The sequence below is a fragment of the Bhargavaea beijingensis genome (assembly GCF_900101985.1).
Lineage (GTDB): Bacteria > Bacillota > Bacilli > Bacillales_A > Planococcaceae > Bhargavaea > Bhargavaea beijingensis.
In genome coordinates this window covers 1-50,594 of record NZ_FNAR01000019.1, presented here as the reverse complement: position 1 = coordinate 50,594, position 50,594 = coordinate 1, and the positions used below count along the sequence as shown (strand labels likewise).

Genomic DNA, 50,594 nt, shown 5'->3' with positions numbered 1-50,594 from the left:
CCGGTAGAATATCTGTTCAAATAGATCCGTGTCCTTGAAACGTCGTTCGTAGTTCTTGCCGAAAGTCGAAAAATGAGGCACCTTATCATAGAATCCGAAGCCAAGGAACCATCGGTAAGCCAAGTTCGTATGGACCTCTTCGATGGTCCGACGCATCGAACGGATGCCAAAGGTGTATTGGAGAAATGGCAGTTTGATGAGAACAACCGGATCGATGCTGGGACGGCCACGGTCCGAATACAGATCCTCTACAAGATCATAAATGAACGAAAAGTCGATGGCCTTCTCGAGTTTCCTGACCAGATGGTCCTCCGGGACCGTATCATGTATTTGTTTTCCGGACTGATTGGGTTGTCATTGGTCGGCATGTTCCTGGAATCATGGAGGCTCATTCTTTATCCGTATCTGGTTGTCATCGGTGTGGCCATTACGGTGGGAATGTGGAATGTAGTCAAAAAAAGGCCGGGAATGCTCTGGGTTCCGATCCTGATTGCCGGAGGCTATCTCGCGTTGTTTATCATTCTGGACGTCATTACACGGAATGACCCGGCTGGAGGGAGCTCCTATGTTCTGGGCATGACTCCGGGTCTTGCGATTTATCTGCTCGGCATCCTGCCGTTGGCCGTCCTTGCCTCTCTGATTTATGCCCTGATCTTTGATCCGGGTGACGTGGCGGAGATGGAACAAGAATTCAGGACAGGGGAGGCTGCTGAATGAACGTCACGATCATCGGCATTGTTGCGTTCTATCTGGTCATCTGTATTCTGATCGGTGTATGGGCTACACGAAGGACAAAATCAGCCAGTGATTTTCTTGTGGCAGGCAGGAGCCTCGGCATGTTCGTCATGGCCATTGCAGCGTTCACGTCCATACAAAGCGGCTTCGGCCTTCTAGGAGGGGCCGGACAGACCTTTACAGGGGGGATGGGCTTTGCCGCAGGTGTCCTCATTGCAGCTCCGCTCGGCTTTGCCCTGACCTGGTTCCTGGTCGGCAAGCGGATCTGGATGATGGGTGAGCACGGGGATGTTTTCACTCTCGGAGACGTGGTGGAGAAACGCTACAACAGCCGCTCCGTCCGCGGATGGCTCGGCTTCGCGATCACGCTCGGTGTCATCGGGTATCTTGGCACGCAAGTGCAGGCGATGGGTGTCATCATGCATTCGATTTTTGGCGTCTCACCGGCAGTCGGGGCACTGATCGGTCTCGGGATTCTTGCTTTCTACTCGGTCGGCGGAGGGATTATCGCTTCCGTTTATACCGACCTGTTCCAAGGTGTCATCATGATTGTCGTTTCAATCATCATTTTCTTTTTCGCATTGAACCTCGGCGGCGGTATGCAGAACATCACGGAAACGTTACAGTCATCCGACCCGCTCCTTGCTTCTCCCTTCGGCAATTTTCCGTTGATTACGATTGCATGCTGGTTCCTCCTGTTCAGCCTGGGTGCGGCAGGACAGCCCCACTTCATCAATAAGTTCCTGATGATCAAGAGCGCGAAGGAACTTCGCTGGGGTGCGTTTACCGCCGGACTGGCTTATGCGATTACCGTGCTTCTCGTTGTCAGCATCGGACTGACTGCTCGCTCGCTTCAGATCCAGGGCCGGTTCCCGGAAGTTGCATCCGCAGATGATTCACTGGTCGTCTTTGTCACGGCGTATACGCCTTCCATCATTGGCGGTCTCGTACTTGCAGGACTACTCGCCGCAATCATGTCCACCGGTTCAGGTTTTGTCACGCTTGGTGCAGCGAGTCTTGTCCGGGATATCCCGCGGGCATTCGGAAAGGAAGTCAAAAATGAGCTGCTCTGGAACCGGATTGTCGTACTGGCTCTGCTCGTCGTGTCCACGCTGTTTTCTTTCTATATGGATACGCTCGTTGCGCTGCTTGGAGTTTTCGGCTGGGGAACCTTCGCGGCAGCCGTATTCCCTGCAGTCGTGCTCGGTCTGGTCTGGAAGCGGGCGACAAAACAGGGGGCGGTCACGAGCATCATTCTTGGGGTATTCCTGAACTTCACTTTTGAAATCCTCAAAAAGTATGGCATCAGTGTGCTTCCCGAAGGCGTCGTGGTGGGAGCCATCTCTCTTGTCATTTCGATCATCGGCTTTGTTTTGGTCTCGCTTCTGACACAAACTCAGGAAACAGCTGAAGTGGAACAGCCTCCGCTGAAGGCGATGGAAGGCTGAGGACTAACGGATAGGAGGGACCGCACATGGAAGTCGGATATTTGCTGGACCGGGTGGAATCCCGTCTGCAGACGCTCAAGCCTGACCAGGATGCCCTGGCGCTTGAAACCGGGGAAACCTGGACATACGGAAAGCTCAACGAGACCACCAACCGGTATGCCAATGCATTACTGGACAAAGGTGTCCGCAAAGGAGATCGCGTCGGTATTCTGCTGTTCAATTCGCTGGAGTACTTTGCCGTCTATTTTGCGGTTGCCAAGATCGGCGGGATTGCAGTCAGGATCAATTTCCGTCTGGAGACAGAGGAGCTGGCGTATATCCTGAACGACTCCGGTTCAAAGGTGCTTTGTTTTGACGCGTCACTGGCAGAACGGCTGGAGCCGATCAGAGGCTGTACTCCCGTAGAGACGTTCATTTGCTATGACAGGAACGCCGATAAGGTGCCGGACTGGGCGGAAAGCTGGGAAGTCCTTGGAGAAGGGGACAAGATGCTGGACCGGCGTCCTGAAATTGAGGAAACCGATCCGGTCATGCTGATGTACACGTCCGGAACGACCGGCCGGCCGAAGGGCGCGCTTTGGACACACAGGAACACCATCTGGTTCGCTGCGATGCAGTCGCTGAAATGGAACTTTGACGGCAACACGGTCGGCATGACGACGGGACCCCTTTACCATGTCGGGGCGATGGAAGACGTGGCGCTGGCCGTCCTGCTGTCCGGCGGGACGGTCGTGATCTCCCGGAGCGGGAACTTCGAAATCAGGCGGACACTTGAGGTGATCAAAGAAAAGCAGGTGTCGGATATTTTCCTGTTTCCGTTCATGATCTATGAAATGCTGAAACTGAGTGATATTGAATCGTACCGGCTGGATTCCCTGCAGAGAATTTATTCGGGAGGCGACCCGATCATTTCCTGGGCAATTGACCGGCTTCACGAGCTATTCCCGCATATCGGGCTCATTCAGGTATACGGCCTGACGGAAGGAACGCCGATTGCCGTTTCACTCGATCCGTCGGATGCAGCAACCAAAGGCTACACCGCCGGCAAACCGATGCCGTTCACCGAGGTGAAGGTGGTCGATGACGAGGGCCGCACGCTCTCTGCCGGAAAGATCGGTGAAATCTGCACAAAGGGCCCGGCTGTCGTCTCGGAATACTGGAACAAAGCGGAAGCCAACGCCAAGACGTTCGTGGATGGCTGGTGCCATACGGGAGACCTGGGGGTCATTGATGCAGAGGGGTACCTGACAATATCCGGGCGCAAAAAAGACATGATCCGGAGCGGCGGGGAAAACATCTATCCGGTGGAAGTGGAAGATGTGCTCATCCGGCATGACGCCGTCCAGGACGTTGCCGTCATTGGAATCCCGGATCCGAAATTCATCGAGACGGTCTGTGCAGTCATCGTGAAGAAGCCCGGCCGGTCCGTTTCGGAAAAGGAACTCCTTGAGTTCGCCGGAGGCAAGCTGGCACGATACAAAAAACCGCGTTCTTTTGTTTTCCTGGATGAGCTGCCGAGGACTGCATCGGGCAAGGTGCAAAAGTTCCGGCTGAGGGACCAGTACAAGCACTTGCATGAACCGCAAGTGAATTCCTGAAGGGAGAGAATGGGATGTTTAATAAACATTATGACGAAGTGGAAGTCGGGGAAGAATGGGTGTCTGGCGGCCGTACGATCACCGAGGCGGACATCGTGAACTTTGCCGGTGTGAGCGGAGATTTCTATCCGCTCCACATGGACCGCGAATATGCCGGGAATACCCCATTCGGAAAGCCAATCGCACATGGCATGCTCGTTCTGTCCATTGCGACCGGCCTGATGAATTTCACGCCGGGGATCATCGCCGCATTTTACGGAATGGACAATATCCGATTTGTCCGCCCGACATTCATCGGCGACACCATTAAAGTCAGGATGAAAGCCGACGACAAGCAGGAGCGGAAAAATGGCACTGGGGTCATCGCCTGCAAGACGGAGATCGTCAACCAGAATGACGAGACGGTCATTGCGGGCACATTCAGAATGCTGGTCAACCAGGCGCCTGTAGGGGCGGAAGTGTAATGAGTTGAGGGCCGTCCGGAACGGTCCTCTTTTTTGGCGTGAAGGCCGATGTTCAGGCCGGAAAAACACACTTCACTCTGTTAATTTCCAAAAATCCTGTTTTTATCGGTTTTTTGTCTGGTTTTATGGGAATATTGTATGAAACGGGAGGGGATGTGGTTGGAAACCTTGAAAACCATCGATGAATTTGTAGCGGCGGCGATGGGATTCGATGCGGAGGTGCATCCGGGAAACCTGTTCGTGAGCCAGTCGCCTGAAAACGGGTTCGGGGCGGAAGAAGTGCTGATGGGTGATGAGGACTCGGTCAGGAAACAGGTCATGCAGGTGTTTGAAGTCTTGCTCGAAACCGAGCGGGGTTCGTACTATTTCCATTATCCGTTCAGTGATCCGGCCGAGATTGAAGAGATTGTGGCCAAGCTTGGAGCCTGTCTATGAACGCTTCCCGAAACTTGTTTTGCCGAGTGAAGAGATGGCCGAAAAGATTGCAGTTGCATAAACGAAAACTGACCGGTACCGGGCGGGTGCCGGTTTTTTCGTGCATCCGTTTAAACGGTTCGATTGCCTTTACTCCATTTGCAAAAAGTTGCGCCGGAAGTGTCTCTTCCGTGCAATCAAACGGATTCTGCGGGCATACCAGCAAAAAAACGGCTGTTATTGAATATTTCCGCGGACATATTTTTGTGAAATAAATATTTTGTGCAAAAGTATTTCAATCTGTCTGAAAATATGTATAATAAGGTCATTATTTCTTTTTCATGAGTATACGATATATCGCGTACCTTGAATATCGAGGAGGAAGATGTTTGATGGAGAACATGCAGATCAGCATCAATGAAAGCCAAAAACGCAAAGCCAAGCCATCCACGGACGGCATTGCTTTCGGGCGCAACTTCACAGACCATATGTTCATCGCGGATTACACGGAGGGGATTGGCTGGCACGATCACCGGATCGTCCCGTACGAGCCGATTACGCTCGATCCGTCCGCGATCATCTTCCATTACGGACAGACCGTATTCGAAGGCCTGAAAGCATACCGTGCTAAAGACGGCGCGATCCGACTTTTCCGGCCGGAAGAAAACTTCCGCCGGATGAATGAATCTTGCGACCGTCTGTGCATGCCTCAGATCAATGAGGAACATGCGCTGGAAGCCCTAAAGACGCTCATCAAGATTGACAGGGACTGGGTGCCTGAAGCCGAGGGAACCTCCCTCTACATCCGCCCCTACATGATTGCGACCGAGCCTCATCTCGGTGTCGCGCCATCGCTCACGTATCAGTTCATCATCATCCTGTCTCCGGTCGGGATGTACTACAAGGAAGGGATCGCTCCCGTAAAAATCCTTGTCGAGAACGAATTCGTCCGTGCGGTGGCAGGCGGCACAGGCGCGGCGAAAACGGCAGGCAACTACGCCGCTTCACTCAAGGCGCAAGCAGTGGCGGAGAAGATGGGTTATTCCCAAGTGCTCTGGCTCGATGGCGTGGAAAAGAAATACGTCGAGGAAGTCGGCAGCATGAACGTCTTCTTTAAAATTGGCGGCGAAGTCATCACACCGGCGCTAAACGGCAGCATCCTCGGCGGCATCACGCGCAAGTCGATCATTGAGATGCTGAAGCACTGGGGCATTCCGGTGACCGAGCGCCGGATCTCGATGCAGGAAATCAAAACCGCCCAGCAGGAAGGACGCCTGAAGGAAGCATTCGGTACCGGAACAGCGGCCGTGATTTCTCCGATCGGCGAATTCAGCTGGAAAGGGGAAGCCTTCACCATCAACGGCGGCCAGGCCGGCGAACTGTCGTCCAAACTTTATGAAGAGCTGACCGGGCTCCAGAGCGGCTTAAAAGAAGATCCGTTCAACTGGGTCACGGAAATCCGTGAAGAAGCGGCCGTCCGCAATTAATCATTAAAAAGCTCCCCCTGCGGGAGCTTTTTGTAATGCGCCTGATCGGAAAGGCCGGTGTTGCTTAACACTCAAAGAGGATTGCTTAACATTCGAACCGGTTTACTTAACACTCAAAGAAAAAAGCTTAACATTCACGAATAAAGAGAAGATCGGTTGTTTGCACGGCTGACCAGCATCGGCAAGAAGATCTCGACTTCTTCGCCGGAATCTGCCGGATAATAAACTTCGATGATCCGTTTTTCTGTGTCCATCTGATGCCCGTTGCAGGCTGCCCAACTCAGCAAATCAGTGTGTAACTGATTTAGGCCTTCCATCTTTCCTCTTGCCGTGGCGTAATCCCCCTCAATTTCACAATAACTCATTCCGAGGGGCACGTTCCGTGCGGGACCTTCCACCATCAGGCCCACGCAAAATTCTCCTTCCGGTTGGTCAACGCTTTTCTTAGGCTCGAATATAGCGATTTCAGTAACTGCTGCCGGCCCGATTTCCCCCGACCGCGACATGACTTCGCGGGCGACGCCCGGAACAATCGCGCCAAATTCCTCAAATGCCCCTTTCCCTTTAATGCCCACCAACCTAAATGTCCTTTTGACCATCCTGCCTTTCATTTGCCGCCTCCTTCGTCCGTCACTTATAGTAGTTCTGCACATCACCGGCCGATTCCTATCAAAACCGTTTTTGTTCGGGTCAAAAAGGGCATAATAGTATAGACAACAGACGGAGGGGTCATCATGAACACATTGGAAAATAAGATGCTTGTAAAGGAAGACTTCAGCACCAGGAAGGATCTCCCTGAATGGCTGCTGCGTGAATATGATACATTCCGGAAAACGGTGACGAACAAAACGTTTCCTTGCTACTTCGGGATGGCTGCAGAACTTGGCGGGGAGTTGCGGTATGCCTATATTGAGAGGGAGGACTGGTCCAACCTGCCGCAGGCACTGACGGAATTCCTGAAGCTTTTCGAAAAACCGAAGCACAAGAGACATGGATTCTTTGTGTTTGTTGAACCGTTTGAGGAAGAGGGCACGCTGGAAGATTACCGGAAAGAGTTTTGGGAGATCCTCCAGTACTTGCACGAACAGGACCCGGTGGAATGGCCGGAGGATGCACCGAAGGATCCGGACCATCATCTGTGGGATTTCCGCTTTGGCGGAGAACCGATTTTCGTCTTCGGCAATGCACCGGCCTATAAGCAGCGGAAGACGCGCGACCTCGGCAATGCGATGGTTCTCGGATTCCAGCCCAGGAAAATCTTCAAGGGGCTGGAAGGGACCGAGCCCGGCGGCATCAATTCACGTGAAAAAGTCCGCGAGCGTGTTGAGAAATGGGACAACCTGCCGAAGCACCCGGACATCAGCCACTTCGGTGATCCCACACACAACGAATGGAAACAGTTCTTCATCGGCGACGATGCGATTCCGATCGAAGGCAAGTGCCCGTTCAGGCATAAGGACATGGACTGAAACGCCTTGCAACGCAAAACGCCTCCCGTCACCGGGAGGCGTTCACTTATGCTTCAAAGGCAACCAGGTCGTCGCGGACCACTTTCTTGTATCCGACAATTTCCTGGATTTCATCGCCGTCGATCGTTTCTTTTGTCATGAGCGCATCGACGAGCCGTGCGTATTCGGCCGGGTGGCTCTTGATGAGCAACTCGGCCATCTCAAGCGCTTCGTTGAACAGTTCCTGCATGCGCGCTTCTTTTTCGTTATTGTTGAACGTGAGTTGGAACCCTTCTTGAAGAAGGCCGGTGTCCACCATTTCCTCGAGCAGATGCTTTGCCTGCTGGACGTCGCCGCCGACGCCGATGCTGTGCTCGCCGAGGTGGATCCGTTCGGCGACGCCGCCCGCGAGAATCATCGCGACGCGGTCAAGCTGCTCGCTCACGGTCGAAAGATGCAGTTCCTTCTGCAGCGGCGCAACGTAGCCGAGGGCCATGCCGCGGGGAATGATGGTCGCTTTCCGGACGGAGCCCGGGTTCGTAAGTGCCTGGACAAGTGCATGTCCGGCTTCGTGGATGGCGACACGGCGCTTTGTTCGGGGGTCGTTCAGCGAGCGGGCAGTGCTGCCGAGAATGGTGCGGTCGATCGCAAAGTCAAGGTCCGGCTTCGCGATTTCGGTCCGGCCGTCCCGCAGTGCCCGCCGGCTCGCCATCTCGAAGAGGGAGCTCAGCTCGGCGCCGGAAAAGCCGGATGTGCTTTCCGCCAGCGCGTCAAATGATGCGGCGACTTCCGGAGCGAAAACTTTGCCTTTTGTATGGATGTCGATGATTTCACGGCGTCCTTGGGTGTCCGGAAGCGGAACCTGGAACTCGAAGTCGATCCTTCCCGGACGCACGAACGCATCATCCAGCATGTCTTTCCGGTTCGTCGCCGCGATAAATAGGATGCCGTCGTTGTCGTTGCCGCCGTCCAGTTGGACCAGAAGTTCGGTAAGGGTCTTTTCCGATTCCTCGCCGCCGTGCTGCTTCCGTTTTCCGGCAAGCGCATCGACCTCATCGATGAAGATGACGGCCGGCCGCTGTTTGCGGGCGTTCTGGAAAAGGGTGCGGACGCGGGAAGCCCCGACGCCGACGAACATTTCGGTGAATGCCGCACCGCTTGAGGAAAAGAAGGTCGCCCCGATTTCCCGGGCAATGGCCTGTGCAAGGAGCGTTTTCCCGGTGCCCGGAGGCCCGTAGAGCAAGATGCCCCGTGGAGGCGTCAAACCGACTTCTTCAGCGGCCTTCGGATCCTTCAGGACTGCAAGCGCCTGTCCGATTTCGTCTTTCATCTCATCCGGGATGCCGCCGATATCGTCAAGTGTGACATCCGGGAGCGGAGCAGCCTTTGCCGCACTCTGCTTCATCGAGGAAGCTGTGCCGAGCTTACCCTTTCGGTAAAGGATGAAAAACGTTGCCGCGATCACGCCTAAAATCCCGGCGAGGAGCAGCCGGTCTGCTGTGCTTTGCTTGGAGTACTCATAATTTACCGCGTGATTGACAACCAGCTGTTCGACGCTCTGGCTGTTTGGCGGCACGTTCGTGCGATACGTGCCGTCCGGCGTCTTGAGTGTCAGTGTTCCGGAAGCCGATTCGGTGAGAGTCATCGCGCCGGCGTCAGTTTGGACCAGTTCCTGGATTTTTGCGAACGGGACCTCGGCCGGCCGGGTGCTGTTATACCAAAACCACCCGGCACCACCGACCGTCGTGACGAGTAGCAATACGACAAGAAACACTTTGGTAGGTAGTTTGGAAATCGGCTTCAAGACCGTCAACTCCTAAGTCAGAATAAGCCCATTATAGCGGATTTCCTTGTTTGTTTGTAGGGGAAAGCGTTGAGTGATATCTTACAATTTATTGTCGATGGAAATAGAATGGTACGCATTAAAGAATGAACATTCATTCATTTTTCCTTGACAGTCGTTCTCCGGAAGTTGAAAATGAAGGAAGAGTCAATGTTTTCAATCGATTGTAAAGGGGTGGGGGATATGCTGAAACTGCCGGTGATCGTGGCGCCGATGTTTTTGGTGTCCAATCCGGAAATGGTGATCGAATCGGGGAAGGCGGGCGTCATCGGGACGTTCCCGCTGCTGAATGCGAGGCCGGTCTCAAAGTGCGCGGAATGGCTGCATCAAGTAAAGGTTGGACTGGGCGACATGCCTTGGGGAGTCAACTTCATCTGCCACAAAAAAGCGAATCAGCGTTATGGGGATGACTTGGAACTGATCAGGGAATACGAACCGCCGATCGTCATCACCTCCCTCGGCCATCCGGGAGAGGTTGTGGAAGTGGTTCACGCTTACGGCGGCAAGGTTTATTCGGATGTCGCGAACGTCAGGCATGCGAGCAAAGCGGCCCAGACTGGCGTTGACGGCCTGATTCTCGTCTGCGCGGGCGCAGGAGGGCATGGTGGCCTGCTGAATCCGTTTGCTTTTGTCTCGGCGGTGAAAAAGTTCTACGACGGGACAATCATCCTTTCCGGGGCGATGTCCTCGGGAGCGGACGTGGCAGCGGCACGGGCCATGGGTGCGGATTACGCCTATCTCGGCACCCGTTTCCTCGCAGCGGAGGAAAGCGGTGCGTTCGAAGACTACAAGCAGATGGTGATCGATTCAACGGTGGCGGACATCATTTACACTGATGCCATCAGCGGAGTGCCGGCCAACTTCCTGACGCCTTCTCTGGTTAAGCAGGGGCTTGACCCGGAAAACCTGAAGGGGACCTCGGGCAAGCTCGATTTTTCCGGTGAAGACGAGATCAAGGCCTGGCGGGATGCCTGGTCGGCCGGACAGGGAGTCACCAACGTCACCGAGCGTGAAACCGTCGCCGAAATTGTGGAGAAGCTTGCGGATGAATACGAAACAACAATCGCCAGGCTATCGGAAGACCGGAGCGGGATTGTTCATTAAGGCAAAAGGAGCACCGGCAGATGCTGGTGCTTTTTGATGGGGATTTTTTTGGTGTGCCGGGCAGCGGGGTGGACGGGAAATGGAGGCGGACAGGAATTCAGGAGGTGCGGTCGCGAATTCGGGAGTTGCGGCCGTAAAACCCGCTGTCTCCCAATCAAATAAGAGAATGGGAACCTGGGGGCCGATGCGTTATAATGAGAGTCACACTGAAGAATCGGGGGATCGTCATGGACCGGATCATGCTGATCGGGCCGGGCGGAGCGGGTAAATCAACGCTTGCCCGGGAACTGGGGGAACGGCTCGGCACCACCGTCCTTCATCTGGATGCGCTTCTGTGGAAGCCGGGGTGGAAGCTTACGACACGGGATGAACAAAAGGAGATTCAACGGGACCTCTTTGACGGGGACCGCTGGATTGTTGACGGCAACTACGGAGCAACGATGGATCTTCGGCTGCAGGCTGCCGATACGGTCATTTTCATGGATATGCCGAGGCGCGTCTGCATGTATGGAATCATCCGACGCCGGATCCGGTATCACGGAAAAACCAGGCCGGACATGCAGAAGGACTGCCCGGAACGACTCGATTTTGAATTTGTCAAATGGGTCTGGAATTATCGGAAATATAAAAGGCCGGGAGTTCTCAAAAAACTGGAGAGCCTCGGTCCTGACAAACAAGTGATGATATTGAAAAGCAGAAAGGACGTCCGCCGGTTTCTTGAGGAAATCGGGCGGCGTCCTTCATGATTGGAGTGTCAACCATGCTTGAGCAGGCGCATGAACAACTGAAAACGTATTTTGGCTATCCGTCTTTCCGGCCGGGACAGGAGAGGGTGATCGGGCAGGTGCTGACCGCCGAGGACACCCTGTGTGTGATGCCGACCGGCGGCGGGAAGTCGGTGTGCTACCAGATTCCTGCGCTCGTCAGGGAAGGCACGACACTCGTCATCTCCCCGCTCATCTCGCTGATGAAAGACCAGGTCGATGCACTGAATGAAATCGGCATCCCTGCGGCCTATATTAATAGCACGCTGTCGCTCGATGAATTCCGCTATACGATGGAGCGGGCAAGGGCGGGGGCCTATAAACTTCTATATGTTGCGCCGGAGCGATTCGAGTCTGACTTCTTTCTCCAGGACCTGGTCCGGATGGATATCCCGATGGTGGCGGTTGACGAGGCGCACTGCATCTCGCAGTGGGGCCATGATTTCCGCCCGAGCTATCGGCTGATCGGCAGTGTTGTCGAAGCGCTGCCCGAGCGGCCGGTGATCCTCGCGCTGACCGCCACGGCAACTCCCGAAGTACGGGCGGACATCTGCCGGCAGCTGAATATACCGGAGGCCAATACGGTTCTGACCGGATTTGAGCGCGAAAACCTTTCCTTCTCAGTTGTCCGGGGACAGGACCGCGGCAAATTCGTCAAAGATTTCCTGAAGAAAAACCAGGAAGAAGCCGGAATCATTTATGCGGCTACACGCAAAACCGTGGATTCCCTATATGAAAACATGAAAAAAGCGGGACTGCCGGTGGCACGATACCATGCCGGGCTTTCTGAGGAAGAGCGGCGGGATGCGCAGGATGCGTTCCTGACTGACGAGGCGCGGATCATGGTCGCGACAAACGCATTCGGCATGGGCATCGACAAGTCCAATATCCGCTATTGCATCCATTACCAGGTTCCGAAAAACATGGAAAGCTATTATCAGGAGGCCGGGCGTGCCGGACGGGACGGATTGCCGAGCGAATGTATCCTGCTGTATTCTCCGCAGGACGTTCAGACGCAGCGTTTTCTGATTGACCAGACGGACGACCGTGACGGCATCCCGCGCGAGCTTGAAAAGCTGCAGTCAATGGTGGACTACTGCCATACCGAAGACTGCCTACAGCAGTACATCGTGCGTCACTTCGGAGATTCGGGTACTGACAAATGCGGCCGCTGCGGAAACTGCACCGATGACCGGGAACAGATCGATGTGACGGAAGATGCCCAGAAAGTGCTTTCCTGCATCATCCGGATGGGCCAGCGGTGGGGCAAGGCCATCACAGCCAAGGTGCTCTGCGGATCTGCAGACAAGATGGTAAAGGAGAGAGGCTTCGAAGAATTGTCGACCTACGGCATCCTGAAGGGCGACTACAGCATGAAGGAAGCGACGAACCTGATTGATTTCATGATTTCACGCGACCTGATCGGGGTGAGCCAGGGAGAGTTTCCGACCATCTTCGTCACTGCGATAGGCAAAGAAGTCTTGACGGGTGGCGAACGTGTCACGCGCAAGCAGGCAGTCGTGACCGTTGCAATTGGCGATGCCGATCCTCTTTTCGAAAAGCTGCGTGATCTGCGGAAGTCTCTTGCCGATGAAGCGGGGGTTCCGCCGTATGTCATCTTCTCGGACAAGTCGCTGAAGGACATGTGCGCCCGGAAGCCTGTTGATGAGGATAGTTTCCTCGAAGTCCACGGCGTCGGGGAAAACAAACTGGCGAAGTACGGGGACCCGTTCTTGGAAGCAATCCGTGAATTTGCCGGTACAGAGGTTTGAGGAGGTAAGCCGGAAGGTCAGCCCTGTATCAACCTTCAACCGGAGATTCTTTTCTGATTGCCGCGAATCTGAGGAATACCGAGGTCCGGAAAGACCTCATCATAACCGTACAACACTACAAAGAAACCCGTACAGGTAAAAAAACCTGTACGGGTTTTGGCATTTAAAAGATATGCTGGAAAAACGATCTGACGACATCAGCCCCTCCGATGAAGGTGCCGAGCGAACTGCCGATGTTGCCGAGGACGACGACGAGCAGGACACGTGTGGCTTTGTTCTCCCAGAAGCCCTTCACGCTCAACACATCATCCGCGAGCTTTTGAAAATCCTTTACGCTTGGGCGGGTGAAGTAGGCCTGTACGAGCCCCGAAAACCATCCGACGGCGAGCAGCGGGTTTAGGGAAGTGAACGGCGCCGCGATAAAAGCGGTCAGAACGGCAAGCGGATGCCCTTTTGCAAGGATCGTTCCGAGTGCCGCAAGGGAACCGTTCCACAGCAGCCAGCTGAGCATCTGGCTCGTGGCGACATCGCTGTTTTGCAGGAATGTGTAGGCGATGATCCCGATGATCAGGAGCGGGATCGCCCAGCCGACAACTTTCGGCCAAACCGGTTTTGGCGGTTTTTCGGTCAGTTTTTTCAGATCATGTTTTCGGTGAATCTCTTTTGTGATCCCGGGGACGTGTGCCGCCCCAAGCACGGCGACGATCTTCTTGCCCGGTGCAGTACGGATTTTCTCGGCCAGGTACTGATCGCGCTCGTCAATGAGCGGAGTTTTCAGCCGGGGAAACGCTTCAGTGAATTCGGCCAGGACCGCATTCAGTGTGTCCTGTGATTTCATTTTTTCCATTTCTTCTTCGGTGATGTCTTCACGGCTGAAGATGCCGGCAATGACCGAGGTGAGCAGTTGGGCCTTGCCGCCTGGGCCAAGGTTGCCCCAGATGCGGGAAAACGTGGTCTGGATGTTGCGGTCGGCAAGGACGAGTTTGGCGCCGGTTTCCTTCGCGGATTCGATTCCCTGGATCATCTCCGCGCCCGGTTTGACGTCGAACTGCTTCGCCATCCGGTTCTGGAAAGAGGAGATGGCCAGGTTCATCAGAAGAAGCGTCGCTTTCTTTTCCTTGATGACCTTGAAGATGTCCATGTCCTCCCAGCGGTTGCCGTTCGTGATGGCATCAAAACGCTGTTTGTCCAGCTCGACCGCAACGGTGTCGGGCTGTTCCCGGTCGATGACGTCTTTTACTTGCCGGGCGCTGAGTTTTGAAACGTGGGCCGTGCCAATCAGGATGATTTGTTTGCTATCCAGCTGGATCCGGGTAACGTTCTCCTCTTCGGGGGCGGATGCAGCCTCAAGTGGGTTGATTTGGTTTTCTTCCATATGATGATCCTTCATTTCTGTAGTGGTCATACTGTTAATGATGACGGAAGAACGGTTAAAGTTCAATATTTTGGGCAAAAGAATTGAGTAACCGGAATAAGCAGCGTATACTTATCTTGAATTCAAGATAAAAATCATTGGAGGCAACCAATATGGAAAGCTTGAAAGGAATGCACCATGTAACCGCAATTACGAGCTCAGCAGAAAAGAACTATGAGTTTTTCACATACGTGCTCGGAATGCGCCTCGTGAAAAAAACAGTAAACCAGGATGACATCAGCACGTACCACCTGTTTTTCGCGGATGATCGGGGAAGCGCAGGCACTGACATGACGTTCTTTGATTTCCAGGGGATTCCGAAGGGGACCCATGGAACTGATGAGATCCACAGAACTTCGTTCCGCGTGCCGGATGACGCGGCACTCGACTACTGGGTCAAGCGCTTTGACCGTCTTGAGATCAAGCACGACGGCATCAGGCAGCAGTTCGACCGCAACGTCCTGCCGTTCACCGATTTTGACGGCCAATTGTATCAGCTGGTTTCCGACGAAGGAGATACTGGCGTCGCGGCGGGCATTCCGTGGCAGAATGGGCCGATTCCGTTTGAATATGCCATCACGGGGCTCGGCCCGATCATCTTGCGCGTCAGCAATATCGACTATATGAAACAGGTCATGGAAAAGGCGCTCGGTTTCCGTGAAGTGGCCAAGGATGGATCTTTCTATTTGTTTGAGGTCGGGGAAGGCGGCAATGGCGCCCGGGTCATCATCGAGCACAATGCGGTTCTTCCGCGAGGGATGCAAGGATTCGGAACGATCCACCACAGTGCGTTCCGTGTTGAGGACCGCTCCGTGCTCGAAGATTGGATCAGCCATATGGAGGGCTTGGGATTCAGCACTTCCGGCTATGTGAATCGCTTCTATTTCGAGTCCCTTTATGCGCGTGTCTCGCCGGGGATTCTGTTCGAATTCGCGACAGACGGGCCGGGCTTCATGGACGACGAGCCGTATGAAACCCTCGGCGAAAAGCTCGCCCTCCCGCCATTCCTCGAACCGAAGCGGGAACAGATTGAATCCTACGTACGCCACATCGATACGAAGCGAAGCGACAAGGCAATTGAAAAAGAATATGAATAAGGGACGAAACCGGGCCGGCGCCCGGTTTTTTCTATTGGACGGATTCGCGACCGCACTCAAAGAATTCACGTCCCCCTCCATCATTTCACTGCATCCAACCCCAGTTCTGCGCCGGCATCATCAACGGCCCGTCCGCCGCATACGTTGTAAGAAACGAAGCACTGACTGGAGGCGATCAGTTGGACATCCTGGAGAAGGCAAAACGACATCGTGAAGAAGAGGACCGTCTAAAGTGGGAAGGGACATTCGCGGAATATCTGGAGATTGTCAAGGAGCGGCCGGAAGTGGCGCAGAATGCACACTCGCGTGTTTACAATATGATCAAGAGCCACGGAATCACGGAAATTGAAGGAACCCGTAGGTACGGCTTTTTCGGGGAGCAGATTTTCGGCCTCGAGGAATCGGTGGAGCGGCTCGTGGAGGAGTATTTCCATCCCGCTGCAAAGCGGCTCGATGTGCGCAAGCGGATCCTGCTTTTGATGGGACCCGTCAGCGGCGGTAAATCTACGATTGTGACTCTTTTAAAACGGGGGCTGGAGGCGTACTCGCGGACAGACGAGGGAGCGGTGTATGCCATCAAGGGCTGCCCGATGCATGAAGACCCGCTTCATCTGATCCCGATTCACCTCCGTGAAGATTTCCGCCGGGCTTACGGAATCCGGATTGAAGGGACGCTTTCGCCGCTGAATTCGATGCGGCTGGAGCGGGAATACGGCGGGCGGATCGAAGACATGCCTGTCGAGCGGATTTTCCTGTCAGAAGATAAGCGGGTCGGCATCGGAACGTTCACGCCATCCGATCCGAAATCCCAGGACATCGCGGATCTGACCGGCAGCATCGACTTCTCGACCATCGCGGAGTTCGGGTCTGAATCCGATCCGCGTGCATACCGGTTTGACGGGGAACTGAACAAGGCAAACCGGGGGCTGATGGAATTCCAGGAAATGCTGAAGCTGGATGAGAAATTCCTCTGGCATCTGCTGTCGCTCACCCAGGAAGGCAACTTCAAGGCGGGCCGGTTTGCACTCATCAGTGCCGATGAGCTGATTGTCGCCCACACGAACGAGACAGAGTACCGGTCGTTCATTGCAGATAAGAAAAACGAAGCGTTGCATTCGCGGATCATCGTTATGCCGGTGCCGTATAACCTGAAGGTGTCGGAGGAAGAGCGCATCTACCGAAAGATGATTTCCGACAGTGACATGGCCCATGTGCATATCGCACCGCATGCGCTCAGGGTGGCGGCCATCTTCTCGGTGCTCACCCGGCTGAAGCCGTCGAGGAAACAGGGCGCCGACATCGTGAAAAAGATGCGTCTCTACGACGGTGAAAACGTTGAGGGCTTCAGTGCGATTGATGTGAACGAACTCAAAAAAGAGTTTTCGGACGAAGGCATGAGCGGAATCGATCCGCGATATGTCATCAACCGAATCTCGTCCGCCATCATCCGGAAAGATGTACCGGCCATCAATGCGCTTGATGTGCTGCGTTCACTCAAAGACGGCCTGGCCGACCACGCATCAATCAGTGAAGAAGACCGGACCCGTTACATGGAGTACATCGGCATTGCACGCAGGGAATATGACGATATCGCGAAAAAGGAAGTCCAGAAGGCGTTTGTCTATTCCTATGAAGAATCCGCGAAGACGCTGATGGATAATTACCTGGATCATGTCGAGGCGTTCTGCAATAAAAACAAGTTGCGCGACCCTCTCACAGGTGAGGAACTGCCGCCGGATGAAAAACTGATGCGCTCGATCGAGGAGCAGATCGGCATCTCGGAAAACGCAAAAAAGGCATTCCGTGAAGAAATACTCATCCGGATTTCCGCCTATGCGAGAAAAGGCAAACGGTTCGACTATAACTCCCATGACCGCCTGCGGGAGGCCATCCAGAAAAAGCTGTTTGCGGACCTGAAGGACGTCGTGAAAATTACCACTTCGTCTGCGACGCCGGATGAAGCGCAGCTCAAGAAAGTCAACGAAGTCGTCGGACGGCTCATCGACGAACACGGCTACAACAGCACGTCTGCAAACGAGTTGCTCAGGTATGTCGGGAGCCTATTGAACCGATAAACTTCGGGTCCGGAATGCAATCCGGTTCATCATTGACGATAAGAAATCCAGATTGTCAGGCAGAGGCCCGCCGGACCGCGAGTCATGGCGGAGCTCCTGCTTTTTTCTTTCTGATTGGCCCGGCGGTTGCCCAAAACCCGATTATATTCTTTCATAATTCAGAACATTGTCAAGCGTCCGCTCCGTACTGCATAAGATAATGGAAACTCAAAAAGAAGAGAGGCGGGTGGAGCATGAACAAATATGGCCGGTTTGTCGTGTCGCAGGATGATTGGAGCCTCCACCGGAAAGGCCACGAGGACCAGAAACGTCATATGGACAAGGTGAAGAAGGCGATCCGGGATAATCTTCCAGATCTGATCAGTGAAGAGAATATCGTGATGTCGGACGGGCGCAAAGTAGTGAAAATCCCGATCCGCTCGCTCGATGAATATAAAATCCGCTATAACCATTCCAAGTCGGAACATGTCGGCCAGGGGAAGGGAGACAGCCAGGTCGGTGATGTCATCGCCAAAGACGGCAGCGGGCGCCCGGGACAGGGCAAAGGCAAGGAAGCGGGAGATGCGCCGGGTGAAGATGTCTACGAGGCGGAAGTGTCGGTAGCGGAACTGGAGGAAGCCCTGTTTTCAGAAATGGAACTGCCGAACATGGAACGCAAGGAACAGGCGGACATCATTACTGAGCGTATTACATTCAATGATATCCGTAAAAAAGGCCTCATCGGAAACATCGATAAAAAGCGGACCATCGTCTCTGCGATAAAACGGAACGCGATGGAAGGGCGCAGCGGGATCATGCCGATATTGGACGACGACCTCCGATTCAAGACGTGGGAAGATGAAAAACGGCCGGAATCCCGTGCCGTCGTGATCGCCATGATGGACACCAGTGCCTCGATGGGCGCATTTGAGAAGTATATGGCGAGAAGCTTCTTTTTCTGGCTGACCCGTTTTCTGCGGACCCGATACAGTTCGGTCGATATCGAGTTCATCTCCCACCAGACCGAGGCCAAGGTGGTGACCGAGGAGGAATTCTTCACGAAGGCGGAAAGTGGCGGCACACGTTGCTCGTCCGCCTATCGGATGGCGATGGAGCTGATCGGGGAAAAGTACAGCCCGGCTCGCTATAACATTTATCCGTTCCATTTCTCGGATGGCGAGAACATGACCTCGGACAATAAAGAAGTGCTCCGCCTGGTGGGAGAAATGCTGGAGGTCTCCCGCATGTTCGGCTACGGGGAAGTGAACGAACACAGCCGCTACTCGACGATGCTGACGGCACTCCGGACGGTGGACGATCCGAAATTCAGGCACTATGTACTAAAGGAAAAAGCGGATGTGTACCATGCGCTGAAAAGCTTCTTCCGGAAAGGGGAGGCGATCGGATCATGACCGATATGAAAGCACTGGAGCGGGCCATTGCTGAAATCACCGAGGTTGCGGAAGGGTTCGGGCTTGACTTTTATCCGATGCGCTATGAGATCTGCCCGGCTGATATCATCTATACATTTGGCGCATACGGAATGCCGACCCGGTTCAGCCACTGGAGCTTCGGCAAGCAGTTTCACAAAATGAAGTTGCAGTACGATCTCGGACTCAGCAAAATTTATGAACTCGTCATCAATTCGGATCCGTGCTACGCATTTCTTCTTGATTCCAACTCGCTTGTCCAGAATAAGCTGATTGTCGCGCATGTGCTGGCGCACAGCGACTTTTTCAAGAACAATGTCCGCTTCGCCAACACACGGGGCGACATGGTCGAAAGCATGTCCTCAACGGCGGACCGGATTGCGGATTATGAAGTGACGTACGGCAAGGACCGTGTGGAGCGCTTCCTCGATGCGGTGCTGACCGTCCAGGAACATGTGGATCCGTCTTTGATCATTGCGAGTAATGAAAAAGACCCGGATGAAGTTCCGGAGGTGAAAACCTCTCCATATGACGACCTATGGGCGCTTGACCGGACCCAGGGAAAGGATGCCCGCCAGGAGAGCCCGGCAAGAAAGAAAATCCCTGAAAGCCCGGAAAAGGACATCCTTCATTTCATCCAGGAGCACGGGCGGGACCTGGAAAGCTGGCAGCGTGATATCCTCACGATGATGAGGGAAGAGATGCTTTACTTCTGGCCCCAGCTGGAAACGAAAATCATGAACGAAGGCTGGGCGACATTCTGGCATCAGCGTATCATGCGCGAGCTTGACCTGACCCCTGCCGAAACGATTGAATTCTCCAAGCTGAATGCCGGGGTCATCCAGCCGTCCGCGACCTCGATCAACCCTTACACGCTCGGCCTGCGGATTTTCGAAGACATCGAGCGCAAGTATGACCACCCGGACGACCAGATGAAAAGACGGGGCATCCGGCCCGGAAGCGGCAGGGAAAAGCTGTACGAAGTCAGGGAAATCGAGTCGGATACCTCGTTTATCCGTAACTACCTGACAAAGGAATTGGCGGAGCAGGAAGACCTGTATCTGTTCGGCAAGCGCGGCCAGGAATACAGGGTCACGGAAAAGGATTTCGAAAAAGTACGCGAACGGCTCATTTCCTCAAGGGTAAACGGAGGCTTCCCTTACATCGTTGTGGAGGACGGCGATTACCTGCGGAACGGGGAACTGTACCTGACTCACCGGTATGAGGGAACCGAACTCGATCTTCCTTATCTCGAGCATGTGCTGCCGCATCTGCATGTTCTCTGGGGACGGACCGTCCACATGGAAACAGTCGTGGAAGGAAGGAAAATCTGCTTTTCCTGTGACGGCAAGAAAGTGACCCGGCGGGCCTTATCCTAACGAAAATCACATTCCTCCTTCCTGTCAGCGGAAGGAGGAATGTTTACATAATGAAATTATTTTCATCTTAAGCAGTTTCTTGGCATCTCCGCTGGATCGGGCGTTAAGATAAAGAGGAGAGAGGGAGTTGATCCGATGAAGTTGATCCGAGAAAACGCGAAGAAATTTGAAGGCATTCCGTTGTCTGTCCTCGACCTGGTCCAGGTCCGTGAAGAAGACACGCCGGCTGATGCGATTGAGAACAGCGCAAAGTTGATCCGCCGTGCGGATGAACTGGGATACAACCGATACTGGCTCGCCGAGCACCATAATTTCGAAGGCATCGCGAGCTCCGCGACGGCTGTTCTGATTGGCCGTCTTGCCTCGGAGTCGAAGGAGATCCGTGTCGGATCAGGCGGGGTCATGCTGCCGAACCACGCGCCTCTGATCATTGCCGAGCAGTTCGGGACGCTCGATGCGATGTATCCCGGACGTATCGACCTCGGCCTCGGCCGCGCTCCCGGAACCGACCAGCAGACGATGTGGGCGCTCCGGCGGAATTTAAAAGGCGGGCCGGATGAGTTTCCGCGTGATGTGGCGGAACTGGAAGCCTATTTCGAGGGCGGGGAGGACATGCCTGTGCGCGCATTCCCGGGTGACGGCCGGGATGTTCCGATCTGGCTGCTCGGCTCGAGTGGGTTCAGCGCCCAACTGGCAGCGAGAAAAGGCCTGCCGTTCTCATTTGCCAGCCACTTTGCACCGGGTTATATGGATGCCGCATTCGAACTTTACAGAAGCGGATTCGAGCCTTCCGGGAAGCTGGCTGAACCTTATGCCATGCCGGGCGTCAATGTCCTGATCGTCGATACGCAGGAAGAAGCGGAGTATCTGATCACAACACACATGCAGCAGTTCCTGTCCATCATCCGGAATAGCCGCGGCAAGATGAAGCCGCCGGTGGAGGACATGGAAGCTCTTTGGACGCCGTATGAGCGCCAGTATGTTATGCAGACACTTGATCCCCGTACTACGCTGTATGGCACGAAAGACAAGGTCCGGGAAGGATTGCTGCGGCTGATCGAGGAAACGCAGGCGGACGAACTCATCGTCAACACGGTGGCCTATGATACCGACAAGCGCATCCACTCCTACGAACTGCTTGCGGAAATGATGGATTAACGCAGAGACCCACTGCCGGAGCGGCAGTGGGTCTCTGCGTCTATTTGGCGACAGCATCTGCGGGAACAACCGGATCGGTTTCCTGGACGCTCTTTTTCGACCAGAACGTTGCCAGGACAGGTCCTGAAATGTTGTGCCAGATGGCCCCCCATACACTCGGCAGAGCGGCAAGCGGGCTGAAATGAGCGGTTGCGAGCGCTACGCCCAATCCGGAGTTTTGCATGCCGACTTCGAGCGAAATTGCCCGGCGATCGTTCTCATTCAAACCGAATGCCCTGGCAAGCAGGTAGCCGAACAAAAGACCGGCACTGTTATGAAGGAAGACCGCGACAAAGACGATGAAACCGGCAGACGCGACGTTTCCTGCATTCGCCGCCGTGACGGCCATGACGATGACGAGAATGGCAATCACCGAAATCAGCGGAACGACAGTGATGCTTTTCCGGACGAGTCCCGGAAGAAATCGCCGGACTGCCAGACCGAGTGCGATCGGCACGATGATCACCTGGACGATGGATAGGAACATTGATTTTGCATCGACTGGAAGCCATTGCCCGGCGAGCAGCAACAGAATTGCCGGAGTCGCAATCGGCGCCAGGAGCGTCGAGAGCGAAGTCATCGCGACAGACAGCGCCACATTCCCTTTGGCCAGATAAACCATCACGTTTGAAGCTGTTCCGCCCGGTACGCAGCCGAGGAGAACGAGGCCGGCGGCCAGTTCAGCCGGCAGTTGCAGAAGTGTGGCAATGATAAAAGCCGTAAGCGGCATGACCGTATACTGGAGCAGCACGCCGGTGATGACCGGAATCGGATTTGTGAAGACCAATTTGAAGTCGACCGGCTTCAGGGTGAGCCCCATGCCGAACATGACGACCCCAAGCAGGATGGTGATATAGGCGCCAAACGGCAGGAATGCATTGGGGATCAAGAATGCGATAACAGCGGCCGCAATAACAAAGAAGGCGAAGTTCCGTCCGGCAAATGAACTGATGGCTTCTAATACTCTCATGTCAGGCATCCTCCTTTGATGGGCTGAACAGCTTGCCCGGATTCATCAGATGATCCGGATCGAGCGCCCGCTTGATCGTTTCCATGACCGCCAAAGCAGCACCGTGTTCACGGGCCTGGTATTTCAGCTTTCCGACGCCGACGCCGTGTTCACCGGTGCAGGTTCCGTTCCGGTCCAAAGCATAACTGACGATTGCTTCGTTTAACTGTTCGGATTTCTTTACTTCCTCCGGATTGTTCATATCGATCATGAGGATGATGTGGAAGTTGCCATCGCCCACATGGCCGGTGATACCGCCGATCAGCCCCATCCTGTCCACTGTTTCCCGTGCGTGGTGCACCGCTCCGGCAAGTTCGGAAATCGGAACACAGACGTCGGTGACCATCATTTTGCGTCCCGGATTGCTGTGGATGTAGGAGTAGGCAAGATGATGCCTTGCTTCCCACAGCCGGTTCATGCCTTCCTGATCCATCTCGAATTCCAGGTTGTCGCAACCGAGGTCAGAGACGATTTCTTTTGTAAACTCGATGTCCTGACGGAGTCCGGCCACGTTGCCGCTGAACTCGAGGAACAAAGTCGGCTTCACCGGGTAATCGGTCCCGGCATGGCGGTTGACCTGCTGCATCGACGGCTCGTCCACCAATTCCACACGGGAGATCGGCACACCGGCCTGCTGGATCGAGACAACTGCGGTGACGGCGTCATCGATTGTCGGGAAAGAGGCTCTGGCCGCGGCGATTTGCTCGGGAATCCCATATACGCGGAGGGTGAGCTCGGTAAAACAGCCGAGTGTCCCTTCAGAACCGACGAACAGGCCGTTCAGGTGAAGACCGGACGCAGATTTGGCCGCTAGGCTCCCGGTATGGATGACGGATCCGTCTGCAAGAACCACTTCAAGATCACGCACTTGGTCCCGCATGACTCCGTATTTCACCGTTGTCGTGCCGCTGGCATTCGTGGCTGCCATGCCGCCGAGTGTAGCGTCGGCACCCGGATCGACGGAAAAGAAAAGGCCCCGTTTTTTCAGTTCCTTATTTAGTTGGGTTCTTGTGACTCCCGGCTGCACCCGTACAAGAAAATCATCTTCACGGATTTCCAATATCTTGTTCATCAATGAAAAGTCGATTGTGATTCCTCCGTTATAGGGGATCACATGGCCTTCGAGGCTGGAGCCGAGGCCAAAGGGGACGATCGGTACTTTGTGCTTGGCGGCCGTTTTGACGATTGCACTCACTTCATCGGTCGTTTCGGGGAAAACGACAATGTCCGCCGGCCGGACGGCATGGTAGGATTCATCTCTCCCGTGCAGATCGCGGACGGTATCGTTCGAAGTCGCACGCTCCTCACCGAGCAGTTTTTTTAATTCATCCAAAATCAGTTCCGTTGATTGTACAGCCAACACGACCCTCTCCTTTTCCTGGTGCAACTTGCCGATGATGAATAATACAGAAAATTATACATGGACATTTTTGATTTTCAAGGCAATTTAAAAAGTATCTACTATTAAAAACGCTTTCATTTGAAGCGGTTCAAAAGGAAAGTAAAATTCTTTACATAATCGGGGAGCAAAAAGCCATCATAGGAAAAAAGGAAAGGAGGAATTACATGAACAAGTTTTTAATGGGTCTTGCATCCCTCACTCTCTTGCTCGGCCTTGCTGCCTGCGGCGGGAATAATGAGGATCCATCCACGACGTCAAATGGACACGAGGAAAACGATGTCGGAATGGACACGAACAAGAACCAAAACGGCAGCAATCCGGATAACGGCGCAATGGATGATCAAAACGGCAATAATGTAGGGGATGGGAATGCAAACAACCTAGAGCATGATCGTGAAATAGCTGACCGCGTCGCCACCGTGAAAGGCGTCGAAGGCGCAACCGTCCTGTTGTCAGCAAACAATGCGTATGTGGCAGTCGATCTTGCTGAGGGAACCGATGAAACCGATGAGCTGAAAACGAAAATCAGCGACGAAGTGAAGGCAGCTAAGCCGGACACGGAAAAAGTGTATGTCTCCGCTGACCCGGACTTCACAAAGCAGTTCAAGGATTATGGGAAGAGAATCGAACAGGGCGACCCTGTGGAAGGGTTCTTTGATGAATTCAGCGATCTGATAAGAAGAACCTTCCCTGATGCAAAGTGAATAATGAAGAATGAAGCAAAGCCGAAACAGGTGTATAACCTGTTTCGGCTTTGCTGTTTTGCCGGAATAATGGAAATTTAGACTGTGCAATTGTGAACATTTATTGAATTTCACAATCCTGCTGTTTTTCGACAAACATTGCATTATACGCGTTGTATGATGAACAGGCTGCTTTAAACCATCATAATCATACAAAACATGGAGGCAAAATGAACATGGATGTGTCGAAGAAGATTTTGAAAAATCGGATTTACTGCAGAAGAAAAATCATGTACTGGAAAGCGCGACAGTTCGGGCTCACTCATCCGAAAACCGTCGAATGCAGCCAGATACTGGATAACTTGCTGAACAGGTATCAGAAGTTCGATCAACACGTTTCCTGACCAGCTGACCATATAGAAAAGGCGCCGATCCTTGAGGATCGGCGCTTTTTAATAGCGTCCCAGGGGAGATTCGAACTCCCGACCTACAGCTTAGGAGGCTGTTGCTCTATCCTGCTGAGCTACCAGGACATGAGAGATAACGACGTTATTTATTATACACGAAACGTCAGTCAGACAAAAGGGGAAATTTAAAATGTGCATGGAAAGAATGCGGATGAGATGACGAATACTCCGATGATGCAAAATTTCCTGACATTTTGCCATGAATTTTGCCTTTACCATTAAAAATCTTTCGACTATGATCGATACAGCGCTTTCATATTTTTTCTGAGGGGGTTCAGACCGATGAATTCAAATGATCATCAGCAAGATCGCGACAGCAAGCAACGGGACTTCGGCATTTTCTGGGCTCTGCTTCCTTTAATCGTCATGATTGGTGTTATGCTTTACACCGTTGTCGCCCTTGAACAGGGACCGCACATTCCATTGATCGTCGGAACGGCAACAGCGGCGCTTGTCGCGCTGAAAGGCGGATTTAAGTGGAAGGAAATCGAGGAAATGATGTACAAAGGGATTCGTCTGGCACTTCCGGCGGTGGTCATCATCATCCTTGTCGGGCTGATTATCGGTTCTTGGATGGGCGGCGGTATTGTCGCTTCCATGATTTATTTTGGGCTTCAACTTCTCAATCCTTCGTATTTCCTGGTCGCCATCTGCCTGATTTGCGCCATTGCTTCCATCGCGATCGGAAGTTCCTGGTCCACGATGGGGACAATCGGCGTGGCGGGGATGGGCATCGGGATGGCCATGGGAATTTCCCCGGGGATGGTGGCAGGGGCGGTCATTTCGGGGGCTTATTTCGGCGACAAGCTGTCTCCGCTTTCGGATACGACCAACCTGGCATCGGGTCTCACGAATACGGACCTGTTTGACCATATCAAGCACATGTTGTGGACCACGATCCCGGCACTTGTCATTGCTCTTGGGGTGTATGCATTCCTCGGCCAAAATGTAAGCGGGAACATCGATGCTGAAACAATTGCCACGACCGCCTCGGTCATGCAGGAAAGCTTTCTGATCTCGCCTTGGCTCCTGCTCATCCCTGTTCTGGTCATTGGAATGGTGGCGATGAAGGTCCCGGCCATTCCGGCGCTTGTCGTCGGTGCGGTGCTCGGATTTCTCTCACAGCTGTTCGTGCAGGGAGACACGGTTACGGCAGCCCTGACCGCATTGCAGGAAGGTTACGCAATTGAAACCGGCAATGCACTGGTCGATGACCTGTTTAATGGGGGCGGGCTGGAATCAATGATGTATACGGTCAGCATGACCATCGTCGCGATGACATTCGGCGGAATCCTGGAGTACTCGGGCATGCTCAAGTCCATCATGAACCAGGTGATGAAACTCGTCCGGAACACTGGCTCGCTTATCGCTTCCACGATCGGTGCCGCTTTCATCACGAATGCGACTTGCGCCGAGCAGTACATCTCGATCGTGGTTCCTTCCCGGATGTTCGCGAATACCTACCGGAAGATGGGACTCGCTTCGAAAAACCTTTCGCGTGCTCTTGAAGACGGGGGAACACTCACATCGGTCTTTATCCCATGGAATACGTGCGGCGTATTTATCTTCGGCACACTCGGAGTCGGTGTCGTTGAATATGGCCCTTACGCCCTGGTGAACCTCCTTTGCCCGATTATCTCCATCATCTACGCGTTTACCGGCTTTACTATCGCGAAGATCGACGAGGGAGGCGGCGGTACCGGAGGCAAGCAAGAGCCGGCCGAAGTGAGATCGGAACTTCAGCATGTATAAATTAGAAAGAGAAGCCTCAGCGAGGGGCTTCTTTTTTGCCGCTTTTATGAACCGGTTCTCCAGCATGCCAAAGAAGATATCGGAAGGTGGGGCATGAAAAGGATGATAGGGTCGTCTGAAAGGAGCGAAATCAGCGCTCCTTTTTCTTTTGGATGGCTAATGTCCCGTCCGGCAGATATTCTGCATAAAACACATCCGAAACGGAGGTGATGTTTTGCTTTCTCAGTTCACTTATGAGCCAATCAGGTGATAAGCCGAGCTCGTTCATCTCATGGCTGGCAATCTGACCATCCAGCACGACGGTTGTCGGAAGGTTCCTTTGGGTCTTTGAAGGAATCTGTAAATCCCCTTTTGTAACCGGAAGTTGTCCGGGCTTCATCATGACACTGAGCTGGCCGTTCGGCTCGAGAATGGCATAATCCACGCCGGATACGGAAAATGCTTGTTCCCTCCGCAGCAGCATGCTCAGGTCATCCATGTTCAGCCTGAGCTGCGACAGCACCTCCTCCTGTACGATGCCTTTACGGATCAGAATGGAAGGCTCACCATCAATAAAAAGCCGTGTTTTTTTGGACTTCAGACCGGCAATTCCCAGAAGGATGACCGCACCGCCCCAGACAAATAAAGCGATCAAGTCATGGACGGTATCATTCCCGATCGGTTTGACTGCCAAATCGGCCGTGATTGAACCGATCGTGATGCCCGCGATGTAATTAAAATAAGTCAGCTGGCTCATCTGTTTTTTACCCATCACACGGGTAAGGAGGAGAAGAGCGAAGAATGCGAACAGCGAGCGCAGAATGGTGACGAAGTATTCGTTTAGGCCGTCCAAATGATACCACTCCCTAAAAATATTGATCAGTATAGGGTGTGGAATCCGAATCAGACTATACAAAAAAGCACCGGCCTTCCAATTTGGAAAGCCGGTGCCGCTAGCGGAGATGAGAGGATTTGAACCCCCGCGGCGCGTGAACGCCCTAACTGATTTCGAGTCAGTCCCCTTCAGCCTCTTGGGTACATCTCCATGTTTTGATGACAAAAGAAATTATAGCACCTCAGGAAAAGAGACGCAACCCTTCTGTCCATATTTTTTCACCAAGCTTTTAAAGTCATTCCTTCTGGTTCATTCGATCTATGAGAAAAGTGAACGCAGTTGGAATCCGAGCCGATTGAACCAGCACTTTATTCTGATTTCAAGGGGAGGTGTGCTTGCTATGATAGAACTGTCTGAATTATGAGTTGAAGGAGGCCAATGAATGAAAAAGAAGACAATCGCACTTACACTCACGGCAATGCTGGCAGTCGGAGCTTCGATTCCCACAGCGGTCATTGCCAAGCCGATCGAAGCAGGGTATCAGGAAGCGCTTGATCAGTTTGATCAAAAGGCGATCCGGAAAATTGATGTGGACCGGATCTACAATCACATCGCGACACTTTCCGAAGAGCCCCGAGTGGCGGGAACAGATGTTGAAAACAGGGCGGTGGATTACCTCAGGGAGGAGTTCGAGTCTTACGGATATGATGTGGAAGTTCAGCCGTTCACATACACCGGCTATACGGAACCTACCCGTATTGACTTGAATGTCCCCGGCTTTGATCAGGGACTTAATCCGGGTAATTTCACTTATGGAGTTTCCGGTGATGTAACGGCAGGCCTCGTTGATGCAGGTATCGGCTCGCCGGCAGATTTCGAACGCGTCGACGCAAAAGGGAAAATTGCGGTTGTTCAGCGAGGAGAATTCAGCTTCGCGGACAAAATCGTCAATGCTTCTGAGGCGGGAGCCGCGGGAGTCATTATCTATAACAGTGGCCCGGGTGCACTGAATGGTACGCTGGGAGGCCACGACGACCGCTTAATCCCGGCCGTTTCACTTTCGCATGAACAGGGCCAGGCACTTCTGAAGCATGTGAAAGCAAACGCCGGTTCAGAGGCCCGGATAGTTGTAGAAGGAGCGAAAACCGGTGAGCACGTTTCCCACAACGTAATCGCCACGAAGCATCCGACCAGCAAAAAGAAGGATACGGGCGAAGTGATTGTCATCGGCTCCCATATGGATTCCGTCCCCGGTGCGCCGGGCGCCAATGACAATGCCTCCGGTACCTCGGTGACACTGGAACTAGCACGTGTGATGAAGGACCTGCCATCCGACACGGAAATCCGTTTTGCTTCGTTTGGGGCGGAAGAACTGGGCCTGATCGGTTCCCATCATTATGTCAACGAGCTTTCTGAAGAAGAAAAGGACCAAATCATCGCAAACTTCAACCTGGATATGGTCGGAAGCCGCGACGCAGGTGACCTGATGGTCGCTTCCGTGGACGGCGAACCCAACCTTGTAACGGAGCTGACACACAAGTCAAGCAAGAAACTGAACGGTGAGCCGACAACTCTCGGAAGAAGCGGTTCAAGTGACCATGTGCCTTTCCACCAGGCAGGCATCCCGGCAGCGCTCTTTATCCACAGTCCGCTTGAGCCGTGGTACCATACGCCGCAGGACACACTAGACAAAATCAGCAAGGAAAAGCTGCTGGATGTTGCCGAAATCGTCGCTGCAGCCGTATACGACCGCGCCCGCTTCGATAACCAGCACCCAAAAAACAAGAAGCGCGAGGAAACACCAGTACCGAAAGAGGCATTCTACGAACAATCCATCCGCTAAGCCAGCTCATCCTAAAAACCGTCACACCGGAACTCCGGGTGACGGTTTTTTAAGGCGTCTATAGTGCAAATGGCGGTCACATTTTTCAAATTGCGTGTCCATACTTCAAGCGCTGCTTCCGTATCACTATTCGCCAACTAATCATCGTTTTCTTATCTGAATATTCAATTCATTGGCGGTTACACCATGATCTGAACGGACAAAATGATGTGAAATGTGTACACTTTTATTTAGAAGGGGGTGTCTTTTCATGCAGGAATCCATCACCAGCTCCGAGTATCATTTTATTCTCAGGCAGGCCCGGAACGTGATGAATGGCCATATGCATGCCAATGATGAGGATGTGCTTGCCGCGGTCAGTCAGATGGCGATTGAGCGGGCAGAACAGTCCGCGGCAAATCTGCCCGTTGAATTGTCGGATGTGATCCGGACAATCGGAACCATCAGGGAACGCGAAGATTTCGACCGATTTAAAGAACGACTGCTCTCGTTTGTGAGTCCGATGGCAGAAGTGACAGACCAGGAGGTAAAGAAGCTGTTCCCGAAAGTGAAAAATTTGCGGATGCCGAAGTTTGCAGAGGCCGTCCGTAAAGAACTGACATACCTTGGCTGGAATGACCCGGGCACGAACCGGAAATATATCGTTTTTGAAGAGGATGGCGGATTAACCGGCCTTTACGGACAATTCCGCCCCTCCGGCAAAAAAGGGGTCTGTTCGATTTGCAGCGGAATCGATGAGACCGGGATGTTTCTGACCGAGACCCGTCATGCCGGAGGCGAGACGTACACGAAGCGCGGCAATTATATTTGCACGGACAGCATGGAATGCAACAGGCGGCTGGACGACCGGAAACGGTTTGATCAGTTTATCGGTTCGGTTACAAATTCTTGAGGGGGAGAATGCCATGGAAGGAAAGGTAGTGCTGGTTACAGGGGCCGCAAGGGGAATCGGATTTGAGATTGCAAAAGGATTTTCCGAAGCGGGGGCGACAGTCGTCCTATCTGATATGAATGAAGAAGGCGTCAAACAAGCGGCTTCAACGCTTGGCGATGACGCCGAAGGCATTGTCTGTGATGTCACAAATGAAGAGGACGTAATCCGAGCGATCGACTTCACGGTGGAACGTTTCGGCAATATTGATATTCTGATCAACAACGCCGGAATGCAGCATGTTGCCGATCTTGAACAGTTCCCGACGGACAAATATCGCCAGCTGATTGACATCATGCTGGTCGGTCCGTTCATGGCGACCAAGCATGTGCTGCCTCACATGAAAAAACAGGGATGGGGCCGCATCATCAATATGGCATCCATCAACGGCCTGATCGGATTTGCCGGTAAGGCGGCCTACAACTCTGCAAAGCATGGCGTCATCGGCCTGACCAAGGTTTCAGCACTGGAAACCGCTCAGGACGGGATTACCGTAAATGCCATCTGCCCGGGCTACATCGATACGGAACTTGTCAGAAACCAGATGGGCGATCTCGCCAAGACGAGAGGTATCTCTGTGGAACAAGTGCTGGGAGAAGTGCTTTACCCGCTGATCCCACAAAAACGCCTGATTGAAATCGGGGAAATCGTCTCGCTTGCCAAATACATCGCAAGCGACGATGCCAAAGGGATGACCGGCCAGGCGGTCGTTCTGGACGGCGGCTACACGGCACAATAAATGAAGAAACCTTTGGAACAGGCTGTTTTGGGAGGATTCTTTCAGGGAATCATACATGCAGATGATCTTGTCGTCAGACAGGGGGGATTTGCATTGGCCAAGCATTATCCGGACAGCCGTCCATATCCGTACGATACGGAAAAACCGCTGTGGGCATCGTTCTGGGTTGCTCTTGCGGGCATCACGATTGCCGTGATTTTAGAAGCCCTGATGTAAGAAAACCGGCAGTGGCCCACTAGGGGGCCTGCCGGTTTTCCTATGCCTTGATTACCTCTGGAAGCGAATTTGGAAGGTTAAGCGTTCTTCATTCGTACATTTTCCGTCCACAAAGCTGCGTTCGATAAAAGTTGCGCGTGCGTCACGGTCGACAAGGATGACAGTCTGGCACCGGGTGCCGTAACCGCTCATGTGGATGAAGAGCGGGGAAAGAGAGCGCTCCAGATCGGGACCGACGCCGGTGTCCGGAAGATGGGAATCCGGGAACGGTTCCGCTATGCCCAAGATTTCAAAGAGAGCATCCGGGTCGATCGGACAGACATCATCGGCAATCCTCGATAAAAGCTCAACCCCGTGTTCGACCTTCGGCCACGGCGAATTCAGCATGGCATTGCTGAGACCGTGGGTACCGGCCGGAATCTCGCTGAAACTTCCCGGAGACTGGTTCGTCTCATAAACTAGACGACCTGGCATCCCTGCGATGACATTATAAAGGTCATACTGATTCCCCTGTTCAGAAAGGCGTTCCAATGTCTGTTCAATCGGTACCGAATCATCCAGAAGATCCGTGACGATGCCGCCTCGGGTCCTCGCAACCGGAGGGGGTGGCACATCCGGCCTCCGGACATTGGTGAGGGCCCCAAATCGGCCTGAATGGGTGAGCCCTAGCCAAGTTCCGCCGCCGGTCAGATCCTTGCCGGCGACAAGGCCGGCGGGTTGTTCCCATATATGGGCCGGTGCAGCCGGCCGGTCATAAAACTCATCCCGGTTGGCCGCCACAATCAGCGGATAGACCGGATGCTTGCCATGATTAAGTAATACGAGACACATCATCAACACCCCTTGTCAGTTCCCAGTATAACCGATAGCGGAAGCGGGGGCGATAATTGAAAATCAATCGATTTTCCAGTGCTTGTCCTCCCATATCCATGATAGAATGGGGATTAATTGTCGTATTTTGCGGTTATCAACAACAAAAATTTACATATCCAGCAGCGGACGGAGTGAACATACAATGAAATGCCCAAATTGCGGACATAAATCGGACCAATTTGAAGGGACTTGCCCGGAATGCGGTAATCGGATGACTCGCGGCAACCGGAAAAAGAAAAGGAAAAGCATCGTCGCCAGTGCGGTTGCGGCCTTATTCCTTCTGACAGGGGGAGCATTCGCCACGCTCCAATTCTTGGGGGACGAAGATGCGGCCGTAGAGACGGAGCCGGTTGCGCCGGACAAAGAGACTTTGCCTGAGACGGATGAACCCGTCCCGGACGAAAAGGAGGACCAGCCGGAAGAAGTTCCGGAAGAGGATGAACCGGCTGAGGAAACAACAAAGGAAGATGTTGCGGAACCGGTTGTCAGTGAGGGAACCGTAGAACGCGCGATACAGGAAGACAATGCTGTCGCCCAGGAAGCCATCATTCTCCCTGAGAAGATTGCCGGACAGGAGCGGGATGCCCAGCAGATCATCAAAGAATCGCTGCCGAAGGTGTTCACGATTCTGACCGATGATAACATCGGCTCCGGTTTTCTTTATAAAAAGGGCGGGCTCATTGCCACCAATGCTCACGTGGTGAGCGGTTTCACGGATGTCACGGTCCGGAACAGTGACGGCAAGGAAGCCGCAGGCCGGGTCATCGGTATCTCGGACCGCTCTGACGTGGCATTGGTCAAGGTGGATGATTTTTCCAATATTGAACCTTTTAAGTTGGAAAATGATGTGACGCCGATCGGTACAGAAGTCATCGCAATCGGCAGTCCGCACGGTCTTTCCAATACGGTTACGACAGGCAAGCTGACCGCCCATGACCAAAATCTTGAGTTGGGCTTTATCTATGAAAATATTTATCAGATCAATGCACGAATCGAACGGGGGAACAGCGGAGGACCGCTGATCGATGCCAAGACGGGCAAGGTTGTCGGCATCAACTCCCTTGTCATGCAGGACAACAGCCTCGTTGGCTTTGCCATTCCTCTTTACAGCATGACCGGACTGCTTGACCAGTGGGCAGCGAGCCCGATGTCCCCGGATCAGGTCGTCGGCGTCTTCGGTACGTACGATGAGTTCGAGGGCGGGGCCGCTTCTCCGGAAGATGACGAGTTTGAAGGCGGTTGGGAAGGCGATACACTCAATGAAATCGCCCTTGAAAACTTTGCACTCAGCTTCGGCCATTTCCATTCACTGATGAAAGATGCAGGTGACTTCTTCTGGGTTGCAGACCTTGTCCTGCCTGAAAGCCCTGCCTATGATAAACTGACTCAAGAGGCGAAGGAACTGGCCGACAGCGGCATCACGTACAAGCTGACCGGACAGGACGTCACATCGGTTGAGATCATAGACGATTATGCAATCGTGCATTCGACCGAAACAGAAGAGGCGACCGCAGCTGACGGGACGGTGGAAGAGACACAAGTAAACCGTGAATATAAGGTCATCATCGACGAAAACGGCTTCTTCCAAGTGTCCGACGTCACAGTCGCCGAGTAATCAAAAGGGGGAATTAGGATGGAAGAATTGAAATCAGTTGAACAGTTTGACGAACTGAAACAGGAAGAGCGCGTAGTGTTCATGTTCACCGCCGGCTGGTGCCCGGACTGCCGCTTTGTTGACCCGTTCATGCCGATGATCGAAGCGGACTATCCGGAGTATACCTTCATCTCTGTGAACCGCGACGAATTCATCGATCTGTGCGGAGAACTGGACATCTACGGAATCCCGAGCTTTATCGCCTTCAGCGAAGGTGAAGAGACGGGCCGATTTGTCAGCAAGGACCGCAAGACAAAACAAGAGATCGAGGCTTTCTTGGATGGTCTTGCCTCCTGATCCGAATGAAAAACGCCTGCCGGCCCGGCAGGCGTTTTGTCTTCCAACAGATTGCGGATAAGTCATATCGCCGTCGACATCTCGTGGGAATGCAATGGCGGGCGAACGTATAGTCACGCCGTCCGGATGGGAATACGGATCACGCGTTGCGCTGTTTCAATGAAGCCAGCCGCTCCCGGATGCGGCGTTTGCGGTAAAGGATCGTACCGGCTTCGGCGAGTTCGGAGATTGTGTTCCGGTTGGTGATGGCCCCGAAAACGAGCCCTGCAACCGGAATCAGCTGGAACATTTTTTTCATTCCCCAGCGGTCACGGAAGGACATGACGACTTCCCGCCATCCCTTCAGCTCCGAGACGATCTCCCGGCGGGCTTCTTCGCTGCCTTGGTCCAGATAATCCAACTGTTTCAGGGTGGCTTCTCTGCCGTGGCTGTCAGATGTGACAAACTGCATGACCTTGACGATGAAAAGCCGCTCCGTGGGATCGGTGGGATCGTATCCGTAGCACATGGCGATGTCCTGGAGGGTCTTCAGCTGAAGACCGAGCAGGACGGGAATATCCAGCGACAAGGTGAAAATGCCGCCAAAGCCTGTCGATGCCCCCTGTACGGTCGCCATCTTCGTCCTGTTGCCGGCGACACGGTCCGCGGCTTCATCCATTGCGGAGACCGGCATCCGGGCCGCATCTGAAATTGTGCGGACTTGCTGGTTGCTGAAATAGTTGGCGACCGATTTTTCTGAGCTCAGATACCCTCCGCCCGTCTGGACAAATTTGCCCAGCTCATCCAGCGCCTTTCCGACCTTGTCCTGGATAAAATCAGGGGTCAACTTGTCCAGCAGGGCGAAGGGAATCCGGCCGATCCGGTCCCAGATTTTCTTCTTTCCCTGCGATTTCTCCCATTTGCGGATCTGCTCCAGTTCCTGTTCAAGCCATTGTCTTGATTCCATAAGCAACCTCCGTCCGTTTTGTCTGATCTGTATACGACTCTTATACCCGAAATGTTTCGCGGGATGCGGCAATGGGGCCGGAACGGTTTGCCTGTGTGGGCGGTTCAGCTACAATAGAACAGGAATCCAATCAGAAATCGGGTGTTGCCAATGAATCAAGTCATCATCATAGGCGGGGGAATCCTGGGAGCTTCCGCCGCCTATCAACTTGCAAAATCAGGATATGCGGTAACCGTGATTGACCGCGGAGAGCCGGGGCAGGCGACAGGAGCCGCTGCGGGCATTATCTGTCCGTGGCTGTCGCAGCGCCGTAATAAGGCCTGGTATGCGCTTGCCAAAGGCGGAGCGGCCTTTTATCCGGAGCTGATCCGCTCCCTCGAACAAGACGGCGAGACGGAAACCGGCTACCGCCGTGTCGGCGCGGTAAGCGTACATACGGACCCGGCCGTGCTGGACTTGGCTGAAGAACGGGCGGTCACCCGGAGAGTCGGGGCCCCGGAAATCGGGGAGATCCGAAGGCTCAGCGAAGAGGAAACAAGAGAGATTGTCCCGATGCTCGGCGAGGAATTTGCCTCCGTCCGGATCAGCGGGGCAGCCAGAGTCAACGGCGGCCAACTCCGGAAAGCAATGCTGTCTGCGGCGCAAAAGCATGGCGCGGCAATTGTCCATGGTTCCGCGGTCGTTTCCGCGGCAGACGGGAAAGTGAACGGAGCGATGGTTGACGGGGAACTGATACGTGCAGACGCCGTTTTGGTGACTGCAGGAGCCTGGGCGGCGGAAGCGGTGGCGCCGATCGGGCTGAAGCTTGACGTCCACGCCCAGAAAGCCCAGATCCTCCATCTGCGTCTTGAGAATGAGCCTACAGATGATTGGCCGGTCATCATGCCGCCGCGCCGCCACTATATCGTGCCGGCTGATAATGGAAAGATCATCGTCGGAACGACCCATGAGGACGAACACGAATTCGAGATGTTCCCGACTGCAGGGGCCATCCATGAAATGCTGGACAAGGCGTTTGTCACCGCACCGCTTTTGAAAAAAGCGGTTTTCGAGGAAGTGAACGTAGGCTACCGGCCATTTACGGCGGACAACCTGCCTGTAGCGGGTCGGCTTGGCGGAATCGACGGGCTGTATTTCGCAAACGGACTCGGCTCATCAGGGCTGACTGTAGGCCCGTATCTGGGCGTACAGCTTGCCAAAATGGCAACGGGGGAGACATTGGACATCGATCCTGCACTTTATAGCCCGGATAAGGCGATCGCCCGGGAGTAGGAGGAGAGACGACAACTATGGCGTCAACGGCTGCAACACTGAAACGGGCGCCGGATCCCGTTTATCCGGTCATGTTCGCCATCGGCGGATGCCACCTTTTGAACGATGCCATTTCCGCCGTCGTGCCGGCAATGTACCCGATATTGCAGGCAGAAAATGGCTACAGTTATGTTCAGTTGGGCCTGATCACTTTTGTGCTGCAGATGCTGTCATCGGTCATGCAGCCGGTGATAGGGATCATCAGCGACAAAAAACCGCGCCCGTTCATGTTGCCGGCAGCCATGGCGCTCGCCTTCATCGGAATTCTGCTGCTGGCATTTTCACCCGAATACTGGATGCTTCTTATCGCGTCCATGTTCCTCGGCCTCGGTTCGGCGATTTTCCACCCGGAAGGATCCCGCGTGGCCTATCTGGCAGGCGGGGCAAAGCGCGGCATGTCCCAATCCATCTTCCAGGTCGGCGGCAACAGCGGACAGGCCCTGGCACCGGTCATTACGGCACTGATTCTCATCCCGCTCGGGCAGGCGGGGGCCGCCTGGTTCCTGATTCTTGCAGCGGCAGGGGTCCTCATCCTGGCCCGTGTCGGTCGCTGGACAAGCAATCGACTCAGGGAAGAGAATGAAGCAGCTGAAGGCAAGAAACGCCGGATTTCCGGTGTTTCCGGCCTGACGCCGGGAAAAATCAAAGCCGGCCTCACGCTGCTCCTGATTGTCATCTTTGTCCGGTCATTCTATGTGGTGAACATGCAGGGCTACTACGTCTTTTACCTGACCGGCGAATACGGGCTGACCGTCCGCCAGGCTCAGTATTTCATTTTCATGTTCCTTGCACTCGGCGCAGCCGGAACCTTTTTCGGCGGGCCTTTCGCGGACCGGTACGGCAGGAAGCGGGTCATCGCGGCCTCTGCCCTAATTCCGATCCCGCTCGCCGTTGCGCTGCCTCACCTGCCGATCTGGCTGGTTGCGCCGGTGCTCGGTATCGTCGGATTCGTGCTCATGTCCAGCTTCTCGGTCGCTGTCGTTTATGCCCAGGAGCTCGTGCCGGGGAAAATCGGAACGATGGCCGGCCTGACCGTCGGCTTTGCCTTCGGCATGGGCGCAATCGGTTCGGTCGCGATCGGTGCCTTCATGGATTTGGCAGGGGTCTATACGACCATGTTCATCATCAGCCTTTTGCCGATTCTTGGGCTGGTCTCCCTATACTTGCCGGATGAACGCCAGACTGCGCCTTTGTAAAAAGTGGCATTCACAACAGAACGCAGTCCATAAGGCATCGGAAAACGCTTCCCGTTTTCGGTGAATTCCGTTTATTGAAGTCTTGCTTGAAAACTTCTGTTGCCGTGATATACTAAGCCCAACCAATATCAGACGCTCATATAATCGCAGGGATATGGCCTGCAAGTTTCTACCGGCCCGCCGTAAACGGGCTGACTATGAGAGGCAGAGGAAATCGGGATGGGGGGACAGCCCCCGTCTTGTTTCTTTTCCACCGGAATCACTCAGCCGGCGGCCGTGCCCCTCAAAAGGGCATCGGCCGCCGGTTTTTCGGTATCATGCCAGTTGAGCGCCGTGGTAAACAAACGGGAGGAATCATGTTGAAACAGCTTCATGAAAAGATCTCTATAGAAGGACGTGTGCTCTCGGAAGAAGTGCTGAAGGTGGACTCTTTCCTGAACCACCAAATCGACCCCGGGCTTATGCAGGCAATCGGGGAAGAATTCTCCCGCAGGTTTAAAAATGACAGAATCACCAAGATTCTGACCATAGAATCGTCAGGCATCGCGCCATCTGTCATGGCCGGGCTGATCATGGGGATTCCGGTCGTCTTTGCCAGGAAGCGGGCGTCGCTGACCCTCACGGAAGGTTTGATCAGTGCGGAAGTCAAATCGTTCACCAAGCAGACGGTGAACACCATCTCTGTTTCCGGTGAATATATAACCGCGGATGACAGGCTCCTGATCATCGACGACTTTCTGGCAAACGGCCAGGCAGCCCTTGGCCTTCTGGAAATTGCAGATCAGGCCGGAGCGTCGGTCGCCGGAGTGGGCATCGTGATTGAAAAGGGATTCCAGCAGGGCGGCAGGCTGCTCCGCAGTCAAGGCGTGCGGGTCGAATCACTCGCCATCATCGACTCTCTTGCGGACGGCAAAGCCGTTTTCCGTGAGGAGGCCGAAACACGATGAAGCAGGGGATCCGTGAAACGACGCTTGGTATCCAGCATCTTCTCGCAATGTATGCGGGCGCTGTCCTCGTGCCCCTCATCGTGGGCGGCGCCATCGGACTCAGTGCCGAACAGTTGACTTATCTGGTCGCGGTGGACATTTGCCTGAGCGGGGTGGCAACATTGATGCAACTCGCCTCCAACCGCTTCTTCGGCATCGGACTGCCGATCGTGCTCGGTTGCACATTCACGGCGGTCGGTCCGATGATCGCCATCAGCGGCGAGTATGGCCTGTCGGCACTTTACGGCTCCATCATTCTTTCCGGTTTGTTCATTGTGCTGATCAGCCCGTTCTTCAGCATGTTGAGGAAGTTTTTCCCGCCGATCGTCACTGGTACGGTCGTCACGATCATCGGCCTGACGCTCATCCCGGTTGCCATCAATAACATGGCCGGGGGTCAAGGTTCCGCAGACTTCGGGTCGGCCGCCAATGTGACCCTCGCTTTTGCGACACTGATGATCATCATCCTGATTTATAAATTCTCGACCGGTTTCATCCGCGCGATTTCCATCCTTCTCGGCCTGGTGGCCGGAACGCTCATGGCGACGGCAATGGGTATGGTCAGTTTCTCCAATGTCCGCGAAGCATCCATGTTCCATATGCTTGAGCCGTTTTATCTGGGTACTCCGTCAATCGTCTGGCCGGCAGTCATCACGATGTGCCTCGTGAACATCGTTTCCCTCGTTGAATCCACCGGCGTCTATTATGCGCTGAGCGATATTACGGGCAAGAAGATTACGAGAAAGGATCTTTCCCGCGGCTATCGTGCCGAAGGGCTTGCGGTTATGCTCGGCGGCTTCTTCAACGCCTTCCCTTATACAGCGTTTTCCCAAAATGTCGGACTCGTCCAGATGACCGGAGTCAAGTCACGCCGTGTGATTGTTATTACCGGGGTCATGCTGATCGCACTCGGCTTCCTGCCGAAAGTCGCGGCCATCACGACCATCATCCCGACTTCGGTGCTCGGCGGAGCGATGCTTGCGATGTTCGGCATGGTGGCCACACAAGGCATCAAGATGCTGAGCAAATGCATGGGCGAATCTCAGGAAAACTCTCTGATTGTAGCCTGCTCGGTCGGCCTCGGCCTCGGCGTTTCTGTTGTTCCCGATCTGTTCAGCGCTCTGCCGCAAGGCGTGCAGATTCTGACCAGCAACGGAATCGTCGCCGGAAGCTTCACCGCCATTGTGCTGAACATCGTCTTCAACATGCTTCCGTCCAAAGTATCCGTACCGGCAGCCGACCAAAGCACTGATCTCGTGAAAGAAAGCGCGCAGGAAGCTTCCTAAATACAGAATGAACCGCACTGTCCTTTCGGCAGTGCGGTTTCACATTATTAAATCTCAGGATTTCCGATGCGTGGCCCATCGGCTTTTCATTCGTTAGCAAAATAATATCTATCACCGCTCGCATCAGTCTATCCCATCAGTCAGCTAAAGGAATTCAGAAATCCCATCTTGTGCGGGACTGCTAAAATAGATGGGATGCAAAAGGGAGGGGACCGGTATGAAGACATTCAGTAAAACTGTATTCAACGATTATCTGCTGATCCTCTTTGGATCGGCACTTGTAGGATTAAGTTTTAATCTATTCTTGCTGCCCGCCAGGCTGGCTGCCGGCGGAGTATCCGGAATCAGCACCATCATTTATGAACTTTATGGCGCGAACCCCGCTTATGTGCAGTGGCTGATCAACATTCCGCTGTTCATCCTCGCGGTTATCCTGGCCGGGCGGGATTTCAGCATGAAGTCCCTTGTCGGCACTTTATTCGTCCCGTTCACCATCTGGTTGACGGCCGATCTCAACTTAGGGGTTCAAAATCCGCTATTGTCCTCGATTTACGGGGGGATCCTTTTGGGGGTGGGGCTTGGCATCGTCTACCGGGGCAACGGCTCCACCGGCGGGACGGCGCTGATTGCGCAGATCCTGAAAAAGTTTACGGGGATTTCAAGCGGGTTCGCCCAGCTGATCGTGGACGGAGCGGTTGTCCTGGCCTCGGCGTTCGTCTTTGATTTCGAACTTGCGCTGTTCGCCCTGATGGCCATCTATGTAACGAGCAAAGTCATCGACTTCGTCCAGCTGCAGTCTTCGCCTCAAAAACTGATCCTCATCATTACTGAGAGGGAAGAAGAAGTGAGGAAGATCATTCGTGATGAAATCGACCGGGGGCTCACAAAGCTGAAGGTGACCGGCGGACATTCCAACCGCGAACGAACCATGATTCTCTGTGTCGCGGAACAGTCAGAAGCGGTGTACCTGAAAAAAATGCTTAATGAGAAAGAACCTGCTTCCTTTGTTGTTTTCCTGAATGCCTCCGAAATTTTGGGGCATGGCTTTTCAAAAGAAAGAATTTACGAATAGGCCGGCAATCCGCTCAGAAAAGGAAGAGCGGACTGCCGGCTCTTGCTGTTTATGGCTCGACCATTCAGGGAATGGTGGAAATGCGATTGATTTCGGACGGTTTAAGCAATTGCGGAAATGAATTAGTAGGACATTAAGCATTTACAATTGTATAGCCTATTTGATACCTTTAGTAACGAGAATGTCTGATGTCAGACAACATTAATCGATCCGCCTTCCACCCGCGGCGGGCGGATTTGAAATGATAGGGGATTAGTCATGAATATTTTGTGGGGCCTGATGGGTATGGCCGTCGTTCTCGGTATTGCATTTCTTTTCTCAACCGGGAAAAAAGCGATCAACCCGCGGACAATCATCGGCGGTCTTGCGCTTCAGCTTCTGTTTGCGTTTATCGTCCTCAAGTCGGAAATCGGCCGGAAAATCCTGTTGAATGTGACAGACGCCGTCAACAACGTGATCGGCTATGCAGGTGAAGGGATTAAGTTCCTGTTCGGGCCGCTCGGTGACGGCAATGGAGAGCTGGGTGTCATCTTCGCCTTCCAGGTGCTGACCATCATCATCTTCTTCTCGTCTCTGATTTCCGTTCTTTACTACCTCGGAATCATGCAGTGGGTCATCAAACTGCTCGGCGGCGGACTTTCGAAGTTGCTTGGGACAAGCAAGACCGAGTCCACTTCTGCAGCTGCGAATATTTTTGTCGGCCAGACGGAAGCGCCACTCGTGGTCCGTCCGTTCCTGAAGAACATGACCAACTCGGAACTTTTCGCAGTCATGACCGGGGGCCTTGCTTCCGTAGCCGGTTCCACACTGGCGGGATATGCGCTACTGGGCGTTCCGCTCGAGTATCTGATCGCGGCAAGCTTTATGGCGGCCCCGGCAGGTTTGATCATGGCGAAAATCATCATGCCGGAAAAAGAAAAGCCGAAAGATGATGAATTCATCATGGAAAAAGATACGGGTGCGACCAACGTCATTGATGCTGCAGCAAAAGGAGCAGGGGACGGAATGTCTCTTGCACTTAATGTCGGTGCGATGCTTCTCGCATTCATCGCACTGATCGCCCTTCTGAATGGTCTGCTTGGAGGAATCGGATCCTGGTTCGGCGCAGAGGATCTCACGATTCAGAGCATCCTCGGCTATGTGTTCTCGCCGCTTGCGTTCGCTATCGGTGTTCCATGGCAGGAGGCCGTGCAGGCGGGAAGCTTTATCGGCCAGAAGCTTGTGCTGAATGAGTTTGTGGCATACGCATCGTTTGCCCCTCAAATTGCCGAGCTTTCCGATAAGACGGTCATGGTCATCAGTTTCGCACTCTGCGGTTTCGCCAACCTGAGCTCGCTTGCAATTCTGCTCGGCGGTCTTGGTGGGATGGCGCCGGAACGCCGCCCGGACATCGCCCGCATGGGGATGCGTGCCGTGGCGGCGGGTATGCTTGCATCCCTGCTTAGCGCATCGATCGCCGGCATGTTCATGTAATCGTATAAAGGAATTGGAAAAGGGATGCGTCCGCGTAAGCGGAGCATCCCTTTTTTTATTCGGCAATGTTCAGTTGAAGCCAATCGTTTTCCGTTTTTCTCCCCCGTTTAGCTTAAGGGGTTCTTTGCCGCGGTATGAATCCACTCACATGCTAACCCAAGCAACGCAATCCCTACCTGCTATTGCGTCCTTGCGGCCCTATAGCCGCGCCAGCGTGAATGAGTGTCCTCCGCATCATGCGAATGGACGCCAGTTCTAACCGATTCCGTTCAAGATGAAACATCACAAGTTTTAATAATATCAGATGCATGATAACAAGTCAAAGGAAATGTTTTCATATGAGCTGCTGCCCGGCATATTCCCTGTAGACCGGATGGGAGTCCAATAACTCCTGATGGGTTCCTGTTCCGGTCACTCGTCCATCTTCAATGAAAATGATGCGGTCGGCATCAACGATTGTGGACAGTCGATGGGCGATGGCAAATGTCGTGCGCCCGGCCATGAGGCGTTGAAGGGCTTCCTGGACAATCCCCTCCGAATGGCTGTCCAGGCTTGCCGTCGCCTCGTCCATCATGAGGATTTTCGGATTTCTGAGAAACGCCCGGGCAATGGCGATGCGCTGTCGCTGGCCGCCGGAAAGCCGGATGCCGCGCTCACCGATTTCGGTGTCGAGTCCGGAAGGGAAACTTTTGATGAATTCCGAGGCGAACGCCATATCTGATGCCTGCCGGATTTTTTCTTCAGAGATCTTGTCCTGTTCAAGGCCGTAGAGAAGGTTATCCCGGATCGTGCCGGACATCATCGCGCTTTCCTGCGGGACATAACCGATCTGGCTCCGCCAATTATCGAGTGACAGGGCAGCGATCGGTGTATCCCCGACGCGGATGACCCCGCTGTCCGGTTCGTAGAACCGTTCAAGCAAAGCGAACATCGTGGATTTGCCTCCGCCGCTCGGTCCGGCGAAAGCGATCATTTCACCCGGATTCGCGCGGAACGAAATGTTTTTGAGGATCGGCTCTTCGGGTTGGTAGGAAAAGCTGACATCTTCCACGATGATCGGGAGACCTGAAACATCCACATTGGCCCCGTTCTGTCCCGGCTCCGGCTCAAGGCAGAGGATCTGGATAATTCGTTCCGTGGCTCCCTTGGCTTTCTGCAGTTGCGTAAAGAACATGGCGAACGTCGTAACAGGAAAGACAATCTGGAAAAGGTACAGCAGGAAAGCGACCAGCGTGCCTGTGGACATCGAGCCGTCCGCGACGCGCATCCCCCCGTAGACGATGATGAACGCGATGACCACCCACATGATCAGGCCCATCAGCGGGCCGATGATCGCGTTGATCCTCGCCTCCCGGAGTCCGAAGTCAAACAGCCTATGAATCCCGCCTGTGCCTCTTTTCTCCTCATCTTCTTCGGCGTTCGATGCCTTCATCAGGCGGATTTCACTGATGGTCTGCTGAATGCTGCCGCTGAAGGCAGCGGTTTCGTCCTGCATACCGCGCGAAATCTTGGCCATGCGGCGGCCGAGGGGAATCATGAGCGCCATTGTGACCGGGATGGAGATCAGCATGACGAGTGTCATCTGCCAGTCGAGGATCAGCAGCAGAACCACCGCGCCGATAATGGAGATGATGCCGCTGATAAACTGCGGTACATGGTTCGAGATGAGTTCCTTTACGATCCCTGTATCATTGATGACCCGGCTGACTGTTCCGCCGCTTGTCTCCGCGTCGAAATGAGAGACCGGAAGCCGGAGCAGCTTGCGCCACATTTTCCCCCGCAAGTCCGCGACGAGTTTCTGCCCGGTGTAACTCAGGAGATAAGTCGAGATCCCGTCGATGACAGTCTGGATGAGAAATGCGGCAACAATGGCCGCAATCAGCATGGGGCTGAGGGTTGCCAGGGAAAACCCGTCCACCAGCTGTTTGGTAAGAAGTGGAATGGCTAGCCCGACAATGGTTGTAATGAGAAAACCGGCGATTCCGACGCCGAACGCGGCTTTTGGAATGCCTGTGGAGCGGATCAGGCGGATAAACGGCTTTAGCCCGTCCTGTTTTTTAGAGTTTGTTGGTGCCATAAAACCGGCTCCTTTCCAATCGATGCTATCTATACGTCATGATAGGCCATGAGGTTCCAGTCTGTCAGAGCACAAGCACATTCAGTTTTTTCAGCCTTCAGGGTATTTTCCTTTTTTATGGTATAATGAAAGGCATTGTGCAGTTTCGGACGGGGGGATGGACATGCGCTGGAGGGGGCGGCTCATTGCAACCGGCATTGTTGCGCTGTTCAACATCATGCGTTATTTCTATTATCATGTCTATTATGAATTGCCGTTCGACGGCACGTTCTTTTTGCTGACGGCAGTTTTTCTTGCCGTCGCCTACACAGTCGGTTACCACTATGACCGTGCCGATTATCTGTCGGGACGGGATCCGCTGACAGGTGCCCACAATTGCCGCTCGCTGATTGACCATGTCAGAAAACTGCGGCTTTCTGGATATCCCGGGTACGCAGTTGTCCTGTTTGATCTTGACGACTTCAAAGAGATCAACGATACGTATGGGCACGAAGCCGGTGACGCCGTGCTTCGGGATTTCGCAGACACTCTGACGGATTTCATCGGCAGCCGGGGAATCATCGCCAGGTGGGGAGGGGACGAAGTCCTCGCCATCTCCAAGGATGCCGATGAGGATTTTAAAATCCATGGCGCCGAAGAGATTACAGCCCGGATGAATTCACTCGGGTATGCCGGAGGCCGGTCAATCGGCGTGTCATTTGGCATTGCGGTGGCACCAGCGGACGGCGTGGACCTCGAGTCTCTTGTTGATGCGGCGGACCACGCCATGTATGTCAATAAAACAGGCAGAAAGAGTCAAGTCTGAACACTTGTCGGATCTTCCTGCATCGTATAGGATAAAAAAAGAATTTCAACGGAATGAGGCAGGATATACAATGAAACAATCGATTTACGGTTTGACCTTCGAACAGCTTCAACAATGGATGGCAGAATACGGCCAGCAAAAGTTCCGTGCAGCACAGGTATGGGACTGGCTGTACAAGAAAAGGGTCAAGTCTTTCGATGAAATGAAAAACGTCAATAGGGAATGCCGCGAGATTCTCGACGGGGCGTTCACCATCCGGACAATGGACATCGCGGTCAAACAGGAATCCGCGGACGGCACGGTCAAGTTCCTTTTCCGCCTGGCGGACGGCAACCTGATCGAAACGGTCCTGATGCACTTCAGCTACGGGCAATCGGTCTGCGTGACCACACAGGTCGGCTGCAACATCGGCTGCAGCTTCTGTGCGAGCGGGCTTCTCCGCAAAAGCCGGGACCTGACCGCCGGCGAAATCGTCGAGCAGATCATGAATGTCCAGGAGCATCTTGACCGGCTCGGCAAGGGGGAGCGGGTTTCCAATATTGTCGTCATGGGCATCGGCGAGCCGTTCGACAACTACGACAACCTGATGAACTTCCTCCGCGTCGTCAACGACGGGAATGGGCTCGGCATCGGGGCGCGCCACATCACCGTCTCGACAAGCGGCCTTGTGAAGGGCATCCGCAAGTTTGCCGACGAGGACCTGCAGGTCAACCTCGCGCTATCGATCCACGCGCCGAACAACGAGCTGCGCACGGAAATCATGAAAATCAACAAGGCGTTCCCTCTTGAGCAGGTCATGGACGCCATCGATTACTTCCTGTCGAAGAAAAACCGGCGCATCACGTTCGAATACATCCTCCTTCACGATGTAAATGACCACGTCGAGGAAGCGCAGCAGCTGGCCAAGCTTCTGCAGAACAAAAAGCACCTCAGCTACGTCAACCTGATTCCGTACAATCCGGTTGAAGAGCATGACCGCTACAGCCGCAGCACTCCTGAGGCGATCGCCGCGTTTGAAAAGACGCTGAAAGCCAAGGGCATCCAATGCGGCGTCCGCCACGAGCAGGGCACCGACATCGATGCGGCATGCGGACAGCTCCGCAGCAAACAAATCAAAAAGGACGTCTCCTGACGCTATCGGCACGGAATTCATTTTCTGTGCTTTTTTCTTTGCCCGGATTCCGGTATCGTTGAAGGGAAGAGGGGGAGTTGTTTATGAAAGAGGGAAATCAGATATTCCGCTCCGCGGTCCGTGCCGATCTTGAGGGGATTGTCGGGATGCTGGCGGACGACCATCTGGGTCGAACGCGTGAAAATCCTGATCTGCCGCTTGAGCGTTCATACGAAGAGGCGTTCCTCGCCATTAGCCAGGACCCGAACAATGAACTGATCGTGGCAGAGAGAAACGGAAACCTTGCAGGTGTCCTGCAGCTCACGTTTCTCCCATCCCTCACGTACAGGGGAAGCTGGCGGGCGATGATCGAGGGCGTCAGGGTCGCTGCCTCCATGAGGGGCAGCGGTGTCGGCGGGGGACTGATCCGCCATGCCATCGGGCTTGCGGAGGAAAAAGGATGCAGGCTTGTCCAGCTCACTACCGACAAAGGCCGTCCGGATGCCGTCCGGTTCTACGAAAGCCTCGGATTCTGTACAACGCATGAAGGCATGAAGCTGCGTCTGGATAAGGGGGATGGGATAGAATGAAATCAATTTTCGCTTTTGAAACGCCGGGGGAAGGGGAAGTTTACGAAGCGACGGTCAAACGGCTCATGATGCGGCTAGGTTCCTACAAAGCGTTTCTCTGCAATGCGTTCGGGCTGACTGAAGTGCCGAAGGCGGTAGTGTGGACTAGCAGCAAGTTGGCTACCGATGTGTTCGGACATGTCCTCATTCCTGCATATACGAGAGAAGAGCTGATTTTCATGTGTCCGGACCAGGTCGTATGGAAACGCATCATGCTCGAACAGATGGACGGGGAGGACCTTCCGGATGTGAGGGTATTTTATGAATCGGCAGGCGAAGCGCAGCTGCTGGATATCCTCGCCCATGAACTGACCCATCATCTGGACCAGTTCCCCGACGAATTTGAGGACGAGCGCACGGATGCGATCTGGTTTGAGGAAGGCATGTGCTTTTATCTGCCCAGAAGGCATTTGCTCGGCGATCCATACTTCAATGAAGTGACAGCTGCAGAAAAGTCCCTTTACGATGCGCTGAAACATCGCTACGGCAACCATTCGATTGATGACTTTGGAGCGGCCTCCTACAAAGGAACGCTCCCCTCCATCATGTTCGACTACTGGCGCAGTTTTTTGGCGGTCTGTGAACTCGTCGAGAGGGAAAACGGGAGCGCTCATGCGGTGTTCCGAAAATACAACACGTGGCATGAAGAAGGCAGAGAGCAACCCCTGGCCGAATACTTTGGAATAGAACTCTAATTGAACTGAACATTCCGACTTTAATAGTTTCTGTCATAAACGGGACCGCGCCACATATGTATATATAGGCTGCGGTTCTATTTCTAGGTGTCCTGGAACATGATTTCCGGTATAGAGGAGATAGAACTTGAAAAGTTCTGTGCTTTCTGACAATATAGAAAATGGCAGGAAGAAAGCGCATACAAGAAAGGGAGGAATGAACAAATGGTAGAAGTGATCAAATCCCGGGTTTATGCGAAGCCGAACACGGAAGGTGCAAAAGTCAACTTTCGCGAGAAGTATGACAACTATATCGGAGGCCAGTGGGTGCCTCCTGCAAAGGGTGAGTACTTCGACAACATCACACCGGTGACAGGCCAGGTGTTCACGCAAGTGGCGCGTTCCACAGAAGAGGACATCGAAAAGGCGCTTGACGCCGCGCATGCCGCCAAGGATGCCTGGGGCAAGACTTCCGTCCAGGAGCGGTCCGGAATCCTCCTGAAAATCGCGGACCGTATGGAAGAAAACATCGAGAAGCTGGCCGTCGCGGAAACATGGGACAACGGCAAGGCGGTCCGTGAGCCGCTGAACGCTGACATTCCGCTGGCCATCGATCATTTCCGTTACTTCGCGGGCGCACTTCGCTCCCAGGAGGGCGGCATCAGCCAGGTGGACGAAAATACGGTCGCCTATCATTTCCATGAGCCGCTCGGTGTGGTCGGGCAGATCATCCCGTGGAACTTCCCGATCCTTATGGCGGTCTGGAAGCTCGCGCCGGCACTTGCGGCAGGAAACTGCGTGGTCCTGAAACCGGCCGAGCAGACACCGGCCTCGATCATGGTGCTGATCGAGCTGATCGAAGATCTGCTTCCTGCAGGCGTCGTCAACGTCGTCAACGGGTTCGGTTTGGAAGCCGGAAAACCGCTTGCCTCCAATCCGCGCATCAGCAAAATCGCATTCACCGGGGAGACGACGACCGGCCGCCTGATCATGCAGTATGCGTCCCAAAACCTCATTCCGGTCACGCTCGAACTGGGCGGCAAGTCGCCGAACATCTTCTTCGAGGATGTATTCGATGAAGACGATGCGTTCCTCGACAAGGCGGTCGAAGGGTTCGTCATGTTCGCGCTGAACCAGGGCGAAGTGTGCACCTGTCCGTCCCGCGCTCTGATCCAGGAATCCATCTACGACAAGTTCATCGAGCGCGCCATCAAGCGCGTCGAGGCGATCAAGACCGGCAACCCGCTGGATCCGGACGTCATGATGGGTGCCCAGGCATCCAACGAACAGCTGGAGAAAATCCTCTCCTACCTGAAGATCGGAAAAGAGGAAGGCGCAGAATGCCTGACAGGCGGCGAGCGCAACTCGCTGGAGGGTGACTTTGAGGAAGGCTACTACGTCAAGCCGACGGTCTTCAAAGGCAATAACAAGATGCGCATCTTCCAGGAAGAGATCTTCGGGCCGGTCGTGGCGGTCACCACGTTCAAGGACGCCAAAGAAGCCCTTGAAATCGCGAACGACACGCTCTACGGTCTCGGAGCGGGCGTCTGGTCCCGCGACATGAACACCGCCTACAAAATGGGCCGCGGCATTCAGGCGGGCCGTGTATGGACGAACTGCTACCACGCCTACCCGGCACACGCGGCATTCGGCGGATACAAAATGTCCGGCATCGGCCGAGAAACGCACCAGATGATGCTCTCGCATTACCAGCAGACGAAGAACCTCCTCGTCAGCTACGACGAAAGCAAACAGGGCTTCTTCTGATCCGGGAGGAGGGTTCCGAATGGTCGAACGCGTAACCGCAACGGATGAAGCGATCGGACTGATCCGGAAACTGCAGGGAAAGCACGGGCCGGTCATGTTCCACCAGTCCGGGGGCTGCTGCGCGGGATCATCCCCGATGTGCTACCCCGAAGGCGACCTGCTGATCGGCAGCCAGGACGTCCTCCTTGGCGAAATCGGCGGCGCCAAGTTCTACATGAACAAAAACCAGTATGACTACTGGAAGCACACCCAGGTCATCATCGACGTCGTAGACGGACGCGGCGGCATGTTCTCCCTGGAAGGGGTGGAGGGGAAGCGATTCCTCTCCCGATCACGGGCTTTTACAAAAGATGAGACCGAAGCGCTCGGGATTTAATAGTGACTCCCGCCATTCTTGGAATGGCGGGATTTTTCATTTGACGCTTTCTCTAATTTGGAGTCCCAAAAATGCGGAGGGCGCAGCATGACATCACGTTAATAGTGATCGATCCATGAAGATTGGGGAAGAAGGCAACGCAGCTGATCATCGTGCAAGATCAGACACAATATTATACAGAACATAAAAAAACAGGCCCTTTAAAAAGGGCCTCAGACTGTAGACAAAACGGACCCAAAAGAAATCTTTTTGGGTCCGTTTTGTCATTTTCGTGGATATTTCGCATGTTTTTTCCCATCCCCCCCCTTGGAATGACCGGCCGTCAGGCCGGTTCCGGTGACTCCCAGGTCCAGCAGGCCAATCTTTTCAGATTTAAGGCAGCAAAAGTAAGCATCGCCTGCATGGACATTTTTTCCTTCCCGCGAAGGGTTGTCCATCGCATGCCACACTTCTCCTTGGCATCTCCGAAACCGCGCTCTACGGTCTCTTTCCGCCTTGCATAGATTTCTTTGTTCTCCGGGGTGAGCCGAATGGCCTCTGCATGATCGAGGTAGTCC

46 protein-coding genes, 2 tRNA genes and 1 riboswitch are annotated in these 50,594 nt (G+C 53.9%); of the genes, 35 read left to right on the top strand and 13 right to left on the bottom strand.

What is annotated here, in order from left to right; translation table 11 throughout:
• A partial coding sequence (locus BLT01_RS12220; protein WP_143020594.1) for a transposase occupies window positions 1–330 on the bottom strand: 330 nt, incomplete at its 3' end.
• A gap of 383 nt (window positions 331–713) precedes the next feature.
• Here BLT01_RS12220 and BLT01_RS12215 point away from each other — a divergent pair.
• From BLT01_RS12215 to BLT01_RS12195, 5 genes are all read left to right on the top strand, one after another.
• Window positions 714–2,183 (top strand): sodium:solute symporter family transporter, encoded by a 1,470-nt coding sequence (locus tag BLT01_RS12215; protein WP_092098169.1) that lies wholly within the window; start codon window positions 714–716, stop codon window positions 2,181–2,183.
• A 26-nt stretch (window positions 2,184–2,209) separates the two neighbouring features.
• Complete coding sequence (locus BLT01_RS12210; RefSeq protein ID WP_092098167.1) at window positions 2,210–3,781, top strand: class I adenylate-forming enzyme family protein; 1,572 nt, start codon at window positions 2,210–2,212, stop codon at window positions 3,779–3,781.
• 14 nt (window positions 3,782–3,795) lie between these two features.
• Window positions 3,796–4,245: a MaoC/PaaZ C-terminal domain-containing protein gene (locus BLT01_RS12205; RefSeq protein WP_092098165.1), complete on the top strand. Its 450-nt coding sequence runs from the start codon at window positions 3,796–3,798 to the stop codon at window positions 4,243–4,245.
• A gap of 159 nt (window positions 4,246–4,404) precedes the next feature.
• Complete coding sequence (locus tag BLT01_RS12200; RefSeq protein ID WP_092098163.1) at window positions 4,405–4,680, top strand: hypothetical protein; 276 nt, start codon at window positions 4,405–4,407, stop codon at window positions 4,678–4,680.
• A 371-nt stretch (window positions 4,681–5,051) separates the two neighbouring features.
• The gene (locus BLT01_RS12195) at window positions 5,052–6,146 is read left to right on the top strand and encodes a branched-chain amino acid aminotransferase (RefSeq protein ID WP_092098161.1); all 1,095 of its coding nucleotides are present in this window, start codon (window positions 5,052–5,054) and stop codon (window positions 6,144–6,146) included.
• Between the two features lie 134 nt (window positions 6,147–6,280).
• On the opposite strand, the gene BLT01_RS12190 is transcribed toward BLT01_RS12195, so the two are convergent.
• Entirely contained in the window at window positions 6,281–6,757 is a 477-nt protein-coding gene (locus BLT01_RS12190) for a GyrI-like domain-containing protein (RefSeq protein ID WP_092098159.1), read from the bottom strand.
• 123 nt (window positions 6,758–6,880) lie between these two features.
• Here BLT01_RS12190 and BLT01_RS12185 point away from each other — a divergent pair, with 123 nt between their 5' ends.
• Complete coding sequence (locus tag BLT01_RS12185; RefSeq protein ID WP_092098156.1) at window positions 6,881–7,615, top strand: YqcI/YcgG family protein; 735 nt, start codon at window positions 6,881–6,883, stop codon at window positions 7,613–7,615.
• Window positions 7,616–7,661: 46 nt separating this feature from the next.
• Here the strand turns inward: BLT01_RS12185 and BLT01_RS12180 are convergent, their stop codons facing one another.
• A complete protein-coding gene (locus BLT01_RS12180; protein ID WP_092098154.1) occupies window positions 7,662–9,398 on the bottom strand; it encodes an AAA family ATPase in 1,737 nt (578 codons plus the stop codon).
• 222 nt (window positions 9,399–9,620) lie between these two features.
• On the opposite strand from BLT01_RS12180, the gene BLT01_RS12175 reads away from it, so the two are divergent.
• The 3 genes from BLT01_RS12175 (at window position 9,621) to recQ (ending at window position 13,077) form a co-directional block, all read left to right on the top strand.
• Complete coding sequence (locus BLT01_RS12175) at window positions 9,621–10,541, top strand: NAD(P)H-dependent flavin oxidoreductase (RefSeq protein WP_092098152.1); 921 nt, start codon at window positions 9,621–9,623, stop codon at window positions 10,539–10,541.
• A gap of 227 nt (window positions 10,542–10,768) precedes the next feature.
• On the top strand, window positions 10,769–11,287 hold the full coding sequence (locus BLT01_RS12170; protein ID WP_092098178.1) for a DNA topology modulation protein: 519 nt from the start codon (window positions 10,769–10,771) through the stop codon (window positions 11,285–11,287).
• 14 nt (window positions 11,288–11,301) lie between these two features.
• Window positions 11,302–13,077, top strand: a complete 1,776-nt coding sequence (recQ, locus tag BLT01_RS12165) for a DNA helicase RecQ (RefSeq protein ID WP_092098176.1) — start codon at window positions 11,302–11,304, stop codon at window positions 13,075–13,077.
• 163 nt (window positions 13,078–13,240) lie between these two features.
• Here the strand turns inward: recQ and BLT01_RS12160 are convergent, their stop codons facing one another.
• On the bottom strand, window positions 13,241–14,452 hold the full coding sequence (locus BLT01_RS12160) for a TraB/GumN family protein (RefSeq protein ID WP_092098150.1): 1,212 nt from the start codon (window positions 14,450–14,452) through the stop codon (window positions 13,241–13,243).
• A 152-nt stretch (window positions 14,453–14,604) separates the two neighbouring features.
• Here BLT01_RS12160 and BLT01_RS12155 point away from each other — a divergent pair, with 152 nt between their 5' ends.
• The 5 genes from BLT01_RS12155 (at window position 14,605) to BLT01_RS12135 (ending at window position 21,609) form a co-directional block, all read left to right on the top strand.
• Window positions 14,605–15,588, top strand: a complete 984-nt coding sequence (locus BLT01_RS12155; protein ID WP_092098148.1) for a ring-cleaving dioxygenase — start codon at window positions 14,605–14,607, stop codon at window positions 15,586–15,588.
• A 179-nt stretch (window positions 15,589–15,767) separates the two neighbouring features.
• Window positions 15,768–17,663 carry a PrkA family serine protein kinase gene (locus BLT01_RS12150; protein WP_092098146.1) on the top strand — a complete coding sequence of 632 codons (1,896 nt, stop codon included), beginning with the start codon at window positions 15,768–15,770 and terminating at the stop codon, window positions 17,661–17,663.
• Between the two features lie 233 nt (window positions 17,664–17,896).
• Entirely contained in the window at window positions 17,897–19,054 is a 1,158-nt protein-coding gene (gene yhbH, locus BLT01_RS12145; RefSeq protein WP_092098144.1) for a sporulation protein YhbH, read from the top strand.
• On the top strand, window positions 19,051–20,451 hold the full coding sequence (locus BLT01_RS12140) for a SpoVR family protein (RefSeq protein WP_092098142.1): 1,401 nt from the start codon (window positions 19,051–19,053) through the stop codon (window positions 20,449–20,451). Before yhbH ends, BLT01_RS12140 begins: the two co-directional genes overlap by 4 nt.
• Before the next feature lie 135 nt (window positions 20,452–20,586).
• The gene (locus BLT01_RS12135; RefSeq protein WP_092098140.1) at window positions 20,587–21,609 is read left to right on the top strand and encodes an LLM class flavin-dependent oxidoreductase; all 1,023 of its coding nucleotides are present in this window, start codon (window positions 20,587–20,589) and stop codon (window positions 21,607–21,609) included.
• 40 nt (window positions 21,610–21,649) lie between these two features.
• Here the strand turns inward: BLT01_RS12135 and BLT01_RS12130 are convergent, their stop codons facing one another.
• Both BLT01_RS12130 and BLT01_RS12125 read right to left on the bottom strand, forming a co-directional pair.
• Window positions 21,650–22,618 (bottom strand): bile acid:sodium symporter family protein, encoded by a 969-nt coding sequence (locus BLT01_RS12130; RefSeq protein WP_092098138.1) that lies wholly within the window; start codon window positions 22,616–22,618, stop codon window positions 21,650–21,652.
• A gap of 1 nt (window position 22,619) precedes the next feature.
• Window positions 22,620–24,017, bottom strand: a complete 1,398-nt coding sequence (locus BLT01_RS12125; protein WP_092098136.1) for an FAD-binding oxidoreductase — start codon at window positions 24,015–24,017, stop codon at window positions 22,620–22,622.
• 206 nt (window positions 24,018–24,223) lie between these two features.
• On the opposite strand from BLT01_RS12125, the gene BLT01_RS12120 reads away from it, so the two are divergent.
• Together BLT01_RS12120 and BLT01_RS12115 are read left to right on the top strand one after the other, a co-directional pair.
• A complete protein-coding gene (locus BLT01_RS12120; RefSeq protein WP_092098134.1) occupies window positions 24,224–24,763 on the top strand; it encodes a YhcN/YlaJ family sporulation lipoprotein in 540 nt (179 codons plus the stop codon).
• 215 nt (window positions 24,764–24,978) lie between these two features.
• Window positions 24,979–25,146: an aspartyl-phosphate phosphatase Spo0E family protein gene (locus BLT01_RS12115; protein WP_312024151.1), complete on the top strand. Its 168-nt coding sequence runs from the start codon at window positions 24,979–24,981 to the stop codon at window positions 25,144–25,146.
• Between the two features lie 55 nt (window positions 25,147–25,201).
• Here the strand turns inward: BLT01_RS12115 and BLT01_RS12110 are convergent.
• Window positions 25,202–25,275 (bottom strand) — tRNA-Arg (locus tag BLT01_RS12110).
• A 216-nt stretch (window positions 25,276–25,491) separates the two neighbouring features.
• Here BLT01_RS12110 and nhaC point away from each other — a divergent pair.
• Entirely contained in the window at window positions 25,492–26,961 is a 1,470-nt protein-coding gene (gene nhaC, locus BLT01_RS12105) for a Na+/H+ antiporter NhaC (RefSeq protein WP_092098130.1), read from the top strand.
• Window positions 26,962–27,091: 130 nt separating this feature from the next.
• Here the strand turns inward: nhaC and BLT01_RS12100 are convergent, their stop codons facing one another.
• Window positions 27,092–27,793 (bottom strand): DUF421 domain-containing protein, encoded by a 702-nt coding sequence (locus BLT01_RS12100; RefSeq protein ID WP_218123199.1) that lies wholly within the window; start codon window positions 27,791–27,793, stop codon window positions 27,092–27,094.
• Window positions 27,794–27,897: 104 nt separating this feature from the next.
• Window positions 27,898–27,985, bottom strand: a tRNA-Ser gene (locus BLT01_RS12095).
• A 232-nt stretch (window positions 27,986–28,217) separates the two neighbouring features.
• On the opposite strand from BLT01_RS12095, the gene BLT01_RS12090 reads away from it, so the two are divergent.
• The 4 genes from BLT01_RS12090 (at window position 28,218) to BLT01_RS15525 (ending at window position 31,504) form a co-directional block, all read left to right on the top strand.
• Window positions 28,218–29,618 (top strand): M28 family peptidase, encoded by a 1,401-nt coding sequence (locus tag BLT01_RS12090; protein ID WP_092098128.1) that lies wholly within the window; start codon window positions 28,218–28,220, stop codon window positions 29,616–29,618.
• 250 nt (window positions 29,619–29,868) lie between these two features.
• Window positions 29,869–30,510 carry a FusB/FusC family EF-G-binding protein gene (locus BLT01_RS12085; protein WP_176765143.1) on the top strand — a complete coding sequence of 214 codons (642 nt, stop codon included), beginning with the start codon at window positions 29,869–29,871 and terminating at the stop codon, window positions 30,508–30,510.
• A 13-nt stretch (window positions 30,511–30,523) separates the two neighbouring features.
• Window positions 30,524–31,288 carry a 3-hydroxybutyrate dehydrogenase gene (locus tag BLT01_RS12080; protein WP_092098124.1) on the top strand — a complete coding sequence of 255 codons (765 nt, stop codon included), beginning with the start codon at window positions 30,524–30,526 and terminating at the stop codon, window positions 31,286–31,288.
• Window positions 31,289–31,381: 93 nt separating this feature from the next.
• Entirely contained in the window at window positions 31,382–31,504 is a 123-nt protein-coding gene (locus tag BLT01_RS15525; RefSeq protein WP_260470059.1) for a hypothetical protein, read from the top strand.
• A 51-nt stretch (window positions 31,505–31,555) separates the two neighbouring features.
• On the opposite strand, the gene BLT01_RS12070 is transcribed toward BLT01_RS15525, so the two are convergent.
• Window positions 31,556–32,335: an NRDE family protein gene (locus tag BLT01_RS12070; protein ID WP_092098120.1), complete on the bottom strand. Its 780-nt coding sequence runs from the start codon at window positions 32,333–32,335 to the stop codon at window positions 31,556–31,558.
• Window positions 32,336–32,588: 253 nt separating this feature from the next.
• Here BLT01_RS12070 and BLT01_RS12065 point away from each other — a divergent pair, with 253 nt between their 5' ends.
• Window positions 32,589–33,992: a S1C family serine protease gene (locus BLT01_RS12065; RefSeq protein ID WP_176765142.1), complete on the top strand. Its 1,404-nt coding sequence runs from the start codon at window positions 32,589–32,591 to the stop codon at window positions 33,990–33,992.
• A gap of 18 nt (window positions 33,993–34,010) precedes the next feature.
• Complete coding sequence (locus tag BLT01_RS12060) at window positions 34,011–34,328, top strand: thioredoxin family protein (protein ID WP_092098116.1); 318 nt, start codon at window positions 34,011–34,013, stop codon at window positions 34,326–34,328.
• Window positions 34,329–34,467: 139 nt separating this feature from the next.
• Here the strand turns inward: BLT01_RS12060 and BLT01_RS12055 are convergent, their stop codons facing one another.
• Window positions 34,468–35,274, bottom strand: a complete 807-nt coding sequence (locus BLT01_RS12055; RefSeq protein WP_092098114.1) for an EcsC family protein — start codon at window positions 35,272–35,274, stop codon at window positions 34,468–34,470.
• Between the two features lie 150 nt (window positions 35,275–35,424).
• Between BLT01_RS12055 and BLT01_RS12050 the strand changes: the two genes are divergently transcribed.
• The 6 genes from BLT01_RS12050 (at window position 35,425) to BLT01_RS12025 (ending at window position 42,598) form a co-directional block, all read left to right on the top strand.
• Entirely contained in the window at window positions 35,425–36,546 is a 1,122-nt protein-coding gene (locus tag BLT01_RS12050; protein WP_092098112.1) for an NAD(P)/FAD-dependent oxidoreductase, read from the top strand.
• Between the two features lie 17 nt (window positions 36,547–36,563).
• The gene (locus tag BLT01_RS12045; protein ID WP_092098110.1) at window positions 36,564–37,781 is read left to right on the top strand and encodes an MFS transporter; all 1,218 of its coding nucleotides are present in this window, start codon (window positions 36,564–36,566) and stop codon (window positions 37,779–37,781) included.
• 116 nt (window positions 37,782–37,897) lie between these two features.
• A riboswitch (purine riboswitch) is annotated at window positions 37,898–37,999 on the top strand.
• Between the two features lie 141 nt (window positions 38,000–38,140).
• Window positions 38,141–38,728, top strand: coding sequence for a xanthine phosphoribosyltransferase (locus tag BLT01_RS12040; RefSeq protein ID WP_092098171.1), 588 nt, complete (start codon window positions 38,141–38,143; stop codon window positions 38,726–38,728).
• On the top strand, window positions 38,725–40,053 hold the full coding sequence (locus tag BLT01_RS12035; RefSeq protein ID WP_092098109.1) for a nucleobase:cation symporter-2 family protein: 1,329 nt from the start codon (window positions 38,725–38,727) through the stop codon (window positions 40,051–40,053). The genes BLT01_RS12040 and BLT01_RS12035 overlap by 4 nt, the downstream gene beginning before the upstream one ends.
• A 217-nt stretch (window positions 40,054–40,270) precedes the next feature.
• Window positions 40,271–41,125, top strand: a complete 855-nt coding sequence (locus tag BLT01_RS12030) for a YitT family protein (RefSeq protein WP_092098107.1) — start codon at window positions 40,271–40,273, stop codon at window positions 41,123–41,125.
• A gap of 258 nt (window positions 41,126–41,383) precedes the next feature.
• The gene (locus BLT01_RS12025; protein WP_092098105.1) at window positions 41,384–42,598 is read left to right on the top strand and encodes a NupC/NupG family nucleoside CNT transporter; all 1,215 of its coding nucleotides are present in this window, start codon (window positions 41,384–41,386) and stop codon (window positions 42,596–42,598) included.
• Between the two features lie 334 nt (window positions 42,599–42,932).
• Here BLT01_RS12025 and BLT01_RS12020 read toward each other — a convergent pair whose 3' ends face one another.
• Window positions 42,933–44,675, bottom strand: coding sequence for an ABC transporter ATP-binding protein (locus BLT01_RS12020; RefSeq protein ID WP_092098102.1), 1,743 nt, complete (start codon window positions 44,673–44,675; stop codon window positions 42,933–42,935).
• Between the two features lie 163 nt (window positions 44,676–44,838).
• On the opposite strand from BLT01_RS12020, the gene BLT01_RS12015 reads away from it, so the two are divergent.
• The 6 genes from BLT01_RS12015 to BLT01_RS11990 all read left to right on the top strand — a co-directional run bounded on the left by BLT01_RS12015 (window position 44,839) and on the right by BLT01_RS11990 (window position 50,037).
• Window positions 44,839–45,480: a GGDEF domain-containing protein gene (locus BLT01_RS12015; RefSeq protein WP_176765141.1), complete on the top strand. Its 642-nt coding sequence runs from the start codon at window positions 44,839–44,841 to the stop codon at window positions 45,478–45,480.
• Between the two features lie 70 nt (window positions 45,481–45,550).
• Window positions 45,551–46,612 (top strand): 23S rRNA (adenine(2503)-C(2))-methyltransferase RlmN, encoded by a 1,062-nt coding sequence (rlmN, locus tag BLT01_RS12010; protein WP_092098098.1) that lies wholly within the window; start codon window positions 45,551–45,553, stop codon window positions 46,610–46,612.
• Between the two features lie 83 nt (window positions 46,613–46,695).
• Window positions 46,696–47,181 carry a GNAT family N-acetyltransferase gene (locus BLT01_RS12005; RefSeq protein WP_092098096.1) on the top strand — a complete coding sequence of 162 codons (486 nt, stop codon included), beginning with the start codon at window positions 46,696–46,698 and terminating at the stop codon, window positions 47,179–47,181.
• Window positions 47,178–47,915 (top strand): hypothetical protein, encoded by a 738-nt coding sequence (locus tag BLT01_RS12000; RefSeq protein ID WP_092098094.1) that lies wholly within the window; start codon window positions 47,178–47,180, stop codon window positions 47,913–47,915. Before BLT01_RS12005 ends, BLT01_RS12000 begins: the two co-directional genes overlap by 4 nt.
• A gap of 204 nt (window positions 47,916–48,119) precedes the next feature.
• Window positions 48,120–49,661 (top strand): aldehyde dehydrogenase, encoded by a 1,542-nt coding sequence (gene adh / locus BLT01_RS11995; RefSeq protein ID WP_092098092.1) that lies wholly within the window; start codon window positions 48,120–48,122, stop codon window positions 49,659–49,661.
• Between the two features lie 19 nt (window positions 49,662–49,680).
• On the top strand, window positions 49,681–50,037 hold the full coding sequence (locus tag BLT01_RS11990; protein WP_092098090.1) for a DUF779 domain-containing protein: 357 nt from the start codon (window positions 49,681–49,683) through the stop codon (window positions 50,035–50,037).
• Between the two features lie 322 nt (window positions 50,038–50,359).
• Here the strand turns inward: BLT01_RS11990 and BLT01_RS11985 are convergent.
• A partial coding sequence (locus tag BLT01_RS11985) for a transposase (RefSeq protein WP_143020593.1) occupies window positions 50,360–50,594 on the bottom strand: 235 nt, incomplete at its 5' end.

What these genes read in the sequence shown, in the direction of transcription:
- BLT01_RS12215 (WP_092098169.1), top strand. Translation starts at nt 714, where the DNA reads ATGAACGTCACGATCATCGGCATTGTTGCGTTCTATCTGGTCATCTGT.
- BLT01_RS12210 (WP_092098167.1), top strand. Translation starts at nt 2,210, where the DNA reads ATGGAAGTCGGATATTTGCTGGACCGGGTGGAATCCCGTCTGCAGACG.
- BLT01_RS12205 (WP_092098165.1), top strand. Translation starts at nt 3,796, where the DNA reads ATGTTTAATAAACATTATGACGAAGTGGAAGTCGGGGAAGAATGGGTG.
- BLT01_RS12195 (WP_092098161.1), top strand. Translation starts at nt 5,052, where the DNA reads ATGGAGAACATGCAGATCAGCATCAATGAAAGCCAAAAACGCAAAGCC.
- BLT01_RS12190 (WP_092098159.1), bottom strand. Translation starts at nt 6,757, where the DNA reads ATGAAAGGCAGGATGGTCAAAAGGACATTTAGGTTGGTGGGCATTAAA.
- BLT01_RS12185 (WP_092098156.1), top strand. Translation starts at nt 6,881, where the DNA reads ATGAACACATTGGAAAATAAGATGCTTGTAAAGGAAGACTTCAGCACC.
- BLT01_RS12175 (WP_092098152.1), top strand. Translation starts at nt 9,621, where the DNA reads ATGCTGAAACTGCCGGTGATCGTGGCGCCGATGTTTTTGGTGTCCAAT.
- BLT01_RS12170 (WP_092098178.1), top strand. Translation starts at nt 10,769, where the DNA reads ATGGACCGGATCATGCTGATCGGGCCGGGCGGAGCGGGTAAATCAACG.
- recQ (WP_092098176.1), top strand. Translation starts at nt 11,302, where the DNA reads ATGCTTGAGCAGGCGCATGAACAACTGAAAACGTATTTTGGCTATCCG.
- BLT01_RS12160 (WP_092098150.1), bottom strand. Translation starts at nt 14,452, where the DNA reads ATGGAAGAAAACCAAATCAACCCACTTGAGGCTGCATCCGCCCCCGAA.
- BLT01_RS12155 (WP_092098148.1), top strand. Translation starts at nt 14,605, where the DNA reads ATGGAAAGCTTGAAAGGAATGCACCATGTAACCGCAATTACGAGCTCA.
- yhbH (WP_092098144.1), top strand. Translation starts at nt 17,897, where the DNA reads ATGAACAAATATGGCCGGTTTGTCGTGTCGCAGGATGATTGGAGCCTC.
- BLT01_RS12140 (WP_092098142.1), top strand. Translation starts at nt 19,051, where the DNA reads ATGACCGATATGAAAGCACTGGAGCGGGCCATTGCTGAAATCACCGAG.
- BLT01_RS12135 (WP_092098140.1), top strand. Translation starts at nt 20,587, where the DNA reads ATGAAGTTGATCCGAGAAAACGCGAAGAAATTTGAAGGCATTCCGTTG.
- BLT01_RS12130 (WP_092098138.1), bottom strand. Translation starts at nt 22,618, where the DNA reads ATGAGAGTATTAGAAGCCATCAGTTCATTTGCCGGACGGAACTTCGCC.
- BLT01_RS12120 (WP_092098134.1), top strand. Translation starts at nt 24,224, where the DNA reads ATGAACAAGTTTTTAATGGGTCTTGCATCCCTCACTCTCTTGCTCGGC.
- BLT01_RS12115 (WP_312024151.1), top strand. Translation starts at nt 24,979, where the DNA reads ATGGATGTGTCGAAGAAGATTTTGAAAAATCGGATTTACTGCAGAAGA.
- nhaC (WP_092098130.1), top strand. Translation starts at nt 25,492, where the DNA reads ATGAATTCAAATGATCATCAGCAAGATCGCGACAGCAAGCAACGGGAC.
- BLT01_RS12090 (WP_092098128.1), top strand. Translation starts at nt 28,218, where the DNA reads ATGAAAAAGAAGACAATCGCACTTACACTCACGGCAATGCTGGCAGTC.
- BLT01_RS12085 (WP_176765143.1), top strand. Translation starts at nt 29,869, where the DNA reads ATGCAGGAATCCATCACCAGCTCCGAGTATCATTTTATTCTCAGGCAG.
- BLT01_RS12080 (WP_092098124.1), top strand. Translation starts at nt 30,524, where the DNA reads ATGGAAGGAAAGGTAGTGCTGGTTACAGGGGCCGCAAGGGGAATCGGA.
- BLT01_RS12070 (WP_092098120.1), bottom strand. Translation starts at nt 32,335, where the DNA reads ATGTGTCTCGTATTACTTAATCATGGCAAGCATCCGGTCTATCCGCTG.
- BLT01_RS12065 (WP_176765142.1), top strand. Translation starts at nt 32,589, where the DNA reads ATGACTCGCGGCAACCGGAAAAAGAAAAGGAAAAGCATCGTCGCCAGT.
- BLT01_RS12060 (WP_092098116.1), top strand. Translation starts at nt 34,011, where the DNA reads ATGGAAGAATTGAAATCAGTTGAACAGTTTGACGAACTGAAACAGGAA.
- BLT01_RS12055 (WP_092098114.1), bottom strand. Translation starts at nt 35,274, where the DNA reads ATGGAATCAAGACAATGGCTTGAACAGGAACTGGAGCAGATCCGCAAA.
- BLT01_RS12050 (WP_092098112.1), top strand. Translation starts at nt 35,425, where the DNA reads ATGAATCAAGTCATCATCATAGGCGGGGGAATCCTGGGAGCTTCCGCC.
- BLT01_RS12045 (WP_092098110.1), top strand. Translation starts at nt 36,564, where the DNA reads ATGGCGTCAACGGCTGCAACACTGAAACGGGCGCCGGATCCCGTTTAT.
- BLT01_RS12035 (WP_092098109.1), top strand. Translation starts at nt 38,725, where the DNA reads ATGAAGCAGGGGATCCGTGAAACGACGCTTGGTATCCAGCATCTTCTC.
- BLT01_RS12030 (WP_092098107.1), top strand. Translation starts at nt 40,271, where the DNA reads ATGAAGACATTCAGTAAAACTGTATTCAACGATTATCTGCTGATCCTC.
- BLT01_RS12025 (WP_092098105.1), top strand. Translation starts at nt 41,384, where the DNA reads ATGAATATTTTGTGGGGCCTGATGGGTATGGCCGTCGTTCTCGGTATT.
- BLT01_RS12020 (WP_092098102.1), bottom strand. Translation starts at nt 44,675, where the DNA reads ATGGCACCAACAAACTCTAAAAAACAGGACGGGCTAAAGCCGTTTATC.
- BLT01_RS12015 (WP_176765141.1), top strand. Translation starts at nt 44,839, where the DNA reads ATGCGCTGGAGGGGGCGGCTCATTGCAACCGGCATTGTTGCGCTGTTC.
- rlmN (WP_092098098.1), top strand. Translation starts at nt 45,551, where the DNA reads ATGAAACAATCGATTTACGGTTTGACCTTCGAACAGCTTCAACAATGG.
- BLT01_RS12005 (WP_092098096.1), top strand. Translation starts at nt 46,696, where the DNA reads ATGAAAGAGGGAAATCAGATATTCCGCTCCGCGGTCCGTGCCGATCTT.
- BLT01_RS12000 (WP_092098094.1), top strand. Translation starts at nt 47,178, where the DNA reads ATGAAATCAATTTTCGCTTTTGAAACGCCGGGGGAAGGGGAAGTTTAC.
- adh (WP_092098092.1), top strand. Translation starts at nt 48,120, where the DNA reads ATGGTAGAAGTGATCAAATCCCGGGTTTATGCGAAGCCGAACACGGAA.
- BLT01_RS11990 (WP_092098090.1), top strand. Translation starts at nt 49,681, where the DNA reads ATGGTCGAACGCGTAACCGCAACGGATGAAGCGATCGGACTGATCCGG.